This window comes from Gluconobacter sp. P5B12 (genome assembly GCF_018812035.1).
In the GTDB taxonomy this organism is placed as follows: Bacteria; Pseudomonadota; Alphaproteobacteria; order Acetobacterales; family Acetobacteraceae; genus Gluconobacter.
On record NZ_JACRVV010000012.1, the window covers coordinates 1 to 55697 of the forward strand.

55 protein-coding genes, 2 tRNA genes, 1 pseudogene and 1 riboswitch (1 of these 59 running past the window's edge) are annotated in these 55697 nt (G+C 56.6%); of the genes and pseudogenes, 32 read left to right on the forward strand and 26 right to left on the reverse strand.

Annotated elements, in window-relative coordinates:
* Positions 1 to 267 (forward strand): annotated as a pseudogene (locus KP702_RS14985) (hypothetical protein); the annotation flags it as partial.
* 29 nt (positions 268 to 296) lie between these two features.
* Here KP702_RS14985 and serB read toward each other — a convergent pair.
* Positions 297 to 1190, reverse strand: coding sequence for a phosphoserine phosphatase SerB (gene serB / locus KP702_RS14990; RefSeq protein ID WP_202206849.1), 894 nt, complete (start codon positions 1188 to 1190; stop codon positions 297 to 299).
* Between the two features lie 42 nt (positions 1191 to 1232).
* Between serB and miaA the strand changes: the two genes are divergently transcribed.
* The 6 genes from miaA (at position 1233) to speE (ending at position 7461) form a co-directional block, all read left to right on the forward strand.
* Positions 1233 to 2240 (forward strand): tRNA (adenosine(37)-N6)-dimethylallyltransferase MiaA, encoded by a 1008-nt coding sequence (gene miaA / locus KP702_RS14995; protein WP_202206848.1) that lies wholly within the window; start codon positions 1233 to 1235, stop codon positions 2238 to 2240.
* A 9-nt stretch (positions 2241 to 2249) separates the two neighbouring features.
* Positions 2250 to 4046, forward strand: a complete 1797-nt coding sequence (gene ilvB, locus KP702_RS15000; RefSeq protein WP_202206847.1) for a biosynthetic-type acetolactate synthase large subunit — start codon at positions 2250 to 2252, stop codon at positions 4044 to 4046.
* Positions 4046 to 4573, forward strand: a complete 528-nt coding sequence (gene ilvN / locus KP702_RS15005) for an acetolactate synthase small subunit (protein ID WP_064275493.1) — start codon at positions 4046 to 4048, stop codon at positions 4571 to 4573. Before ilvB ends, ilvN begins: the two co-directional genes overlap by 1 nt.
* The gene (gene ilvC / locus KP702_RS15010; RefSeq protein ID WP_046900379.1) at positions 4573 to 5592 is read left to right on the forward strand and encodes a ketol-acid reductoisomerase; all 1020 of its coding nucleotides are present in this window, start codon (positions 4573 to 4575) and stop codon (positions 5590 to 5592) included. Before ilvN ends, ilvC begins: the two co-directional genes overlap by 1 nt.
* 444 nt (positions 5593 to 6036) lie before the next feature.
* Positions 6037 to 6516: an adenosylmethionine decarboxylase gene (gene speD, locus KP702_RS15015; RefSeq protein WP_046900378.1), complete on the forward strand. Its 480-nt coding sequence runs from the start codon at positions 6037 to 6039 to the stop codon at positions 6514 to 6516.
* 72 nt (positions 6517 to 6588) lie between these two features.
* A complete protein-coding gene (gene speE, locus KP702_RS15020; RefSeq protein ID WP_046900377.1) occupies positions 6589 to 7461 on the forward strand; it encodes a polyamine aminopropyltransferase in 873 nt (290 codons plus the stop codon).
* 35 nt (positions 7462 to 7496) lie between these two features.
* Here the strand turns inward: speE and KP702_RS15025 are convergent, their stop codons facing one another.
* The 3 genes from KP702_RS15025 to KP702_RS15035 form a co-directional block, all read right to left on the reverse strand.
* Positions 7497 to 7934 carry a MarR family winged helix-turn-helix transcriptional regulator gene (locus tag KP702_RS15025; protein ID WP_202206846.1) on the reverse strand — a complete coding sequence of 146 codons (438 nt, stop codon included), beginning with the start codon at positions 7932 to 7934 and terminating at the stop codon, positions 7497 to 7499.
* A gap of 131 nt (positions 7935 to 8065) precedes the next feature.
* Positions 8066 to 8335, reverse strand: coding sequence for a DUF333 domain-containing protein (locus KP702_RS15030; RefSeq protein ID WP_202206845.1), 270 nt, complete (start codon positions 8333 to 8335; stop codon positions 8066 to 8068).
* A gap of 1 nt (position 8336) precedes the next feature.
* Positions 8337 to 8639 carry a putative quinol monooxygenase gene (locus tag KP702_RS15035; protein ID WP_086634734.1) on the reverse strand — a complete coding sequence of 101 codons (303 nt, stop codon included), beginning with the start codon at positions 8637 to 8639 and terminating at the stop codon, positions 8337 to 8339.
* A 98-nt stretch (positions 8640 to 8737) separates the two neighbouring features.
* Positions 8738 to 8828: riboswitch (glycine riboswitch) on the forward strand.
* 138 nt (positions 8829 to 8966) lie between these two features.
* On the opposite strand from KP702_RS15035, the gene gcvT reads away from it, so the two are divergent.
* From gcvT to gcvP, 3 genes are all read left to right on the forward strand, one after another.
* Complete coding sequence (gene gcvT / locus KP702_RS15040; RefSeq protein ID WP_202206844.1) at positions 8967 to 10100, forward strand: glycine cleavage system aminomethyltransferase GcvT; 1134 nt, start codon at positions 8967 to 8969, stop codon at positions 10098 to 10100.
* A 17-nt stretch (positions 10101 to 10117) separates the two neighbouring features.
* On the forward strand, positions 10118 to 10477 hold the full coding sequence (gene gcvH, locus KP702_RS15045; RefSeq protein WP_048842819.1) for a glycine cleavage system protein GcvH: 360 nt from the start codon (positions 10118 to 10120) through the stop codon (positions 10475 to 10477).
* A 76-nt stretch (positions 10478 to 10553) separates the two neighbouring features.
* A complete protein-coding gene (gene gcvP, locus KP702_RS15050; RefSeq protein ID WP_202206843.1) occupies positions 10554 to 13391 on the forward strand; it encodes an aminomethyl-transferring glycine dehydrogenase in 2838 nt (945 codons plus the stop codon).
* 63 nt (positions 13392 to 13454) lie between these two features.
* Here the strand turns inward: gcvP and KP702_RS15055 are convergent, their stop codons facing one another.
* Positions 13455 to 13910, reverse strand: coding sequence for a YbaK/EbsC family protein (locus KP702_RS15055; protein WP_215769313.1), 456 nt, complete (start codon positions 13908 to 13910; stop codon positions 13455 to 13457).
* Positions 13911 to 14067: 157 nt separating this feature from the next.
* Here KP702_RS15055 and KP702_RS15060 point away from each other — a divergent pair, with 157 nt between their 5' ends.
* Both KP702_RS15060 and KP702_RS15065 read left to right on the forward strand, forming a co-directional pair.
* Positions 14068 to 14379 (forward strand): putative quinol monooxygenase, encoded by a 312-nt coding sequence (locus tag KP702_RS15060; protein WP_373687866.1) that lies wholly within the window; start codon positions 14068 to 14070, stop codon positions 14377 to 14379.
* Between the two features lie 84 nt (positions 14380 to 14463).
* Positions 14464 to 14676 (forward strand): heavy-metal-associated domain-containing protein, encoded by a 213-nt coding sequence (locus KP702_RS15065; protein WP_046900368.1) that lies wholly within the window; start codon positions 14464 to 14466, stop codon positions 14674 to 14676.
* A gap of 21 nt (positions 14677 to 14697) precedes the next feature.
* Here the strand turns inward: KP702_RS15065 and KP702_RS15070 are convergent, their stop codons facing one another.
* The 3 genes from KP702_RS15070 to glnA form a co-directional block, all read right to left on the reverse strand.
* Entirely contained in the window at positions 14698 to 15690 is a 993-nt protein-coding gene (locus KP702_RS15070; protein WP_202206840.1) for an MBL fold metallo-hydrolase, read from the reverse strand.
* Between the two features lie 29 nt (positions 15691 to 15719).
* Positions 15720 to 16349: a trimeric intracellular cation channel family protein gene (locus tag KP702_RS15075; protein ID WP_064275503.1), complete on the reverse strand. Its 630-nt coding sequence runs from the start codon at positions 16347 to 16349 to the stop codon at positions 15720 to 15722.
* An 84-nt stretch (positions 16350 to 16433) separates the two neighbouring features.
* Entirely contained in the window at positions 16434 to 17816 is a 1383-nt protein-coding gene (glnA, locus tag KP702_RS15080; protein ID WP_064275530.1) for a type I glutamate--ammonia ligase, read from the reverse strand.
* Between the two features lie 530 nt (positions 17817 to 18346).
* Here glnA and KP702_RS15085 point away from each other — a divergent pair.
* The 3 genes from KP702_RS15085 to KP702_RS15095 all read left to right on the forward strand — a co-directional run bounded on the left by KP702_RS15085 (position 18347) and on the right by KP702_RS15095 (position 21361).
* On the forward strand, positions 18347 to 19510 hold the full coding sequence (locus KP702_RS15085) for an aminotransferase (RefSeq protein ID WP_215769315.1): 1164 nt from the start codon (positions 18347 to 18349) through the stop codon (positions 19508 to 19510).
* 76 nt (positions 19511 to 19586) lie between these two features.
* Positions 19587 to 21050, forward strand: a complete 1464-nt coding sequence (tldD, locus tag KP702_RS15090) for a metalloprotease TldD (protein ID WP_215769316.1) — start codon at positions 19587 to 19589, stop codon at positions 21048 to 21050.
* A gap of 98 nt (positions 21051 to 21148) precedes the next feature.
* Complete coding sequence (locus KP702_RS15095) at positions 21149 to 21361, forward strand: hypothetical protein (protein WP_215769317.1); 213 nt, start codon at positions 21149 to 21151, stop codon at positions 21359 to 21361.
* Positions 21362 to 21364: 3 nt separating this feature from the next.
* On the opposite strand, the gene KP702_RS15100 is transcribed toward KP702_RS15095, so the two are convergent.
* Positions 21365 to 21763, reverse strand: a complete 399-nt coding sequence (locus KP702_RS15100) for a YggT family protein (protein ID WP_235271739.1) — start codon at positions 21761 to 21763, stop codon at positions 21365 to 21367.
* Positions 21764 to 21813: 50 nt separating this feature from the next.
* On the opposite strand from KP702_RS15100, the gene KP702_RS15105 reads away from it, so the two are divergent.
* A tRNA-Ala gene (locus KP702_RS15105) sits at positions 21814 to 21889 on the forward strand.
* Positions 21890 to 21905: 16 nt separating this feature from the next.
* Here KP702_RS15105 and KP702_RS15110 read toward each other — a convergent pair.
* The 8 genes from KP702_RS15110 to KP702_RS15145 all read right to left on the reverse strand — a co-directional run bounded on the left by KP702_RS15110 (position 21906) and on the right by KP702_RS15145 (position 28498).
* A complete protein-coding gene (locus KP702_RS15110) occupies positions 21906 to 23558 on the reverse strand; it encodes a glycosyltransferase family 39 protein (protein WP_215769318.1) in 1653 nt (550 codons plus the stop codon).
* 76 nt (positions 23559 to 23634) lie between these two features.
* The gene (locus KP702_RS15115; protein WP_202206835.1) at positions 23635 to 24387 is read right to left on the reverse strand and encodes a glycosyltransferase family 2 protein; all 753 of its coding nucleotides are present in this window, start codon (positions 24385 to 24387) and stop codon (positions 23635 to 23637) included.
* 4 nt (positions 24388 to 24391) lie between these two features.
* Positions 24392 to 24892 carry an ATP synthase subunit B gene (locus tag KP702_RS15120; RefSeq protein WP_046900360.1) on the reverse strand — a complete coding sequence of 167 codons (501 nt, stop codon included), beginning with the start codon at positions 24890 to 24892 and terminating at the stop codon, positions 24392 to 24394.
* Positions 24893 to 24902: 10 nt separating this feature from the next.
* Positions 24903 to 25463, reverse strand: coding sequence for an ATP synthase F0 subunit B' (locus tag KP702_RS15125; protein ID WP_046900359.1), 561 nt, complete (start codon positions 25461 to 25463; stop codon positions 24903 to 24905).
* Positions 25464 to 25471: 8 nt separating this feature from the next.
* Entirely contained in the window at positions 25472 to 25696 is a 225-nt protein-coding gene (locus KP702_RS15130) for an ATP synthase subunit C family protein (RefSeq protein ID WP_007284348.1), read from the reverse strand.
* 46 nt (positions 25697 to 25742) lie between these two features.
* Entirely contained in the window at positions 25743 to 26492 is a 750-nt protein-coding gene (locus KP702_RS15135; RefSeq protein ID WP_046900946.1) for a F0F1 ATP synthase subunit A, read from the reverse strand.
* Positions 26470 to 26838, reverse strand: coding sequence for an AtpZ/AtpI family protein (locus KP702_RS15140; RefSeq protein WP_086634744.1), 369 nt, complete (start codon positions 26836 to 26838; stop codon positions 26470 to 26472). Before KP702_RS15140 ends, KP702_RS15135 begins: the two co-directional genes overlap by 23 nt.
* Before the next feature lie 145 nt (positions 26839 to 26983).
* A complete protein-coding gene (locus tag KP702_RS15145) occupies positions 26984 to 28498 on the reverse strand; it encodes a vitamin B12-dependent ribonucleotide reductase (protein ID WP_202206834.1) in 1515 nt (504 codons plus the stop codon).
* Positions 28499 to 28692: 194 nt separating this feature from the next.
* On the opposite strand from KP702_RS15145, the gene mlaD reads away from it, so the two are divergent.
* From mlaD to KP702_RS15175, 6 genes are read left to right on the forward strand one after another with little or no spacing between them, the layout of a single operon-like run.
* A complete protein-coding gene (gene mlaD / locus KP702_RS15150) occupies positions 28693 to 29226 on the forward strand; it encodes an outer membrane lipid asymmetry maintenance protein MlaD (protein ID WP_207204216.1) in 534 nt (177 codons plus the stop codon).
* Entirely contained in the window at positions 29223 to 29444 is a 222-nt protein-coding gene (locus KP702_RS15155) for a hypothetical protein (RefSeq protein ID WP_046900355.1), read from the forward strand. Before mlaD ends, KP702_RS15155 begins: the two co-directional genes overlap by 4 nt.
* A gap of 2 nt (positions 29445 to 29446) precedes the next feature.
* Positions 29447 to 30121 (forward strand): DUF2155 domain-containing protein, encoded by a 675-nt coding sequence (locus KP702_RS15160; protein WP_215769319.1) that lies wholly within the window; start codon positions 29447 to 29449, stop codon positions 30119 to 30121.
* A gap of 50 nt (positions 30122 to 30171) precedes the next feature.
* Positions 30172 to 30894, forward strand: coding sequence for a trehalose-phosphatase (otsB, locus tag KP702_RS15165; protein WP_046900353.1), 723 nt, complete (start codon positions 30172 to 30174; stop codon positions 30892 to 30894).
* The gene (locus KP702_RS15170; RefSeq protein WP_215769320.1) at positions 30882 to 32219 is read left to right on the forward strand and encodes a trehalose-6-phosphate synthase; all 1338 of its coding nucleotides are present in this window, start codon (positions 30882 to 30884) and stop codon (positions 32217 to 32219) included. The genes otsB and KP702_RS15170 overlap by 13 nt, the downstream gene beginning before the upstream one ends.
* Complete coding sequence (locus tag KP702_RS15175) at positions 32216 to 32731, forward strand: disulfide bond formation protein B (RefSeq protein ID WP_215769321.1); 516 nt, start codon at positions 32216 to 32218, stop codon at positions 32729 to 32731. The genes KP702_RS15170 and KP702_RS15175 overlap by 4 nt, the downstream gene beginning before the upstream one ends.
* Positions 32732 to 32737: 6 nt before the next feature.
* Here the strand turns inward: KP702_RS15175 and KP702_RS15180 are convergent, their stop codons facing one another.
* A complete protein-coding gene (locus KP702_RS15180) occupies positions 32738 to 32911 on the reverse strand; it encodes a DUF1328 domain-containing protein (protein WP_046900350.1) in 174 nt (57 codons plus the stop codon).
* Between the two features lie 163 nt (positions 32912 to 33074).
* Here KP702_RS15180 and KP702_RS15185 point away from each other — a divergent pair, with 163 nt between their 5' ends.
* Together KP702_RS15185 and KP702_RS15190 are read left to right on the forward strand one after the other, a co-directional pair.
* A complete protein-coding gene (locus tag KP702_RS15185; RefSeq protein ID WP_215769322.1) occupies positions 33075 to 35093 on the forward strand; it encodes an NAD(+) synthase in 2019 nt (672 codons plus the stop codon).
* A 91-nt stretch (positions 35094 to 35184) separates the two neighbouring features.
* Positions 35185 to 36576 carry an NAD-dependent succinate-semialdehyde dehydrogenase gene (locus KP702_RS15190; RefSeq protein ID WP_215769323.1) on the forward strand — a complete coding sequence of 464 codons (1392 nt, stop codon included), beginning with the start codon at positions 35185 to 35187 and terminating at the stop codon, positions 36574 to 36576.
* 101 nt (positions 36577 to 36677) lie between these two features.
* Here KP702_RS15190 and KP702_RS15195 read toward each other — a convergent pair whose 3' ends face one another.
* A complete protein-coding gene (locus KP702_RS15195; RefSeq protein ID WP_252348773.1) occupies positions 36678 to 39521 on the reverse strand; it encodes a glycosyltransferase in 2844 nt (947 codons plus the stop codon).
* Between the two features lie 566 nt (positions 39522 to 40087).
* Here KP702_RS15195 and KP702_RS15200 point away from each other — a divergent pair.
* Together KP702_RS15200 and KP702_RS15205 are read left to right on the forward strand one after the other, a co-directional pair.
* Positions 40088 to 41443, forward strand: coding sequence for a calcium-binding protein (locus tag KP702_RS15200; RefSeq protein ID WP_215749519.1), 1356 nt, complete (start codon positions 40088 to 40090; stop codon positions 41441 to 41443).
* Positions 41444 to 41553: 110 nt separating this feature from the next.
* Positions 41554 to 44328: a glycosyltransferase family 4 protein gene (locus KP702_RS15205; RefSeq protein ID WP_215769324.1), complete on the forward strand. Its 2775-nt coding sequence runs from the start codon at positions 41554 to 41556 to the stop codon at positions 44326 to 44328.
* Here the strand turns inward: KP702_RS15205 and KP702_RS15210 are convergent.
* Entirely contained in the window at positions 44314 to 45213 is a 900-nt protein-coding gene (locus KP702_RS15210; RefSeq protein WP_202206825.1) for a rhamnan synthesis F family protein, read from the reverse strand. The genes KP702_RS15205 and KP702_RS15210 overlap by 15 nt on opposite strands.
* Positions 45214 to 45375: 162 nt before the next feature.
* Between KP702_RS15210 and KP702_RS15215 the strand changes: the two genes are divergently transcribed.
* Positions 45376 to 45645 carry an HU family DNA-binding protein gene (locus KP702_RS15215; protein ID WP_202206824.1) on the forward strand — a complete coding sequence of 90 codons (270 nt, stop codon included), beginning with the start codon at positions 45376 to 45378 and terminating at the stop codon, positions 45643 to 45645.
* A gap of 6 nt (positions 45646 to 45651) precedes the next feature.
* Here KP702_RS15215 and KP702_RS15220 read toward each other — a convergent pair.
* The 5 genes from KP702_RS15220 to KP702_RS15240 form a co-directional block, all read right to left on the reverse strand.
* Positions 45652 to 45726 (reverse strand) — tRNA-Gln (locus KP702_RS15220).
* A gap of 69 nt (positions 45727 to 45795) precedes the next feature.
* The gene (locus KP702_RS15225; RefSeq protein WP_202206823.1) at positions 45796 to 46485 is read right to left on the reverse strand and encodes a TetR family transcriptional regulator; all 690 of its coding nucleotides are present in this window, start codon (positions 46483 to 46485) and stop codon (positions 45796 to 45798) included.
* 80 nt (positions 46486 to 46565) lie between these two features.
* Positions 46566 to 47393 (reverse strand): pyrroline-5-carboxylate reductase, encoded by an 828-nt coding sequence (gene proC, locus KP702_RS15230; protein ID WP_202206822.1) that lies wholly within the window; start codon positions 47391 to 47393, stop codon positions 46566 to 46568.
* Positions 47390 to 47896 carry a YbjN domain-containing protein gene (locus KP702_RS15235; RefSeq protein ID WP_086634776.1) on the reverse strand — a complete coding sequence of 169 codons (507 nt, stop codon included), beginning with the start codon at positions 47894 to 47896 and terminating at the stop codon, positions 47390 to 47392. The genes proC and KP702_RS15235 overlap by 4 nt, the downstream gene beginning before the upstream one ends.
* 201 nt (positions 47897 to 48097) lie before the next feature.
* On the reverse strand, positions 48098 to 48388 hold the full coding sequence (locus KP702_RS15240) for an accessory factor UbiK family protein (RefSeq protein WP_202206821.1): 291 nt from the start codon (positions 48386 to 48388) through the stop codon (positions 48098 to 48100).
* A gap of 82 nt (positions 48389 to 48470) precedes the next feature.
* On the opposite strand from KP702_RS15240, the gene rfaD reads away from it, so the two are divergent.
* The 4 genes from rfaD to KP702_RS15260 are packed head-to-tail and all read left to right on the forward strand — an operon-like array spanning position 48471 to position 52491.
* Positions 48471 to 49451, forward strand: coding sequence for an ADP-glyceromanno-heptose 6-epimerase (gene rfaD / locus KP702_RS15245; protein WP_202206820.1), 981 nt, complete (start codon positions 48471 to 48473; stop codon positions 49449 to 49451).
* Between the two features lie 11 nt (positions 49452 to 49462).
* Positions 49463 to 50269 (forward strand): prolipoprotein diacylglyceryl transferase, encoded by an 807-nt coding sequence (lgt, locus tag KP702_RS15250; RefSeq protein ID WP_099211185.1) that lies wholly within the window; start codon positions 49463 to 49465, stop codon positions 50267 to 50269.
* Complete coding sequence (gene pgeF, locus KP702_RS15255) at positions 50262 to 51035, forward strand: peptidoglycan editing factor PgeF (RefSeq protein ID WP_202206819.1); 774 nt, start codon at positions 50262 to 50264, stop codon at positions 51033 to 51035. Before lgt ends, pgeF begins: the two co-directional genes overlap by 8 nt.
* 55 nt (positions 51036 to 51090) lie before the next feature.
* Positions 51091 to 52491, forward strand: a complete 1401-nt coding sequence (locus KP702_RS15260) for an amidohydrolase family protein (RefSeq protein ID WP_202206818.1) — start codon at positions 51091 to 51093, stop codon at positions 52489 to 52491.
* Between the two features lie 38 nt (positions 52492 to 52529).
* Here the strand turns inward: KP702_RS15260 and KP702_RS15265 are convergent, their stop codons facing one another.
* Positions 52530 to 54638 carry a catalase gene (locus KP702_RS15265; protein WP_202206817.1) on the reverse strand — a complete coding sequence of 703 codons (2109 nt, stop codon included), beginning with the start codon at positions 54636 to 54638 and terminating at the stop codon, positions 52530 to 52532.
* A gap of 225 nt (positions 54639 to 54863) precedes the next feature.
* On the opposite strand from KP702_RS15265, the gene KP702_RS15270 reads away from it, so the two are divergent.
* A protein-coding gene (locus KP702_RS15270; RefSeq protein ID WP_202206816.1) for an SDR family oxidoreductase crosses the window boundary here: on the forward strand, positions 54864 to 55697 show its 5' portion. 42 nt of this gene lie beyond the right edge of the window; the window shows 834 of its 876 coding nt (coding positions 1-834); its start codon is at positions 54864 to 54866; the stop codon falls past the right edge of the window.

The following is a 55697-nucleotide window of genomic DNA, read 5'->3' on the forward strand; positions in this document are numbered from 1 at the left end:
GGCTGGGGCGGACCGGGTTGGTTCGGTTACGGCTGGGGTACGCCGGGCTGGGGCGGCGGCTGGGGCTGGGGCGGCTGGGGTGTTGGTGCTGCCCTTGGCGTTGCAGCCGGTATGGCGATCGAAGGCGCTGCCAATTCCTATCCCGGCGGATACTACCCTGGCGGGTATCAGGGGGGTGTTCCTGCTGGCGGGTATGCCGTTCCGCAGGGATATTATGGAGCGCCAGCCTACTACGGTGGTGCCCCGCCTTATACTTGGGGGTATTGAGGCGGGAGTATAAAGGCGCGGCCTTTTCGTCAGTCAGTGACGAAATCGGCGGCGCGGTATCCCTGAGCGAACAGATGTGCGCGCAGACCTGAAAAATTGATCTGCGTACCAATCACCTTCTTCACGTTCGGTTTTGCGTGGAAGGCCAGACCCAGCCCGGCGCTGGCCAGCATTGGAATATCGTTCGCACCGTCACCGGTTGTGAGCGCAGCACGAAGTTGAACGCCCCGCTCAGTTGTCAGGGCTTCTAGGTGAGTCAGCTTTGCATCTGGCCCCAGAACCGGGCCGCCGAGCTTTCCGGTCATCTTGCCATCAACGATATCAAGAATATTTCCGTGGTTTTCGTCGAAGCCACACAGCTCTGCCACACGTTGTGTGAACCATGTGAAGCCACCTGACACCAGAGCCGTGCGCGCGTTGTGCTTGCGCATGGTCTGCACGAGCTCTTTTGCGCCGTCCGTCAGGGTTACAGTCTTCCAGACGTCTTCCAGAACAGACGCTGATTTTCCTGCGAGCAGAGCAACGCGTTGTTCAATGGACGTTTCAAAGTCGATCTCTCCATTCATGGAGGCTCGGGTGATGGCCGCAACCTGCTCGCCTACACCAAGAGCTGCGGCCATTTCATCCAGCGTTTCTCCCGTCACGATGGTGCTGTCCATGTCTGCGACGAGAACAGCTTTACGACGGCCACGAGTTTTCAGCAGCAGTGTGTCGACCTGATAGGGGGCCAGCGTTGCGCGGATTGTTGCGGCGCTTGCGGCGCCGGGCCCAGGCGTAGGGCATGGAATATCGACGGCTTCCCCTTCAGACAGAACGATAGGGGCTTTGCCTTTCACCAGAGAGCGGGCGACGTCGATGGCTTCTGGTTTGAGGGGGCCAGCCTTGCGGTCGGCAATGAGTGTCAGAACGGAAGGAAGGGACATAAGCTCTCGTAACGATCCAGCGCGTGTGGCAGGAACAGGGGAATGAACGCCCCAAAGACAGCAATCATTGTGGCTGGCCCGACGTGCTCCGGCAAGTCTGCTCTGGCTCTTGATCTTGCGCGGACCTTCAATGGAACAGTGATTAATGCTGATTCCATGCAGGTTTACCGCGATCTTCATATTCTCACAGCGCGCCCTGATGCAGCGGATGAGGCGGCTGTTCCGCACCGTTTGTATGGTGTTTTGGATGCGGCGACGCCGGGAAGTGTGGCCTGGTGGCGCGAGCAGGCTCTGACCGAAATGGACGCGGCCTGGAGGGCTGGTCGTCTGCCAATTCTGTGTGGAGGTACGGGCATGTATCTCCGCGCTCTTACAGATGGTCTCGTGGAAGTGCCTGACCCGGGGGAGAGCGCGCGACAGGAAGCCCGAACGCTGGCGCAGGACATTGGCCCGGCAGCTCTGCATGAGAAGCTGTTGGAGGTAGATCCGGAAACTGCCTCCACGCTGCGCCCGAATGATACGCAGCGTATCTCCAGAGCATGGGAAGTCTGGCGTGGGACGGGGCATGGTCTTGTCTGGTGGCGGGTTCAACCCGGTCTGCCAGCGGCTCCCTGCCGATTTGTTTCCGTTCTTCTTGATCCGCCACGGGAGGAATTGCGGGCGTCTCTTGATGCCCGCTTCGGCCAGATGCTTGAGGCTGGGGCGCTGGATGAAGTGCGTCAACTTGTTGCACGGGGGCTGGATTCTGTATTGCCAGCCATGCGCGCGCATGGGGTTCCTGAGCTTGCTGCGGTGTTGCAGGGTGACGTGACGATCGAGGCTGCGCGACAGGCTGCTGTTCTGGCGACAGGCCGATATACGCGCCGACAGGCGACGTGGTTTCGGCATCATGCCTTGGGATCAGAGGGTAATTCGATGGTTTCGTTTCGTAGATACACCCCATTTGCGCAAGAATCGAAAACAGAACACGAAAAAATTGAGAATTTTATATCTGAGCGAGTTGACGAATCCTACAGAACTGTCCTAAATCCCGCGCCTCATACCCCTTAGGAGGATACGGTGACGGCTTCTGCTGAAAGAGACGCAACAACAGGCAACGAGGCGCTGAATGGCGCGGAGGTGCTTCTGCGCGTTCTCGATGAACAGGGCGTAGAGGTAGTCTTTGGCTATCCGGGGGGCGCTGTCCTTCCAATCTACGATGCGCTCTTCAAGCAGGACCGTATCCGCCACATTCTTGTCCGTCATGAGCAGGCTGCCGTTCATGCGGCTGAGGCCTATGCGCGTTCGACGGGCAAGGTTGGTGTTGTTCTGGTGACATCCGGTCCTGGCGCAACCAATGCCGTGACCGGTCTTGTCGATGCGCTGATGGATTCGATCCCGCTGGTCTGCCTGACCGGTCAGGTGCCGACGAAGCTGATTGGCAATGATGCGTTCCAGGAAGCGGACACAACGGGCATTACCCGCCCGGCCACGAAGCACAACTATCTGGTGCGGACGCCGGGCGCTCTGGCCCAGACTGTGCGTGAAGCTTTCGAGGTGGCGCGTTCCGGTCGTCCGGGGCCTGTGCTGGTTGATCTGCCCAAGGACATCACGGTTGGTCAGGCTCCGCTGACGGCGCCTGCCATGTCCCGGCTGAAGCGTTTCCGCCATCAGGGTGGGCCGGATGCAGAGGCGATTGCCCGCACGGTCGAGGCCATGAAGACGGCCAAGCGCCCGCTGTTCTACACGGGCGGTGGTATCATCAACTCCGGTCCCGAAGCGTCTGAGCTGCTGCGTCGTCTGGCGCGCAAGACGGGTTTCCCGGTGACGTCCACGCTGATGGGGCTGGGAGCGTTTCCGTCTCCTGATCCGCAGTTCCTCGGTATGCTGGGCATGCACGGGTCTGTTGAGGCGAACATGGCCACGCATGGCTGTGATCTGCTGATCGCTCTGGGTGCGCGTTTTGATGATCGCGTGACGGGCCGTGTGGACGCGTTTTCGCCGAATTCGTTCAAGGTTCATGCGGATATTGATCCGAGCCAGATCAACAAGATCATCCGTGTGGATGTACGTCTGGAAGGTGATGTTCGCGATACGCTTCAGGCGCTGCTGGACGCATGGGACGATACGCTGGCACCTGATCTGAGCACATGGTGGAACCAGATTGCGTCCTGGCGCAGCGTGGATGGCTTCGGCTTCACGCAGGACATGACGCCGTCTGCGGTGATCCGTCCGCAGCATGCCGTTCGTCGCCTGTACGAAATGGCGATGGAAACGGGGCGTGACACGTTTGTGTCCACCGAGGTCGGCCAGCATCAGATGTGGGCGGCCCAGCACTTCCAGTTTGCCAAGCCGAACCGCTGGCTAACGTCTGGTGGTCTGGGAACGATGGGCTACGGTTTGCCAGCTGCTGTGGGCGCGCAGGTTGCGCATCCGGATGCGCTGGTGATTGATATCGCGGGTGAGGCCTCGACCCTGATGAACATTCAGGAACTGGGGACGATTGCGCAGTATCGTCTGCCAGTGAAGATCTTCATCCTGAACAACCAGTATATGGGCATGGTGCGCCAGTGGCAGGAACTGCTGCATGGGTCACGCTATTCCCAGTCTTACAGCGAGGCGCTGCCAGATTTTGTGAAGCTGGCAGAAGCGTTCCAGGCAACCGGGATGCGTGCGACCTGCGTGGGTGAGCTGGACGATGTCATCCGCCGGATGCTGGAGCATGACGGTCCTGTCATCGCGGATATCTGCGTGGCGGAAAATGAAAACTGCTACCCGATGATTCCATCGGGTGCGGCCCACAACCAGATGCTGCTTGGCCCGGATCAGGATTCCGCAGCCGCAGGTCTGACCGAAGAAGGGATGATGCTGGTCTGATGACGGAGACAATCCAACATTCGGTCATCTCGGTTCTTATTGAGGACGAGAGTGGCGCACTGGCCCGCGTGGTGGGTCTGTTTTCAGGCCGGGGCTACAACATTGAGAGCCTGACGGTTGCGCTGGTGGATGCCGAGCGCAGCCTGTCACGCATTACGGTTCTGACGTCGGGCACCCCGCAGGTTATTGAGCAGATCAAGGCGCAGCTGAAGCGTCTGATTCCGGTTCATGCGGTCTGTGATCTGACGGAAGAAGGCCCGTATGTGGGCCGTGAGCTTGCTCTGGTGAAAGTCGTCTCCCGCGGCGAAAACCGTACGGAAGGTCTGCGGATTGCAGATTCCTTCCGGGCGCGCCCGGTTGATACGACGGCCACCAGTTTTGTGTTCGAACTGACGGGGTCTCCCTCCAAGATCGACGCTTTTATCGAGTTGATGCGCCCCCTTGGCCTGGCTGAGGTTTCGCGCACGGGGATTGCGGCCATTGGTCGTGGCCCTTCTGTCTTTCACGTTAACGAGGAACATGTCTGATGCGGGTGTATTACGATCGCGATGCCGATCTGAATCTGATCAAGAGCAAGAAAGTCGCGATCATTGGCTACGGCAGCCAGGGTCACGCTCATGCCAACAACCTGCGTGACAGCGGCCTGACCGACATTGTCATTGGCCTGCGTCCGACGTCCTCTGCCGTCAAGAAGGCAGAAGAGGCTGGTTTCAAGGTCATGTCCCCGGACGAGGCTGCTGCCTGGGCCGATGTGGTCATGGTTCTGACGCCGGATGAAGGCCAGGGCGCCCTGTACAAGGACAGCCTTGAGAAGAACCTGAAGCAGGGTGCAGCTCTTGCATTCGCACATGGTCTTTCCATCCACTTCCGCATCATTGAAGCCCGTCCGGATCTGGACGTGTTCCTGATCGCCCCGAAGGGCCCGGGCCACACGGTGCGTTCCGAATACCAGCGTGGCGGTGGCGTTCCGTCCCTCGTTGCTGTGGCTCAGAATGCTTCTGGCAAGGCTCTGGACATCGCTCTGTCCTACGCTTCCGCAAATGGTGGCGGCCGTGCAGGCATCATCGAGACGAGCTTCAAGGAAGAAGTCGAAACCGATCTGTTCGGTGAGCAGGCTGTTCTGTGTGGTGGTGTCGTTGACCTGATCCGCGCTGGTTTCGAGACGCTGGTTGAAGGTGGCTATGCCCCGGAAATGGCTTACTTCGAGTGCCTGCACGAAATGAAGCTGATCGTGGATCTGATCTACGAAGGCGGCATTTCCAACATGAACTACTCCATCTCCAACACTGCGGAGTATGGTGAGTACGTGACGGGTCCGCGCATCATCACGCCGGAAACGAAGGCTGAGATGAAGCGCGTTCTGACGGACATTCAGGATGGGACGTTCGTTCGTAACTTCATCCTTGAGAATCAGTCTGGTGGCGTTGGCTTCAAGGCTATCCGCGCTCGCAATGACGCTCACCAGATCGAGAAGACCGGTGAGAAGCTGCGTGCGATGATGCCGTGGATTGCCAAGGGCAAGCTGGTCGACAAGGCCAAGAACTGATCTTTACGGATTAGATCCCCTTAGTCGCTATCGGCTAGGGGGTATGAAGAGCACGCATTGCGAGGCTGAGATATTTCAGCCTTGGAGTGCGTGTTTTTTTATGCGCTGTGCAGTAGAGGACGCTGAATTTCTAGCCAAGGGTCAGCGTCCATTGCTGAGGCAAAAAGACGTTGAAGTGAAGGGTGATCCCAAAGGCCTGCCGCTTTTTTGGATGTTCTGAGAGCGGTTTTACCCCTGATTCCCAAAAGATAGTTCTTGTTTAGGGCGACCGGCTACGGGGGATGGGTCGGCAATGTCGGCCCTGCTTTTTCAGGGAATGTGACATATTCGCGAATCAGGCCAGAAAACCCTTGCATCCGCAGGAAGGGGGCTCTAACTACCGCGCTTCTTGGCCCAAGGGGGCGATTTCGCCCAACAGGCTGTCTACTGGTTTGGGGGTACGTGATGAACGCACTTGCTCAACTGGGGATGGTATCGGAACTCCCGAGAGATATCCAGAACAGCGCTGCTCACTCTGTTGAAGAGGAGCGCAAAGACTACTTTATTGAACGGGATGGCGAACGCTATGCCGGTAATCATCTGCTGATCGATTTCTGGGATGCCCGGAATCTTGATGATCCAGCACGGATTGATGAGACGCTGCGCGAGGGTGCTATTGCAGCCGGTGCAACGATTCTGCACAGCCATTTCCATCACTTCACGCCGAATGGTGGTGTGTCTGGTGTTCTGGTTCTGGCGGAAAGTCACATCTCGATCCACACATGGCCAGAGCGTAATTACGCTGCGGTAGATGTGTTCATGTGTGGCGCCTGTGATCCGAATCTTTCGATTCCGGTCATGCAGCGCCTGTTCCAGGCTGGCCGCATCGAAGTCGATGCCGTACGCCGTGGACGCGTGCAGGACAGGAACGCTAGCGCGGCCTGACTCTCGGATAGGGGCCAGCCGAGCCGGCTGGTCTTTACTCTGCTATTCAATCCCGACAAGGAACCGATGACCATGGCTGAAACATGGATCAACGAGACCCTGTACCCGGACTGGGGACAGCGTTTTCTCGTAACGCGCGAGCTCGCGCGCGTAAAATCTGATTTCCAGGACATTGTTGTCTTTGAAAGCTCCAGCCATGGCCGTGTGCTGGTTCTGGATGGCGTTATCCAGATCACGGAACGCGATGAGTTCGTTTATCAGGAAATGCTGACGCATGTTCCGATGCTGGCCCATCCGTGTGCGAAGCGCGTTCTGATCATTGGTGCGGGTGATGGTGGCGTTCTGCGTCGCGTTCTTGAGCACAAGACCGTTGAAAAAGCCGTCATGGTGGAAATCGATGGTGCTGTGATCGAACTGTCCAAGCAGCACCTGCCGAACATTGCGGGCGATGCCTGGAACGACCCGCGCGCTGAAGTGATTGTTGGTGACGGTATCGACTATGTTGCCAAGGCTGCTGACGGCTCTTTTGACGTCATCATCGTGGACAGCACGGATCCGATCGGCGTGGGTGAAGTTCTGTTTACGGACGAATTCTACAGCAACTGCGCACGTATCCTGTCGGATGAAGGTCTGATCGTGAACCAGTGTGGTGTCCCGTTCATGCAGTCTGATGAACTGTATGAGACGAGCCTGCGTCGTGCGAAATTCTTCCCGCATGTTTCAGCTTATGTTGCCGCTGTCCCGACTTATGTCGGCGGTTTCATGACGCTGGGTATGGCTTCCAAAGGCCAGGCTCCGAACACGCAGACGCTGGAGCAGATCCGCGGCCGTGCAGACGCAGCCAAGATTCTTGGCACGACACGCTATTGGACGCCTGAAATTCACGTCGGCTCTTTTAATCTGCCGCCGTATATTGCCGAGCATCTTCCTAAGACGGAGAAGTAAGGCCTGATCCTTCGCTCTTTTAGGAGCGAGGGATCTTAAAGACAGCTTTCGAGGCTGCTGCTCATGCGTTCCAGAAGCGTAATGAGAATACCTCTTTCCAGCGGAGTGAAGCCTTTGAAGGCTTCTTCGCTGGCCCCTTCCATAATCGGAATAACCTGCTGGCTTTTAGTGAGGCCGACTGCTGAAAGTCGGATCTGACTGACGCGTTTGTCGTCCGGATCGGGTTCGCGTTCGATCAGGCCGTCCCGTTCCATGCGTGCCAGAAGCGTTGCCATGCCGGGCTGTTCAATCCCTGCGAGTTCGGCGAGCACCTTTTGAGTAAGGACTTCACCTTTTCCGAGTGCCAGGAAGACCGGGATTTGGCCTGCGCGCATACCGGCAGGTTTGAGTTTCTGTTCCATCAGGCGCGTGAAAAGGCGCCCGGTCTTACTTGTTAGCGAGCCTATGGAGAGGCAAGGGGCCTGATTTTGCATGAGGAACTGCCTTCAGGTGGATAATGTGGATAACATACATAACATGTTATGTATTTAATCTGAAAAGACTGTTCGTATCGTAAAGCGGTTTTCCTGATCTCTTTGGAAATCAGGAAAACGAGAGGAACCGCTTAGGGCGTAGAGGTATGTGGTAGGGGCTTGCACTGATGGTCGCGATACAGACTCCATTCTTCACAGGTCTGTCCGGAGGGAAGGTGACACATCCCAATCTGTCCTCCCGGCTGACTGATAATTTCCAGAGTTCCTCCCCGCTTTGTGCAGGAGACACTGGCCGGGTTTGCCAGACCTATGAGATGTGGCTTTTGCGGTTGCTCCGCGCTGCATGCAGCCAATAGGAGAAGAGTGGCGCCATAGACGCTGTTTTTGAGCGAGAAGCGCATATCAGGGTGCCGTCCTTGTAAAGAAGCGGACGTTGTTTTCCTTGGCGCCAAGGGTTTTTACAGCCTCTGCGAATTTCTGGAAGTGCGGCGTTTTGAGGTGCACATCAAAGGCAGCCTGATCGCGATAGGTTTCGACAAGCACAATGAGATTCGGATCTTCGTTGGATGTCATCACGTCAAAGCTATGGCAGTCGGGCTCGTCCGCGTTTGAATGCTTGCTGTCATAAGCGCACATTTCAAGGAATTTTTCCCGATTTTCTGGGGGGATGGACAATTCTGCAATGACAGTCAGTTCGCCAGCCATGAAAGTTCTCCCGTTCTGGTTACAAAGGTATGCGGCAATCGTAACGCAGAACTAACCGTAACGATTGCGAAGAGATCAGGAAACTGGCAGGATCGAGTCCGACCAATACGGGAGAGACTGGCCTTCATGGCTGGCGCCGAAGGAGCAACCGCCCCGGAAACTCTCAGGCCAAAGGACCGAGTTGGTCGGTAAATTCTGGAGAGAGGTGCGCCTGACGTACCCGCCGACGGGATAGCGATCTCAGGCGAAAGGACAGAAGGGGCGGCGTTATCCGGAAACTCCGGGCGCGTCTGCACCTTCACGTTCTGACCGGGCCGGACCTACCCTATGACCGACTCTCTCCAGCGTACTCCTCTCCATGCTCTCAATCTGGAACTTGGCGCTAAAATGGTGCCATTCGCGGGTTATGAGATGCCGCTTCAGTATCCGGCCGGGCTGATGGCCGAGCATCTGCACACGCGTAGCAAGGCTGGGCTTTTTGACGTCTCCCATATGGGGCAAATCCGGATTGCTGCCAGAAATGGTGATGTCCGGGACGCTGCGCTCGCACTCGAAAGCCTGATTCCGGCTGACTATGCGGGGCTGGCGAAGGGGCGGCAGCGTTACGGATTTCTGACGAATGACGCTGCAGGCATTCTGGATGATCTGATGGTCGCCAATATGGGTGATGATCTGTTCGTCGTGGTGAATGCGTCCTGCAAGGAGCAGGATGCGGCGCTGATTGAAGCGGCTCTTTCTGACCGTTGCATTGTGACGCGGCAGTTTGATCGCGCGCTGATGGCGCTGCAGGGACCTGAAGCTCAGGACGCTCTGGCTCCTCTTTGCCCGGCAGCGGCAGAGATGCGCTTTATGGACGTGATCGAGACGGAGCTTGCTGGTGTTCCGGTGACGCTGTCGCGCTCGGGTTATACTGGGGAAGATGGTTACGAAATTGGCTGTGCAGCCGCGGATGCGGAGACTGTTGCGCGGGCGTTGCTGGCTCAGCCGCAGGTTCTGCCCATTGGGCTTGGAGCCCGGGATTCGCTTCGTCTGGAAGCGGGGCTTTGCCTGTATGGCAATGATATCGATACGACGACCACGCCGATTGAAGCGTCTCTGGCCTGGGCTATTCAGAAAGCCCGGCGCGAAGGGGGCTCTCGTGAAGGAGGCTATCCGGGGGCGGAGATCGTTCTGCGTCAGGCTCGTGAAAGTGTCAGCCGCAAGCGTGTTGGCCTGATGGCGGAGGGGCGTGCGCCTGTTCGTGCGGGGGCGAAGCTTTTTGCGGATGCGGAAGGCCAGAAAGAGATCGGTCTGGTGACGTCAGGGGCGTTTGGCCCGACGGTCCAGGCGCCGGTGGCGATGGGATATGTCGCAACAGATTACGCAGGGAATGACACGGCACTGTTTGCCGAACTGCGTGGAAAATTCGTTCCGGTTCATGTTCGGGCGATGCCGTTCGTGGCGCCCGGTTTCAAGCGTTAAGCCAAGGAAAAGCAGCGATGACGACTTATTATACCAAATCGCATGAATGGATCCGTCTGGACGGGGAAGAAGCAACTGTGGGCATCACGGCTCATGCTTCTGAAGAGCTGGGCGAATTGGTGTTCGTGGAAGCCAAGGACGAGGGTACGGACGTAGCGGCTGGCGATGCTGCTGCGGTTGTGGAATCCGTTAAGGCGGCGTCTGACATCTATGCTCCGGTTGCCGGTGTGCTGTCGGGCTTCAATACGAAGCTGTCCGACGAGCCGACGCTGGTTGGTAATGACCCGGAAGGTGAGGGCTGGATCTTCAAGATGAAGGTTTCCAACCCGGATGACGTGACGTCCCTTCTGACGGCAGAGCAGTACAAGAGCCTCTGACGTTCTGTGATGGGTCTGGCTTTTGCCGGACCCATTTTTCTTTCCCTGCCCATCAAGATTTCCAGAGAACGATACCGTGACGATCCTGTGGCCTGAACAGACCGAAGACTTCAGCTCCCGCCATATTGGCCCACGCTCCTCTGAAATTGCGGAGATGTTGCAGACGATTGGGGCGTCCAGCCTTGAGGATCTGATTGATCGGACGGTTCCAAAAGCCATTCTTGATCGCGGCGACCACGGGATTGGCGCGGCGCTGACGGAGCAGCAGGCTCTGGCGCGTCTGCGGGAGATTGCGTCCCGGAACCGCGTTCTGACGTCCATGATCGGGCAGGGATATTACGACACGGTTCTGCCGCCTGTGATTCAGCGCAATATTCTGGAAAATCCGGCCTGGTATACGGCTTACACGCCTTATCAGCCGGAAATCAGTCAGGGACGCCTTGAAGCGCTTCTGAACTTCCAGACGCTTGTGGCTGATTTGACGGGGCTCGATATTGCCAATGCGTCCCTGCTGGATGAGGGCACGGCCTGTGCAGAGGCGATGGCGCTGGCCAAGCGTGTCTGCAAGTCCAAGTCCGACCGGTTCTTCGTAGATGCTGATACGCATCCGCAGACGCTGGCTGTTCTGAAGACGCGGGCCGAGCCGCTGGGCTGGGAGATTGTGGTTGGTGATCCGGCGACGGATCTGGATGCGGCGTCTGTGTTTGGTGCGCTGCTCTCCTATCCGGGGTCGTCCGGCGCTGTGCGTGACCCGCGCGGTGTGATTGAGGCTGTTCATGCTCAGGGCGGTATTGTTGCCGTAACGTGTGATCCGCTGGCTCTTGTGATGCTGGAAAGCCCGGGGGCTCTGGGCGCGGACATCGCCATTGGGTCCATGCAGCGTTATGGTGTGCCGATGGGCGGTGGTGGCCCACATGCCGGGTTCATGGCGACGAAGGATGCTTACAAGCGGCACATGCCGGGGCGTCTGGTCGGTGTGTCCCGTGATAGCGCCGGGCGCCCGGCGTATCGGTTGGCGTTGCAGACCCGTGAGCAGCATATCCGCCGCGAGAAGGCGACGTCCAACATCTGCACGGCGCAGGTTCTGCTGGCCGTCATTGCGTCCATGTATGCGGTGTATCATGGACCGGAAGGGCTGAAGGCGATTGCGGGGCGTACGCATCGTCTGGCGGCTATTCTGGCTGCGGGGCTGAAGGCTCTGGGTGTGACGGTTGAGACGGAAACGTTCTTTGACACGCTCACGGTTCAGGTTGGCTCCGAAGCGCAGGGCATCATTGCTAAGGCTTTAGACGCCGGGATCAATCTGCGTGATGCGGGCGTAGGACGAATTGGTCTGTCTTGTGATGAGACGACAACGCCGGCGACCGTTCGGGCGCTGTGGCAGTGCTTCGGGGCAGATGAGGCGCGTGTTGCGGTTCTGGAGCGCGAGCTTTCTGTTGAAGAAGGTCTGCCTCAGGCGCTGTCCCGTCAGGCGGCTTTGCTGACGCATCCGGTGTTCCATGTTCATCGTTCGGAGACGGATCTGCTGCGGTATATGCGGTCTCTGTCTGACAAGGACCTTGCGCTGGACCGGACGATGATTCCGCTGGGTTCCTGCACGATGAAGCTCAATGCGACGGCGGAAATGATTCCCATCACCTGGCCTGAATTTGGGCGGATTCATCCGTTTGCGCCGAAGGATCAGCAGGCTGGGTATGCGGAACTGTTTGCGTATCTGGAGCGGACGCTGTGTGCGATTTCCGGCTACGATGCTGTGTCGCTTCAGCCAAATTCTGGTGCGCAGGGTGAGTTTGCGGGCCTTCTGGCGATCCGTGGGTATCATCAGGCGCGCGGAGATATGGATCGGGATGTGTGCCTGATTCCGGCGTCCGCCCATGGAACGAACCCGGCTTCCGCCCACATGGTGGGGATGCGTGTTGTTGTTGTGGCCTGTGACAGCAATGGCAACGTTGATGTTGAGGATCTGAAGGCGAAAATTGCGCAGCATGACGGCCGTGTGGCGGCCATCATGATTACCTATCCGTCCACGCATGGTGTGTTTGAGGAGCGGATTGTCGAGATCTGTGATCTTGTTCATGCGGCTGGTGGGCAGGTTTATCTGGATGGTGCGAACCTGAATGCGCAGGTCGGTCTGGCGCGGCCGGGTCTGTACGGGGCTGATGTTTCGCATTTCAATCTGCACAAGACGTTCTGCATTCCGCATGGCGGTGGTGGACCGGGCATGGGGCCGATTGGTGTGGGCAGCCATCTGGCGCCGTATCTGCCGGGACAGAACGGAATTGCCGTTTCTGCTGCGCCTTATGGGTCAGCGTCCATTCTGCCGATCTCTGCGGCGTACATCATGATGATGGGCGATGACGGGCTGCGCCGGGCGACGGAAATAGCCATTCTGAATGCGAACTACATCGCGGCGCGTCTGGAAGCGCATTACCCGGTGCTTTATCGGGGCAGCAATGGCTTTACGGCGCATGAGTGTATTGTTGATCTGCGGCCAATCAAGGATGCAGTTGGTGTGACGGTGGACGATATTGCCAAGCGTCTGATTGACCATGGGTTCCATGCCCCGACGGTCAGTTTCCCGGTGGCGGGGACATTCATGATCGAGCCGACAGAATCTGAGGGGAAGGTCGAGCTGGATCGGTTCTGCGATGCGATGATCGCCATTCGGGCAGAAATTGCAGATGTGGAAGCGGGGGCAGTTGCCGTAGAGAATAGTCCGCTACGGTTTGCGCCTCACACGACGGCTGATTTGGCCGGTGAGTGGGGTCGCCCCTATGCGCGGGAGAAGGGCTGTTTCCCGGGTGGGGTTAACACGTCCAAGTACTGGTCGCCTGTCGGACGGCTGGATAACGCGTGGGGCGACCGGAATCTGGTGTGTTCGTGCCCGGATATTTCGACTTACGCAGACGCGTAATATTAATCTGTTTTGTGAGTAAAAAAAAGCGCCCTCAAAAGGGGCGCCTTTTGTTATCGTCCATCAGGATGTGACGGTGACCCACTGTGCAGACGTCAGTTCTGCCAGACGCGCCGGGGTGAGCATGACGGAGGCATTGGTGGCACCTGCCTTAAATGCGCGAAGAGACTCATCGCAATAAACGGGAAGTGGCTCTGATAGTCCAAAGGGGCAAACGCCGCCGGGCTGATGGCTTGTAAGTGCCAGCACCTCGTCTCCGTTAAGGAAGCGGGGGCGCCCTCCCAGAGCGTCTTTTGTCAGACGATTATCCAGACGTTTGGTTCCTGCCATGACAATCAGGGCAATTTTAGCCTGTGGCCCTGACCCGACCTTCACGCCGAGTGTTTTGGCAATCTGGTCGGGTTCGACATTGTGTGTGGCAGCAGCCTCTTCAACGGTAGCCGTGGAACGCTCCGTCACGATGATGGAGAGATCAGGCGCGCGCTGGGCGAGATCAGTCCTTACGCTTTCAAGACTCATGAATAGGTGCCTCCGGAAACTTCAGGAAGATGTTTCATGTGAAACATGGGGAGATTTCAGAAAACGTATCTTGTAGAAATGACAGCGCACAGGGGCGAGGGCCATCAGTTTACCGATGGGAACCAGCTCCTGTATCTTTTTTTGTGAGGAAAACATCGTGAGTCATGCTGCCTGTGTTGTCGCCATTCTAACTGTATCGTCTGACCAGGCACGAGAACTGGAGCTGGAACTGGTACGCTGCATTGTTGCATCCCGTGTGGAAGAAGGCTGCCAGCGCTACGTAATCAGCCGCGATCAGGACCATGCAGGACGCTTCACGGCGGAGGAGCGCTGGGCTTCGACTGAGGCTTTCGAGCAGCATTTGGAGACGCCGCATTTCCGGTCTCTTGCCGCGTTGCTGGATCGTCTGGACGCTTCGGTGCAGTTGATGAAGGTGACGCCGCTTGATGAAATCAGTGACGCGATCTGAAAGCTGTTTCAATTCCAGCGGGAATATGTCTCTTCTGGTGTGTCGCTGTTGGGGCGGCAAACCATGCACGAAGGAGAGACACCCATGACAGCAACCGTAACATTTCAGGTCGAAGGCATGTCCTGCACAGGGTGTTCAGGCAAGCTCCAGAAAGCCCTTGAAGCTGTTCCTGGCGTTTCTGCTGCGGATGTGACCCTGGAGCCAGCACAGGCTGTCATTCAGTATGACGATGCCAAGGTTTCTACGGCAGCGCTGAAAGAGACAGTGGAAGACGTTGGCTTTGACGTCGTTGGCTGACTGAGAGATTGCCTTTGGCGGTCAGAGCCTGAGGTGCAGGCTCTGAGCTGCCATAATGAAGTGGACGCCTGTTGTATTGCCCGCTTCCAGTTCTTCATGAATGCGCAGAACGGGATCTTGCTGGCGTCTGAGTGTCGGTTTGACGTGCGTAATTACGACGGGCAGATTTTTGAGCGAAACGCCTGCGATCTGCTGAAGGTCTTCCAGTTCTGCCTCTACCCAGTGCGGCGTCAGATGTCCGTACAGGTGGCTATCGGAAATCGAGTTGTCATAAGAGCACTCTATCATGATGGCATGGAGATGTTTCTGACGCGCAAGAGGCGCGATAGCCTGCCAGAGACGATGCAGGTGATCTGAGTGCTGTGGGGCGTCTGGCCCGGTATCTCCGAGATAGAGCAGGGCGTCTTGGCCGTTTGTGAGCAGAAATGCTGTCGATTCCACACCACCGTGGTTCAATGGATAGGCCTGAACCTGCAAAGATGTCCCGGGAATGAGTGTTGGCTTCTCGGGTGTTAGATCGTCATAGCGGTATGTGCCGAGCCGGGGTTTGACGCCTTGGTCGCCCATGTTGGGCCAAACCTGCCAGTTGAAGATATGGTCTGCGAGAATGGCATTGACGGATGCGAGAGCCATGATCGGTTTGGGTGTGTCATCCGGGGAGATGGCGACCAGACCAGCAATATGATCCAGATGAGCATGGCTGATCAGATAGGCCGCAATGGTCGTGCGAAGAATTTCCCCTTCCGGAGTCAGTGTTGCGGACTTGAGGGAAAGGGTTTTGAACGCCCCCACTTTTACGGCGTCTTTCAGGCCATGCAGAACTGTTCCCGCATCGCAGAGAACGCCTTTATCAGAACCTTCAGGCCGGATCAGGTAGGCGCTTAACGTTCCGTCATCCAGGCCCCCGGCGGCTCCCAGTACGACGATATCAAAGTCTGAGGCCTGCGCTATGGAGCCACAAAGAAGCAGAGGGAGAGCGGTTAGAAGTCCCTTCAGGACGGGGGCGATGCGCATGAGCGGACGTTCTTTTCCGTGAGGAGGGGCTATTTTCGATAATGCGGCAGCGACAGTCCCTTGAGAAGAGCAAGTGCGCGAAGGGCAAACCCTGCGAAAATGGCGATGGCAGCTGCCAGTGTGGTGTCACACCCTGCTTTTGTCAGGAGGACATAGCTGCACGATGAGAGGGCAACGGCCGTAACATACAGTTCTGGACGAATGATGATGGATGGGACGCCAGCCAGAACATCGCGAAAAATGCCTCCCATGCAGGCACTGACAATTCCCATCAGAGCGGCTGGAACCGGTGGGATGCCATAGGCAATGGCTTTGGCTGCGCCATATACGCCATAAGCTGCAATCCCCATTCCGTCGAACCAGTCTACGGCGCGCTCGGACCAGAGGCGACCTGGCGTGAACCAGACGAGCAGGGCGCAGACCATGCAGACCGTGATGCCAGTGGAGTTGTGCATCCATGAGACAGGTGCACCGATCAGTAGATCGCGCACGGTTCCACCGCCAACACCTGTAATGGCGGCGAAGAACATGAAGGTCAGGATTGTCAGGCGTTCCCGTGCTGCGGCGAGGGCTCCTGAAACGGCGAAGACGGCCGTTCCGGCAATATCCAGAATGGGCAGGACAGAAGTTGAGAAAGCCTCGAAAGCGGGATGCATCATGACGGGTGCCGTAACAGGGAAAGCGGGTACGAAAAAGCCCGGCGCAAAGGCCGGGCTTCTCCGTTTTGCAGAAGTCTGCTCGGATTAGACCGAGTAGTACATCTCGAACTCGACCGGGTGGGGTGTGTGTTCGAACTTGTAGACTTCAGGCCACTTGATGTCGATGTAGCTCTCGATCTGGTCCTTGGTGAAAACGCCGCCTTCGAGAAGGAATGCGTGATCTTCCTTGAGGGCTTCAAGGGCTTCACGGAGCGAACCGCAGACCGTCGGGATCTGAGCAAGCTCTTCCTTCGGCAGCTCATACAGATCCTTGTCCATGGCGTCGCCAGGGTGGATCTTGTTGCGGATGCCATCAAGGCCGGCCATCAGCATGGCTGCAAACGCGAGATATGGGTTTGCCATCGGGTCCGGGAAGCGGACTTCAACGCGCTTTGCCTTCGGGTTCGTGGCGTGCGGGATACGACACGAAGCTGAACGGTTGGCAGCGGAGTAAGCCAGCAGGACGGGCGCTTCAAAGCCTGGGATCAGGCGCTTGTAGGAGTTGGTAGACGGGTTCGTGAACGCGTTCAGAGCCTTGGCGTGCTTGATGATGCCGCCAATGTAGAACAGTGCGTCTTCGGACAGGTCCGCATACTTGTCGCCAGCGAAGGTTGGCTTGCCGTCTTTCCAGATGGACTGGTGAACGTGCATGCCGGAACCGTTGTCGCCCGAGATCGGCTTCGGCATGAACGTGGCCGTTTTGCCGTAGGAGTGGGCGACGTTGTGCACGCAGTACTTGTAGATCTGCATGAAGTCAGCAGATTTCACGAGCGTGTCGAACTTCGTGCCAAGCTCGTGCTGGGACTGTGCAACTTCGTGATGGTGCTTCTCGATCGGAAGACCCATTTCGCCCATCGTGGAGAGCATTTCGGCGCGGAGGTCATGCTCGCTGTCCACTGGCGGGACCGGGAAGTAACCACCCTTGACGACAGGGCGATGGCCCATGTTGCCTTCCGGGTAGGCCTTCAGAGAGGCGCCTGGGCCTTCGATGCTGTCGAGCTGGTACGTGCCGAAGTTCGGACCAGTGCCGAACTGGACGTTGTCGAAGATGAAGAACTCAGCTTCCGGGCCGAAGAAAGCGGTATCGCCGAAGCCGGCTTCCTTCAGATAGGCTTCTGCAAGCTTGGCTGTGGAGCGGGGATCACGATTGTAGAAATTGCCTGTCTTGGGATCAATAATGTCACAGAACAGGATCAGCTGCGGCTTTGCGGAGAACGGGTCCATGACGGCCGTTTCCGGATCTGGCAGCAGAACCATGTCGGACTCGTTGATCGCTTTCCAGCCCTGGATGGACGAGCCATCGAACATGAAGCCTTCAACGAACGTGTCGTCTTCAATGGTGGAGACCGTCTGGGTCGTGTGGTGCCACTTGCCCTTGGGATCGGTGAAACGCAGATCGACGAACTCAGCCGCATGTTCCTGGATCATCTCGAAAACGCGGGCAACGGCCTCGGGCTTCGGTGCTGGTGGCTTGCCAACTGCGGCGGTTGTCTTGGGGGAAGCAGCCTTGGCGGAAGCGCGGCGTGGAGCTGCAGCTTTCGGTTTGGCGGTGGAGGAAGTAGGGGCTTTTCTGGCCATCGATCTGTCGCCTTGCATCGTGTGAACGGCTTCAAAACGATTACGGGACAATTTCCCATCTGTCGAGTACGACATACACCTTCATTTCATCATCAATTGAAGAAAGAAAGTGTCTCAAAATGGCACTTGGCCTGATTGGACGCGTTTTTCTGGCCGATCAGGGATGGGGAAGCTCTGACTTGCCGGGGTGTTGTCCGATCGGGAAAATTTTATTGATCGGGAATTCCATAGTTACTGTGCGGGTACTGATTCCAAAAAAGACGTTTGTTCAACTGAGAACGTGAGGTGAGGACCAAAGCGCAGGGAATGGCTTTTCAGGACGTGCGGGTCCTGCAATGGTGAAGTCTCTCTTCCGTTCCATGTCTTAAAAGCGCTGGTCCATGAAAACGCCCAATACCTATCTGTCCTCGCTGCCCACGACCGTTTTCACGATTATGTCTCAGCTTGCTGCCAAGTATGATGCAATCAATCTGGGGCAGGGCTTTCCGGACACTGAAGGCCCGGCGGATATTATCAACGTCGCGGCTGAGGCGCTGAAGGATAATAGAAACCAGTATGCGCCGCTAACGGGGTTGCCGGAGCTGCGGCAGGCTGTCGCTGAATCAAACCAGCGTTTTTATGGGCTTGAGATTGATCCGGCGACAGAAGTTGTTGTGACGTCCGGAGCAACGGAAGCTCTGGCAGCCTGCCTGATGGCTGTTGTGGAAGCTGGTGATGAAGTGGTTCTGATCGAACCCCTCTATGACACCTATCTTCCCATGCTCAAGATGATCGGCGCAGTTCCCAAGTGCGTCCGTCTTCAGCCGCCACACTGGAAGCTTCCCGAAGAAGAGCTTCGTGCAGCTTTTGGCCCCAAAACGAAAGCCATGATCCTGAACTCTCCGATGAACCCTGCGGGCAAGGTCTTTTCACAGACTGAACTTGAGCTGATTGCAGGATTGGTGAAGGAACATGATGCATATGTGATCTGTGACGAAGTTTACGAACACCTGACGTTTCACGTGAAACACATTCCCCTCATGACGCTTCCTGACATGCGGGAGCGCTGCATGCGCATTGGGAGCGCAGGCAAGAGCTTCTCTCTGACGGGCTGGAAAGTCGGGTATGTCACGGCTCCTTCGGCTCTGGCGTCTGTGGTTGCCAAGGCTCATCAGGTGCTGGTGTTTGCCACGGCTCCTAATCTTCAGCGCGCTGTGGCGCATGGTCTGAATAAGGACGACAGCTACTACAAAAGTTTGTCCGCTGACCTGGAATTGCGCCGAGATATTCTTGTTGAAGGACTGCATCGCCTCGGTTTTGAAACACTTCCCGCAGATGGAAGTTATTTTGTCGTGGCGGATACGTCACGTCATGCTCAGGGACGAACGGATGTGGAATTTGCCGAATGGCTGGTTGAGCACGCAGGCGTGGCAACAATTCCGGTCTCTGCCTTTTATGATCCGGAGGGCGTTGAACCGCCACGCAACATGATCCGCTTTGCATTCTGCAAGAAGCCGGAAATTCTTCAGGAAGCCCTGCGTCGCCTCGAAAAAGCACTCACCTGAAGGCGGCCTCTTTCAATTCGCGTGCTATGACCCATTTCTAGTTCTTCACCATCCTCTCAGCCAGGAGATTACCCCGATGTCCATTGCCGCAGACGCGCTGGGAGCCCTTGCCACAACTGATGCCCTGTTTTTTGACCGCCCCGGTTCCCGACTGACGCGGGAGGGGGCTGAAGCGCTGGTTGCACAGGGATTGGCCGGGGTAGATGATGGAGAACTGTTTCTCGAATACCGCGAAAATGAGGGGATCTCTCTGGATGACGGGACAATCCGATCCGCGAGTTTCACAACCTCTTCAGGCTTTGGTCTGCGCGCGGTTCTGGGAACGGAAACGGCTTTCGCCCATTCTGATGAAATGAGTGAAGACGCTCTGGCACGTGCTGTTAGCACGGTCGGCGCCGTGCGACAGGGACGAAGTGGCGTGATGGCGCAGGGCCCGCGATCAACCAATCAGCGGCTCTATTCTGACTCCCGACCGCTGGAGGGAACTGACTTTGCAGCGCGTGCGGCAGTTCTGGGCGAAATAGATGCCTATGCCCGTGGTGTGGATACCCGCGTTGTTCAGGTCAGTGCCAGTCTGAGTTCCGAGTGGCAGGCCGTGCAGATCATGCGTCGCGCGGATGCTGGAGATCGCGTTGCGGATCTTCGTCCGCTGGTCCGTCTGAATGTATCGGTCGTGGTTGAAAAGGACGGTCGTCGCGAGAGTGGCAGTCATGGACAGGGGGGACGGTATGAACTGGATCGTCTTCTGGATGGCGCAACATGGAAAGCCGCAGTTGATGAAGCTCTGAGGCAGGCTCTGCTGAACCTCGATGCAGCGCCGGCACCTGCAGGAGAAATGGATGTGGTGCTTGGGCCAGGATGGCCAGGTATTCTGCTTCATGAAGCTGTTGGCCATGGTCTGGAGGGGGACTTCAACCGGAAGGGAACATCCTCCTTCACCGGCATGGTTGGGAAGCGGGTGGCTGCTCCTGGGGTGACGGTTATTGATGATGGCACACTGCCGGAGCGTCGGGGATCTTTGAGCATCGACGATGAAGGGACTCCAACAGGACGGACTGTTCTGATCGAAGACGGTATTCTGACGGGCTATTTGCAGGATCGCCTGAATGCCCGTCTGATGGGTGTGTCTTCTACGGGAAATGGCCGTCGGGAATCTTACGCTCATGCTCCTATGCCACGTATGACAAATACGGTGATGCTTGAAGGAACAGCGACGACCGACGAGATGATCCGCTCTACAAAGCGTGGACTGTATGCCGTCAACTTTGGCGGTGGTCAGGTTGATATTACGTCCGGGAAGTTCGTTTTTGCCGCGTCTGAAGCTTATTTGATTGAAGATGGAAAAGTGACGCGCCCGGTGAAGGGGGCGACGCTCATTGGAAATGGTGCAGATGCCATGAACCAGATTTCGATGATCGGGTCAGATGTGGCGCTTGATCCAGGAATTGGGACATGCGGCAAAGCTGGTCAGGGCGTTCCTGTCGGAGTGGGGCAACCGACGTTGAAGTTGTCTGGCCTGACGGTAGGTGGCACAGCCTGACAGGGTAAAGCTCTCCGGCTTCCCGGCTCTTAAAAGTAGCCGTAACTCATTTCCGGATATTGCAGCTCAGGAGTTCACGTTGTGAAAGGAGCTCCACCATGGGGCATAATTACGCCAAGCCACTGACCAGTCAGGTTCGTATGGAGCGGGTGCTGAGCCGCTTGCCTGAAGACTGGTCTATTCGCATTGAACGTGAGCCGGGAAAAGGGTGGCGCGCCTGGATGCAACCGCCGACGCACTCAGGTCAGTGGAGCGAGCCGCACAATGACTTGGCTGATGCGTTGGAGGAAGTGTGGCGTGCAGTCCGGTAAGTCTTAGAAAGCCGGGTGGTAAATCAGCATGGCGAACACACGGTTGACGAGGGGATAGACCAGAAACTGGATTGCCAGTAGCAGGACCATCGGCGCGAAATCCATGCCGCCTGTGCTGGGAAGGATATTTCGAATAGGGGCCAGAATAGGCTCGACGACGCGCGCGAGGGTGTTGAAGAGCGAATAGAAAAACCGGTTACGAATATCCAGCACGCCAAAGCCCAGCAGCATGGACAGGATACAGTAAGCCAGAAGAGCCCATACGAATGCCTGAATGATCATCAGGATAATGGCGTGCAGGGCAAGCATGCTGAAAACCTCGTCGGAAAACGCGGAAGACCGGGTAAGCGGCCAGCCAGGAACAGGTTTTGTATCTGCCTCGGCGAGACAGGACAACCTCATCTGGATTGCTTGACAGAAACCGGGCTGATGGGAACTATCAAAAGTGCCATGGGGCTGTAGCTCAGTTGGGAGAGCGCCTCGTTCGCAATGAGGAGGTCAGGGGTTCGATTCCCCTCAGCTCCACCATGGTAATTCCAGAAATTCAGTCCGGTGCAAACAGGCCTAAGTCAAGATGATGGCCATTTGAGTAGTTCAGGCCTTGGATACGTCCATATTCCACGACGCTGAGGTCCGTCCGGTTAAGGGCATCACGAAAAATCTTTTCGTCCTTGCGGTCTACGAGAGCAAGGGTGCAGCGAGGGTTCTGTTGGAGGTAAGCTGCTGCTGCTGCCGGGCCGATCAACTGCGTGTGTTCACCTACGAGGAAAACAAGGCTTGGCTCGGAATAGGACGTCGAGACGAGTACAGTCTGAGCGCACGGTTTTACGTCTTCAAAAAGTGCCGCCACTCGTGGAGCCAGTCGAATGGTTTGAAGGTTTGGGATGACAGCCAGGAAGAGGCCGGCTTGTGCAATGACAGCGGCTCCCATCGCGCAGAATGCAGCCTGCTGCCGATGATTGCGCATCAGGAGAAGAATTCCTCCTCCCATGAGAGGTAGTGCTCCACAGAGAGCCAGGCCTTCACGGATCGAAAACATGTGCTCCATTTTATACAGCACGACCGTGCCAGCGAAGCAGAACGCCAAGCCGACTATCCCCCATATAACGCCGTAAAGTCCGAGGGCGATTTTGCTCCATTTGGAAAGAGCTGGACGACCCCAGATCGTTAGAGCCGCGGCAGTCAGGATTGCAATGGCCGGATATGTTGGGAGCACGTAATGCGGAAGCTTCGTGGCGATTAGTTCAAAGACCAGCCAGTGCGGGATAATCCAGCTCAGCAAAAACCGGACCTGCGGCAGTTTGCGATTTTTCCAGACTGAAGGAATTGCCAAAGCAGCAAAAAAAGATCCAGGCCAGAATGCCAGCGCAAAAACAATAAGATGGAACCCTGGTGGCAGGCCGTGAGCTTCCTGGCCATGTGCCACTTTTCCCAGAAAGTTACGGCCAATGGCGCGTGAAAAGAAGTCCCCATGACTGACAACATCAATCGCGACACACCACGGAACGACTACGGCAAGCATGAGCAGCCAACCCCAGCGTGGACGCAGTCTGGACCACCATTCTCGATCACGTTCGACAGCCCATAGGGCCAGTGGGGTACAAAAGCCTGGAATGAGAACAACAGGGCCCTTGAGCATTAGGCCGACGCCCAACGCCAGCCAGTAACCACAGGCAACCCAGACGGATGTCGGACTGTTCTTCTGACGATCGAGAAATGCCTTCAGAAGCATTGCTTCAAAGCACATGATATCCAGGAGTAGGACTGTATCGATTGTCGCCATATGGCTTTCGGCGACAAAGAGCGTCGAAACCATCAGGAGGCCCGCAGCCATCAGACCGGTGACCGCCCCGAAAAGTGCGCTTCCCATCCAGGCTGTCAGGGGGATGATAAGGGCGGCGGCTATGAGGCTTGGAATGCGATAGGGCCAGGTTTTTCGAAGAACGTCTGAGCCAAAGAGTTCTTCCGCAATTTTTGCAGAAGAGGCTTCAAGCCAGTAGATGCCAGCCGGCTGCAAATAGCGTGGCTTGTCCTGAAAGCGGACGTCTACGAAATTTCCGGACGTGAGCATCTGCTCTGACGCTTCCATATAACGTGGTTCGTCACGATCCAGCGGGGGCAATGTCATGCGTCCCGGCAAGGCAAGCAGAAAGGTCACTAGCCCGAGGAGGGCATAATGCCGGAATGTCAGTTTCATGCAGAGGCTCCGTTCCGGTCCATCAGAGAATGGTGGCCGGAAAGTGTCTGAAAGGCCATCCTCGTTAAAGGATGGATCAGTGTTCGGTCAGACGATCGGGCAGGTGGGTTCGGTTTTGCAGCCACATGACACCCAGAAGATCACGGATGCCAACAAGAGCCCGATTGAAGTTGGTATATTTTGATGAGCCGTGCAGACGAGCACGGTGCTGAACTTCATGGCAGATCAGCGGGGCGCCATAGTGTCCAAGGAGGGCCGGTAGAAAGCGATGTACACCCTCAAACTGCGGAATACGCAGGAACATCTCGCGAGAGAAAAGCTTGAGAGGCGCCCCGGTGTCCGGGCAACCATCATTTAGGAGGCGGCGGCGTAAGCCGTTGGCCAGCTTTGTGGCAATGCGTCGTGAAAGACGGTCATTTCGCTTACGACGAACTCCTACCACCAAGGGTGGCTTAGAGTTGGTGTTACGCGCCAGTTCGAGCATACGGATGATGGAGGAAGGGTCGTCCTGGCCATCGCCGTCTATGGTTGCCATCCATTCGCCGTAGGCCGCCGTCGCTCCAGTTCTTAGAGCTGCGGACTTTCCAAGACGACGTGGGTGACTGATGATTCTGAGGCTTGGAAGATACTGACGTCGTGCTTCAAGAAGCTTCTCGACGGTTGCATCCGTGCTGCCATCATCAATGGCAAGGATTTCAGTATTTTCAGGGAGTCGACCAAGAACTCCTGCGAGCTCCTGACAGACAGGAAGAATATTGTCCGCCTCATTCAGGACAGCCATGACAATGGAGAGAGTCACGGGTGTCGGGGATGGGCGGACGGATGTCATAAGCTCAGGCCGCAGAACGGCGCAGCGCTTCCGGAAGGTTCTGAATGCTCTGCTCAATCAGCTTAGCAGCAACGTCCGGGCTTTCGGAAAGACGGGAGGCCACAACATCGCGAGCTGCCGAGATGGCAATGGCTGTTGCGCGCTCTTGAACTTCACGGATTGCAGCGCGCTCTGCGGCTTCAATCCGGTCGTGCGCCATCTTCTCGTAACGGCCGGCCGCTGCTTCTGCTTCGTGACGGGCGCGTTCTGCCAGAGCAGCAGCTTCCGTCTCTGAGCGGGCAATCATGGCCTGCGTTTCTGCCAGCGTCTTCTCACGCTCGCGGGTCGCATCTTCGAGCATCTGCTCTGCCTCACGCCGGAGACGGGCTGCCTCGTCCAGATCGCGGCGAACGCCTTCTGCACGGGCATCAAGATGGCTCGTGATGACGGCCCAGAGCTTGCGACCAAAGATCACGAAGAAGAGGACAAATGCCAGAGCAGTCCAGAAACGGGGTTCTTGGAACATCGTCGTCTCCTTAGGCGCTGACGCGTTTCACGGCGCTGGCGACAGTCTGTTCATCCTGTTCCCCGATCAGACGGGAAACCAGGTTCTGAGCGGTGCCAGTGGCAATCGCGGGGAGGCTGGAAAGAGCCTGCTCGCGGGACTGGGCAATCCGGGCTTCGGCGTTTGCGACTTCAGCTTCGAGACGCTTTGCGGTTTCCCGTGCATGCGTTTCAGCGCTGAGGCGAGCCTCATTCTGGATGCGCTCTACATTGGCCCGGGCCTGTGCGGCCGCTTCATGGCGGGTGCTCAGGAGTTCGGCGCTTGCGCGGTCGGACTCGGCTTTCGCACGGCGGGCAATATCGAGGTCATTCTGGATGCGGGTGCGTCGGTTCGACAGCACGCGCTCGATCCGCGGCAGAGCGGAACGGCTAAGGACGACATAGAAGCCGGCAAAAATGACGGCTCCCCAGGCGACCTGTCCGATCAGCAGCGGATCATGGACGTTCAGCTGCGGCATGCCCGCAGCCACAGCTCGGCCCGGCACAGCCGCCAGCGGAGCGGCGAACAGGAAAAGACGTGGCGTGCGGTGCATGTTCGACCTCAGGCGAACAGGATCAGGAAGGCGATCAGCAGCGCGAACAGAGCAACGGCTTCCGTCAGCGCGAAGCCGAGCATGCCGAGGCCGAAAACGTGCGGGCGGGAAGCCGGGTTGCGAGCGATGGAGCTCACGAGCGTCGAGAAGATGTTGCCGAGGCCGATGCCGACGCCTGCGAGGGCGATTACTGCAATACCGGCGCCGATGTCACGAGCGGCTTGAACGTCCATGGTCAGGTTCCTTTAGGGTCGATACAGGGGTTGTGCAAAACCGCGCTCAGTGAGCGACGGCCTCGCGCAGATAGATGCAGGTGAGAATGGCGAAAACGTATGCCTGAAGCACACCCACCAGCAATTCCAGAGCCGTCAGCGCAATGTTGATCGCGATCGGGGCAACGGCCAGGATATGACCGAAGAAGCCCAGACCGGCGAGCATGATTGTGAAGCCGGCAAACACCTCGAGCAGAACGTGACCGGCCACCATATTGGCGAACAGACGGATCGACAGGCTGACGGGGCGAGAAAGAAAAGAAAGAATCTCGATCGGCACGAGCAGCGGCGACAGCCACACAGGGGCGCCAGCTGGCATGAAGTGCTTGAAGAAACCCAGGCCCTGAAAGCGCAGGGAAGCGAGGATCGAGATCACGAACACCGTTACGGCCAGCGCAAGTGTCACTGCGATATGGCTTGTATAGGTGAAGGAGAAGGGAAGCAGGCCGAGGTAATTGCCGGCGAGAATGAAGAAGAACAGAGCGAACACGAACGGGAAGAAAGCAGCGCCTTCTTCACCCATCGTGCCGATGGCAAGGTCATGAATGAAGTCGTAACCAATTTCGGCTGCGGCCTGAAGACGGCCAGGAACGACGGAGGCTGGGCGCATTCCGATAAAGAGGAATGCGAGCACCAGCACAACGGCGATCAGCATGAACAGTGGAGACTGTGAGAACCGCAGAGCTTCGCCCAGAGATCCGAGAACCGGATGGAGCTCGAACTGTCCGAGCGCGTCAATCGTCGATCCGGCTGCCACGCTGGCTTCTCCCGTCATCTTTCAGCTCGGGCACCATGCCCGGCCCATTCAAAACCCGCCAGACATTCATCATGCCGGCACCAAAACCTAGCAGGGCAAAAATCAGAAGGAAAAGAACCCTGTAACCCAGCCAGCGGTCAAGAGCGTAGCCTAATGCCACACCAACCGCCAGACCGGCTACGAGCTCCGTTCCGACCCGGATCGCAACCCCGAAAGATGCGATAGAACCCGCATCTCCATCGGAGGACTTTGTGGAAAACTCTTCCGCGTGGGGATCAAGCTTTTTGCTTGCGCGCTTCAGGCGCACATCAAAGCTGTCATCCTCGTCGGAAGGGGCGTGTCCCACGCTGTCTGATCCCTTACCCTGTGCGCATCCTGTCCACCGGGCACAATGACCGGATTCCTTCTCAGCGCAGGCGCTAGCTACCGACGTGTCCGCAGGCTGTCAATGTATTCCAGCAGCGCAGACGTCGGAAGACGCCATATTTTCATCAACTCACCAGTCTGAGGCGTCGACCGCGGGGTGTATCGCCCGACGAATGATCGAACGGCAACATAGGAGATGTATCTTCCGCGTTGGGTTCGATCTGTGGTGCGTCTGGCATGTGCTGACCGAGATAAGCCTCCGAAAGTGTTCGGAAGGCGTAATCGAGCATCGACGATGCGTAGGCAGCGCCCGGATCACCTTCGACCGTGCCTGCAGGCCCGAAGCGGGTATAAGCGAATCGTTCGACAAAAGCGTCCAGCGGGGCACCAAACTGAAGACCGATGCTGACAGCCTGCCCGAGACAATCCATTAAACCCCGGGCCATTGGCGTTTCTCGGGTCGGGATGATGCTGACTTCACCCAGGGTGCCGTCTTCAAACTCGCTCGTGCGCATGAAGAGACTGTGGCCGCCGACAGCAGTGCGCTGAGTGAAGCCGGTTTGACGCATTGGAAGCTGACGCCGAGCACCACGTTCCAGTCTGGCACGCAGATTCGCCAGTTCGGGTTCTGGCAACTCCGGAAGGAAATCGACGGAGCGTTCCATGGCCTTATGCATGGCGGCATGGGCTTCCGGCCTTGTCGGAGGAAGGGGAGCTTCACCAGCAAGAGCCATGGCAAGGGCGGATTCGGGTGTCAGGCCTCTGTAAGCCAGTCTGGCAAGGGTCGAGGCGCGGAGATGTCCATCGCTTCGCAGGGGCGAAAAGACCGGCGCCAACCCACAGGATTCAACACCTAGAAGTGCGTCGACAGGCCCGGGTCCAGAAAATCCCGTTTCCACCGGGGAAAGATGCTGACCTTCCATGGCCGCGCAGGCCTCTGCCGCGAGAGCGCGTAGCCCCGGCAGGGATGCGCAGGCTGGAATGGTCGGGAGCGAGAGATTTGTGCCTGCATGTGCGATGCTCGTGGCCAGTGCTGCAATGGCTCTGGCGGCCTCTCGTCCTGCATCACTGTCATAGTCGAGCCCCATGGATGCGAGGCAAGCGTCCAGGTCCGTTAGCAGGATAATGCCTGCGGGTTCTTCTGACGGATCAGCGGGCATGTCAAAGAGCGGCAGCTCACCTGTTCGCTCCACGCGTGTTGCTGCGTGAAGTCGACGCAGGGAATCGCAGGCCAGCTTCAGGCAGGCCACGAAATGCTCTGGTGCGAAACCGTCCTCCTGAACAAAGCCAGACAGTCGCACAACAAAACCTGGAATTTCGTCCGGGTGACGTTCCCACAGGGCAATGTTGGGGGCGAGCTGACGCATCAGCAGAAGATAAGACAGGCTCCGGGCAGGAGAGGGGGCATTGGCTGGCGTCCCGGGGAGAGGCGGACACGCATCAATTGTGTCAACCCAGCGTGCCGCTTCCGTCGAAAGGCGGATGGGGCCACCATTTTGCGTGATCTGGGCCAGTGCCTGCGCGGCATCATCCTCCCAGGCGGCCGGAAGGGTGACGGAGCGCGTGGCGCTGTCGTCCGGATCGGTGGTGACCCGAAGCGTTCTCATGCGAACGCCGGTCCAATGAAGACGGGCTGTCATGCTGCGAATCTACGCTGCGTTCCGGTGGCCCGGAAGCGGGAAAACGTGCCTTTTGACCGGGTTAATGGGTGGGAACATGGGGATATGGGGGATAACATTTTCCCAAGCTGATAATCTCTGTTTCCAAAGGGAGGGTTGGACTGCGGCGATGGAGTCCGCTAGTGCAGGAAAATGATTTTTTCGAAGGTGATGTCATGAGCGCAGCCACGGGAACAGCGCCTGCCGCAGCTCGCCACGATCGGCTTGAGCTTCTGGCTGGGTTTCTGGTGCTGGTCTTTCTGGTCGGGATGCTGGTTCTGGCGATGCTGGGTCACCATCGTCATGATGATGGTGGCTACCAGGTTCATGCGTCTTTCAGCCAGATTGATGGTCTGAATGTCGGATCAGATGTGCGTCTGGCTGGAATTACCGTCGGCCATGTGATGTCTGAGGTCGTGGATCCGAAGACTTTTCAGGCGCAGGTGACGTTCACACTGTCGCCGGACGTGAAGCTGCCAACGGATTCTGCCGCGATTGTCACGTCTGACAGTCTGTTGGGCGGAAAGTACATTGCGCTATCACCGGGTGGCGCTGACGCTCTTATCAAGGCTGGCGGGGCGCTGACGGAGACGCAGGGGTCTATCAGTCTTGAGCAGCTTCTGAGCAAATTCATCTTTTCGGTCACGGATACGCTTCAGAAGGCTCAAAAGCCCCAGAAGCCTGCTGGTGGCCTGTCAGACGAGCCGTGAGTTCCGAGGATTTTCCCTGGCTGGATCGTGATGGGCAGCCAGTAGCCTGCGTCGAGAAAGTGCGCGTGCTGAGAGAAAATGATGCCGAATTGCGTCAGACCCTGCAGGATGCGTTCGAGGACGGTATTCTGATGGGTGTTTCCCCAGATGCCATGCGCCAGTCCTTCATCGCCATGCTTGCCGATCTCGTGGACCCGAAATCCCAAGGAAACGCCTGATCATGACCAATCGGTTTCTGCTTGCCGGTGCGGCTCTTCTGGCTCTGTCTGTAACGTCATCGGCGTTTGCTGCTGTAGGGGTTGCCCCCCCGGCGATGTACCCGGCTAATACCTGGCAGGGACGGACACAAGCTGTCATTCGTGTTCTGGATCGGCTTGATGCCCATATTGAAACGCTGACAATCCCGGTGGGCGCAAATGCCTCCTACCGAACGCTTTCGGTGGCGGTTGAGGCGTGTGTCAGTCGTCCGGAAACATTGCCGGCTGACTCTGGTGCATTGCTGCACCTGCGTGATTCGGGAGATTCGGCTCGACCACCCTTCGACGGATGGATGTTGCAGAATGAGCCATCTCTCGGGACTTATGGCAGTTCGCTTTATGATGTGCGTGTTGTGGCGTGCACGGGAGATCGTGTTGCGCCGGACGCTGGACCGCTGCCCGTCATAAAAGCGCCTCAACTAGCCGGTACGACAGCAACGGAAGATGAAGGGGGGACCGATCAGTCCGGCTCTTCATCATCATCTGAAGGAGGAGCGGTTCCGCTGGCGCCAGACAGCCACGCACCGATTCCTCTCGCGCCGCCCTCTGGGGGTGCGCAGTCTCTTGTGCCTCCCGCACCACCGGCATCAGCCGGACCGTCCTTGCCTCCTCCCGCAGCCGATCCCGGCCTGGAATAAGGAGTGGGCGGAGCGGGGGTACCCCTGAAACTGGAAAGAGAAGCCTACTCATGATCCAGATTCCTTTTCCGCCTTCCAAAGCTGCAATCCTGCTGGATTTCGACGGAACACTGGTCGATATCGCTCCTACTCCTGAAAGTGTGGTTGTTCCTCCGGGACTGGCAGACGATCTCCTCCGCCTGAAAGATATGCTCGGCGGAGCGCTGGCTATCGTGACTGGCCGACCGATCGCCCAGATCGACCATTTTTTGCCCGGCATTCCTCATGCCGTAGCGGGGGAGCATGGAGTGGCCGTGCGGACCTCACCTGAAAAAGACATCACCCATCCTGCTCTCCCCTCTGTGCCAGCTGACTGGCTGCAGAAGGCGGAAGATATTGTCTCTTTGCATCCCGGTGCGAGCGTGGAACGCAAGAAGGCTGGAATGGTCCTGCACTATCGTCAGGCGCCGGAGGCTGAAACGGCATTTCGGGCGTTGACGGAGCAATGGTCACCGGAAGCTGGCGGTTTCCGTCTGCAGGACGCTCACATGGCTATCGAGCTTCGTCCGTTGGGCGTGGACAAGGGAGGAGCCGTGCGGGAGTTGATGTCTGAAAATCCTTTTCGCGGTCGCTTGCCACTCTTTGTCGGGGATGACGTTACAGACATGGACGGAGTGAGGGCTGCGCGCCAGATGGGTGGTGCTGGCTGGCTCATTCCGGATGATTTTCCTGATGCAGTCACGTTCCGCCGGTGGCTGCACGATTTATCGGAGGGGCATGGATGGGGCGCCTGATAGTTGTTTCCAATCGTACACCAGCGCCCGGAGAACGGACGCAGCCTGCGGGTGGTCTGACTGTTGGGTTGTATGATGCTGTTCAGACACGGGACAGCCTCTGGTTCGGCTGGTCCGGAGAACAGTGCGACGATGCACTGGACCGGCCTGTCATGGAGGACCGTGCTGGGAATGTGACTTATGCCACATTTGATATGACGCCCCGGCAATATGACAGGTTCTATCTGAACTTTTCCAATGGCGTTCTCTGGCCGTTATGCCACTACAGAACCCAGCTGATCCGTTACACGCGTGAAGATTGCGAGGCTTATTACGAAGCCAATGCCGCCTTTGCCGATCGTCTGGTTCCTCTTCTGAAAGAGGACGATACGATCTGGATTCATGATTATCATCTGTTCCCGCTGGCTGAGATGCTGCGGGACAGAGGGGTCACGGGCCGGATTGGCTTTTTCCTGCATATTCCTTTTCCACCTTGGAGTGTTGCTCGTCTCCTGCCTCAGTTGCAGCGCCTACTGAAGGGGCTGGCGGGCTGTGACCGGATCGGCGTGCAGACACCGGAAGATGCCCAAAATCTCCGGGGCTGTTTCGCGGAATATGGTCTCAAGGCAGAAGTAGAGGCTGTGCCGATCGGGATTGATCCGATCCGTTTCCGGCAGCAGGCTATTGAAAGTGCATCTACGGAAGACGTGGAGCAGATTGTGGACAGTCTGGTTGGAAAGCGCCTGATTATTGGTGTGGATCGGCTGGATTATTCCAAAGGTCTGCCTGAGCGGATGCGGGGGTATGAAATGCTCCTGAAAAACTATCCGGAATATCGCGGCAAGGTGACGTTCTTACAGATCACGCCTGTCTCCCGGACGGGCGTGGAAAGCTATCGGCTTCTGAAGGAAGAGCTTGATGGCCTGGTGGGAACGATCAACGGGGCATATGGCACGCCGGACTGGGTGCCGATCCGTTATACGACCTGGCCAATTTCCCGGAATGTTCTGGCGGGGCTCTATCGGGTGTCCGATGTCGGCTACATCACACCGTTGCGCGATGGCATGAATCTTGTCGCCAAAGAGTTTATCGCGGCTCAGGATTCTAAGGATCCGGGCGTGTTGGTTCTGTCACGGTTCGCTGGTGCAGCACCTGAGATGCCAGAGGCGCTTCAGGTCAATCCTCTGGACGCTGAGGGGATGGCAGATGCACTTCATGCGGCACTCACCATGGACGTGCAGACCCGTCATGAGGCATGGTCCGCACTTTACGGCGAAGTCTCTCGCAACACAGCGGGAAGCTGGGCCAAGCAGTTTCTAGATAGCCTGGAGGCCTCTCGCACATGACTCTGACCGGAACGAAGCAGCCCGATATGACCAGGATATTGGGAGGGCTGTTCGTTCTAGCTGGGGTTTTGGCGCTCGGGACGGCATGGTTTGCGGAGCATCGGCTTCTGCTGGCGCCGTGCGAACTGTGTCTGTGGGAGAGGAGGCCCTGGCGCGTTCTGGTCGGGATTGGCGTTCTGACGTTGCTTTTGCCGCAACGTTACGCACGATACTCCGTCTTCGCGGGGCTACTGTGCCTTGCTGTCAGTATCGGGTTGGCGGTTCTGCATGCAGGCGTTGAACATAAGTTCTGGCCAAGTCCGGCTCCCGAATGTCGCGCGCCGGTTTTCCATGGTGGCAGCTTCAAGGACTGGATGGCAGCGATGCCCGCTCGGCCAAACAAGCCCTGTGATTCGCCTGATTATCTATTCGGCCTTCCGATTTCCATGACGGAAACGGGTGGTTTGTATGCTGTGGTCATTTTTGTGGTGGCCAGCCTCGGAAGCGTGCGCATGCTGCGCTCCCGAGGCTGAAACCTGTCAGAGTCTCGGGCGACCGCGACCGAAGATCAGGCTGATGATCAGCAGTACGAGGAAGATGAAGAACAGGATCTTGCCGATATAGGCGAAATCTGCCGAAATCCCACCGAACCCAAGCACGGCGGCGCACAGGGCAAGGATGAGGAAGACAACCGTCCAGCGAAGCAGATCCATTGGTAAGTCTCCTGGGTCATGATGTTCCTCCAGTTGGAGAAACGGGGTGAGCAAGGCAGAACGGGACAAAGACGCTCCGGTTCAATTTCGTAATGGCTGTATCGTTGAACACATTAAAACGTGACGCCCGCTTTCCGGGTCGCCTGGGTCTGAGAGAGGCACCATGACCAGATTCCGCTCACTGTATCATCAGGGTTTTGCCCGGATTGCGGCCTGTACGCTTCCCGTTTCTCTGGCCGAGCCAAAAGCCAATGCGGAGAGGGTTCTTGAGGTTCTGAAGGACTGTGACCGCCAGCGTGTTGCTACGGTTGTTTTTCCGGAGCTTGGGCTGACTGGCTACACGCTTGATGATCTGCGGTTTCAGGATGTGGTGCTGGATGGTGCCCGAACTGCCCTTGAATGGCTCGCCAGGCAGACGGCTGACCTGATGAGTGTTGCTGTGGTCGGGCTGCCGCTTTGTCGGGGGGAGCTGCTCTATAATTGTGCAGCAGTCATTCATCGCGGGCGTATTCTGGGTGTTGTTCCCAAGTCCTATCTTCCGCGATACCGGGAGTTTTATGAGCCCAGACAGTTCACGTCTGGCTTGGGAACGTCTGGACTGGTGCGGATTGGTGGCGCTGAGGTTCCGTTTGGCGCGGACCTTCTGTTTGAAGCGCATGATCTGCCGGGTCTGACGCTGGGTGTCGAGATTTGTGAAGATTTGTGGGTGGCCAACCCTCCGAGCGGAATGCTGGCTCAGGCGGGGGCAAGTGTTGTTCTCAACCCTTCTGCGTCGCCAGTCACAATTGGCCGTACAGATGACCGTTCTCTGCTGTGCCAGGCGCAATCCATGCGGACTTTGACAGCCTATGCTTATGCAGCGGCTGGGGAAGGGGAATCCACCACTGATCTGGCATGGGATGGTCAGGTTTCCATTCACGAGAATGGCCGTCTTCTCGCGCAGTCAGATCGCTTTCCTCAGGGAGAGCGGCTGGTGGTGGCGGATGTGGATCTTGATCTTCTCCGGCAGGAGCGCTTGCGGACGGGTCAGTTTGGTGTCGGGCGTGACCGTTTCAGAACCATTGGGTTCGCGTTGTCTGCCCCACTGGAAGACCTTGGGTTAAAGCGCGACGTTGCAAGATTCCCGTTTGTTCCTTCTGATCCGAAAACACTGGCTCGGGATTGCTATGAAGCTTGGACCATTCAGGTAAGCGCGCTTCGTCAGCGGTTGCAGGCGAGTGGTGCCCAGCGTGCTGTCATTGGTGTTTCCGGCGGCCTTGATAGTACGCTGGCGCTGCTGGTCGCTGTCAGAGCTGCGGATGAGCTTGGCTGGCCCCGGACGCATGTTCTTGCTTACACGATGCCCGGATTTGCCACCGGTAGTGAAAGCCGTGGGCTTGCTCATGCGCTCATGTCAGCGCTGGGTGTAGAAACCAATGAACTCGATATTCGGCCTGCGGCCGAGACTATGCTGGCGGGCATTGGTCATCCTTATGCAGAGGGCAAGCCGGTTCATGACATTACCTTCGAGAATGTGCAGGCAGGACTGAGGACAGACTTTCTTTTCCGTCTGGCCAATCATCGAAACGGCATTGTCATCGGGACGGGTGACCTTTCCGAACTGGCGCTGGGGTGGTGCACCTATGGTGTCGGGGATCAGATGTCTCACTACAATGTGAATGCTGGAATGCCGAAGACGCTGATCCAGCATGTGATTCGCTGGTTGGTTCGGGAAGGGGGGCTGGAAGGTGGTGCACCAGACGTTCTGGAGAAGATCGTCAATGCTGAAATCTCCCCGGAACTCGTCCCGGATGTGGGGCAGGGAATTCAGAGTACGGAGCAGATGATTGGCCCGTATGCCTTGCAGGATTTCACGCTTTTCTATGTGCTTAGATATGGATTTCGCCCATCACGTATCGCCTTTTTGGCAGAAAAGGCGTGGGGAAGTGTTACAACAGGTTCCTGGCCAATGCATTTCCCCGAAGATCGGCGGAAATCCTATGATCTGGAAGAGATCTGTCACTGGTTGAGGATCTTTATTCACCGGTTTTTTGCCACCAGTCAATTCAAGCGCTCGGCCATGCCAAATGGGCCGAAAATCGTTGCTGGCGGCTCTCTTTCTCCGCGTGGAGACTGGAGGGCACCGTCCGATGGTAACGCACGAGCATGGCTGGAAGAGCTTAAACAGAACACGGCTATGTGAACTTTCAAACTTTTGAGGGGTTGGGGGTTCCGTCCCATGGCTTTCATGCCAATATGCTGGGTACCATTTTATTCAACGGAGATTTTCCGTCATGGCTTACGCTACGACCAATCCATATACGGGTGAAACGCTTAAAACCTTCCCGGAAGCAACTGACCAGGAAGTGCAGCAGGCGATTACCGACGCATATGAGGCCTTCAAGAGCTGGCGCGACGTTTCCTTTGCAGACCGCGCCAAGGTTATGGCTGCTGCCGGTGCGATCCTTCGTCGCGACATTGATAAATATGCCAAGCTGCTCACCCTTGAGATGGGCAAGCTTTATGAAGAAGCCAAGCTGGAGACCATTCTCTCCGCTGAGATCTTTGAATATTATGCCAAGAACGCTGAAGAGCTTCTGAAGCCGGAAAAGCTTCCGGTTGCTGATCCGAAGGAAGGCGAAGCCATCCTGATCCATCAGCCGCAGGGTATTGTCTTTGCGATTGAGCCTTGGAATTTTCCGTACTACCAGATCGCCCGCATCATCGCGCCGCAGCTTTCTGCCGGTAATACGGTTCTGCTGAAGCACGCATCCAATGTGCCGCAGTGTGCTGCTATCTTTGATGACCTGATGATTGAAGCTGGTCTGCCGAAGGGTGCATTCCACAATCTTTATGCTGCTCGGCATCATACGGCCGTGATTCTGAATGATCCGCGCGTCTGTGGTGTGGCACTGACGGGTTCTGAAGGTGCGGGCGCCATTGTGGCCAGCACGGCTGGTCAGGCGCTCAAGAAGGCAACGATGGAACTCGGCGGTGCCGATGCATTTGTCGTGCTTGAAGATGCAGATGTTGAAAAGGCCGCCAAGTGGGCTGCTTTCGGGCGTCACTGGAATGCAGGCCAGGTCTGCGTGTCTTCCAAGCGTCTGATCGTTGTAGATTCCATCTACGACCAGTTCCTTGAGATTTATAAGGCTGAGGTTCTCAAGTTCAAGGCTGGTGATCCAATGGATCCGGCTACGACGCTTGCGCCGCTTTCTTCACAGAAGGCTGCTGACGATCTGAAGGCTCAGGTTGAAGAAGCCAAGAAGCACGGTGCTGTTGTGGAAGTCATCGGTGCACCGGTTCCGGAAAAGGGTGCCTTCTTCCAGCCGCTGCTGATGACGAACCTGCATGGCGACAACGAAGCCCGTCACTGGGAGTTCTTTGGTCCTGTCACGCAGCTCTATCGTGTGAAGGACGAGGCTGAGGCGATCCGCGTTGCCAATGACTCTCCGTTTGGTCTGGGCGGTTCTGTCTTTACCAAGGATACGGCGCGTGGCGTGAAGGTTGCCGAGAAGATCCACACGGGTATGGTCTATGTGAACCATCCGACGATGGTGAAGGCTGATCTGCCGTTCGGTGGTGTGGCTCGTTCCGGTTATGGCCGTGAGCTGATTGGTCTGGGCATCAAGGAGTTTGTGAATCACAAGCTGATTGATGTCGTGGATATCGACGCACCGTTCTGATTGTGAGTTGGCTGGATCTTGCGATCCGGCCTGTTCATGAAAAAACCCGGACAGGAAACTGTCCGGGTTTTTTTTGTGTCTGAAAGACTGATCGGGGAAGGTCAGGCTCTCTGATGGGCCTTCTCTGCGGTCAGATTAATCCAGGGATGTCTGTCCTGCACATATGCAACGACACGCGCTTTGTGGGCGGTCCGCTCTGTTGAGGCGTTGGTCATGGAGCTGCTGTGCTGCCTGTAGTCCGCCAGAATGGCTGGCACCTGTCGTCCGGTTAATCCCAGTTCAGCGAAAGTGCACCAGAGGTCATAGTCTTCCCAGCCCATTGCTTCACGTGAAACATAGTAGCCGCCAGCGGCTGCCCACGCCCATTTGGCGACCATTGCCATGGCATCAATGCGATTGCCTGAAACCAGTGTCAGGGGATTCGAGGGTAGATCGCCGAGAAGAACAGGTGCGCCGGGTGGTGTGATCAGATCAGGGGTCTTCTTTGTGACGAGTGGCCCGTTCTCGTCAAAGCACTGGATCAGCGGATAGGCGTAGGCGATGCCAAATGTCATGGCGGCCAATAGTGTTTCACAAGCATCCGGGCGCAGGATGTTATCGGCGTCCAATTGCAGAGTGTGCGGGGTTTCAGCAGCATCCATGCCGATGTTTCGTGCGCCACCCAGCCCTGCATTGCGAATGGACCGTCTGAAGATCAGGCGGTTGAAGCGGCCGGTGTGCCGTTCCATCCAGATCCTGATGAGGTCAGCGGATTCATCCGTTGACCCATCATCCACCACGATGAGGTCCAGGATTGGAAGTGTCTGCGCAACAACGGAGTCCAGAGCATCCAGAACGTGATTGGCGTAATTGTAGGATGTTACGATGACTGTGACGTCTGCTTCGCCCAGAATGTCATGGTGGAAGAGCGTTTCACTCTCTGGAACGACCGGCAGCGCAGGAGGCTTTACGCGGCCGCGGGCCAGAAGAGTTTCCGCCGCTTGAGCCGCTTCCACATCGCCGTTGAGGGAAGACAGGGCGAGTGCCATGCGCCGGGCTTGAGCTTCCGGGCTAAAGGGCCAGAGAACGTCATGATAGGCGTTACGGGCCAGAGTGCGGCGCAGATCAGGGTTATCGACCAGTTTCAGGAGAGCGCTAGTCCATTCTTCCTGTGTTTCAGCCAGGAGGCCGGTTTCATTGTTTCTTACGACCCGACGGAATGGGCCGGTTGGAGAAACGATGGAGGCGTTGCCTGCAAGAGAGGCTTCAAGGAATTTTATTTCGCTTTTGGCTTCGCAGAAGATGTTGCCGACTTCCAGTGGCGCAATGGAGATATCGAATCTGGCGAACTCTTCCCCAAGTTCGGAAAGGGGAACCATATCTCGCCATTCGATCTGGCTTTCTACGGCCTTGAGAGCCGGGAACTCCTCCATCAGAAGGACGGGACGGTGATTGTCTTTTTCCCTGAATAGAACCAGTCGCGTGTTGGGGCGTGCTTTCAGCACACTGGTCAGAGCAGGATAAGCAATGGTGAAGTCACGCTGATGGGTGCGAGAACCCGTAGCATATCCAATGCGGATCAGTCCGTCGTCAGATGTTGAACGACCAGGCTCTCCGCGGAGGCGACAGCCCAGGCGGGATCGACGCAGTGTCTCATGGTCATAGACATTCGGAAGAAGATGGATGACGGGGCGCAGCTCATGCATTGCAAGAGCCAGCTCCCGGGTTGTTGCTGATCCCTGTTCACAACGCACAAGAGTCCGGCGCATGTCTGCGAAGCAGCGCTCAATGCGCTCTTCCGTCGCGCCCACAGAGCGAATGCCGTCAATGAAGTCGATACGCGCGTAATGTGGAACAAAAACGATATCGTCGGCGTCAAAAATGGTTCTGACGCCTTCCTGCTGCGCCAGATCAAGAATGGTGCTGACGTGGCCGCTATACTCCACGCGCCAGAAAATCATGACGTCAGCCCAGCGGATGTCTTCGTACCCGACTGTGGCGCAAGGCTGGATACGTGCCTCATATCCTGCGTTACGGACGGCTTCGGCATTTCGGTCACATCGATAGGCAACGCCAGGTGTATCGGGCTCACCGGCGATGAAGAGAACGCGCTGTATGACTTCAGGCGAACAGGTTCCATCATCGGGAACTGTAGAAGGTTCTACCAGAGCGAAAGACGTACTAGATGAAAAGTCTTCCTGCTCTGAACAAGACTGCAAGGCGAGAGGCTCAGGAAGTGTTGGGATATGTGGAATAAAGGGTTTTCGAAAAGCCCGAAGAACCCGGCGCCATAAAGGTGCGGGTTGCGACAGAAAGATTCTTAGGGAATCCAGACCCTCGCGGTTTTCTGTATAATGGTGTTCGATCGTTGTCCGCCTGTGGTTTTCTTCCGCCATTTTTACGCGGAAAGCGTCACGTTCCTGGCGTATCGGGTCAAGAATATGCGTCAGGGACGCAATCTTTTCGTCTCGAATGCGGATGCCTCTGGAGAGACACCGGCTCTCGATCCGGAGAGCGTGAGTTGTGTGTTCTGCATGTTCAGCAGCCTGCTTGTATCGTTGAAGCTCTGCGGCGTTCTGGCGTGTGGCTAGGTCATGAGCAAAAAGCTGGCGAACCCTGTGACGGAAATCACGGGATTTATCGGACTGACCCACCAAAAGCTCAATGAAGGGATGCGTCCCTGCTGGGCGGAGCGCAATATGGTCTGACAGAACGACTTCATTCGGGCGGCTCTGAGTTGTTTTCCCTACTAGAACCACGGGAATACTGGATTTTGCCCATTGTTCCTCATGCGTTCGGTGACAGAGCAATATGCCGGAATCACCATCGCTGTGGATTCTCGCGAATGTTCTTTCTGAATGATGACTTTCAAGTTCCTGCCAAGCTCTGAGCTGGGAGCCAAGTTCATCATCCAGCGCCGGAGACAAAAGGATAGTGGCCACCTGTGGGAAGGCATCATTTTGCAAGACGCTTCCTAGCCAGAGAATTGCTCTGGCGGCGTGGTCAGCCCCATCTCCCTGGGGGCCTGAATTTCTCTCGGGTAAGGGCCTCTGGATAAGAAAATTGGCTAATTCGGCCAGATACCTATCCTGCAGAGAGGGCGAGGGGGAGGTTGAGGATGGGTTTGTCACAGGTGCAATTTACAGATTCGTAAAGGTATGGTGTGAAAACATCTTAAGGCATTGTAGAGACACAATCCCTATTTCTGTTTGTTTTTTATGAAGTATTTTAATTTTTTATTGATTGCGTGCTGTAAAGTTTATCCCGTCATTGCAACCATTCGTAAAATGCTCCCTTCTGTGATGGGGCATTCCTGCCCCAGCCTTTCTGTGTCTTTCAAATCACAGTAGGGAATTGCACTGTGAGTGGGTCTCTATATTGCTCCGATGCTCGGGTAGGTCTTGCACAGATACGTCAAATCCTTATTGCTTTTGGTAAATAGGCTTTGGTATATGCAAGACTCGTCACTCGATCATTTGGGTGGTCTGAGGGCCGCCAGTGCGAGGCAACCTTTTTTTAGGAGTGCATGGTAATGGCAATCACTACCGTGGTTGGCGCCTCCGGCCGGATCCTTGCGGTCACGGTCGACGGTGCGCAGGCCCACGCTCTGGCCAGTCAATATTCGTCTGCTATCGCTGGTGTTAGCGGTCTGACGAGTTATGATCTGGTTCCAGGCAGTAACAGCAGCCTGAGCGACGCAAGCGTTTCTCAGGGCGTTATTACTCAGGGCGGCAGCTATAGCATCGACGGGGATGTAGCTTACATCGCCGCCGGTTCATACGGCGCTACAGATACACTGAATGGCGCTGTTTCAATTGACCTTTCCAATGATACCGCTTCGAACATCAGCCTGCTGACAGGTAGCTGGGTTGGCGTTTCGGTTCAGGCTGGAAACCAGAACGGCACGTTCATCGGTGGTGTTGGTGACAACACGTTCACGGGGACGGGCAAGACCGGTAACTGGAACATTGCTACAGGGTCGGGCAACGACACGATTTCCGGGACAGATGGTAACAACACCATCGGTGGCGGAACAGGCAATAACCTGATTACCCTGGGTGCAGGTACGAACGCTGTTCGTTCTGAAGGCCAGGACACGATTGATGGCTCTGCTGGTACGGACACTGTTACCCTTCTGGGTGGCAGCTCGGTCGTAACTCTTGGCAACAATGCCACGGTCTATGACACGACGTACGACAACAACGTAACGGTTGGCAGCAACGGCTTTATCACGGGTGGCAGCTCCAGCACGTACTTCGCGACTGGAACGACCGCAACGGTTGCTGGTGGCCTGAACGATACGATTTCTGCTGCAGGTGACTTCCAGCAGGTTCGGGGTACTGGCAACAGCATCAGTGTCGGTGGCTCCCTGTCCTTCCTGAACGGTACGGGTAACACCACCATCACGGCTGGCAATGCCACCATGTTCGGTGCATCCGGCCTGAACGCTCAGTTCGATGGCACGTCCGGCTACAGCCTGTTCGTGGGCAACGAGGGCGACGAAGCAATCTCTGCTGCGTCTTCTCACGGTGTTCTGCAGGCTTTCGCAGGTACCGGCAACACGACCGTCATTGGCGGAACCGGTGCTGATACGCTGGTTGGTGGAACGGGCAATGCTACCCTTGAGGGTGGTTCCGGCTCTGCTAACCTGTTTGCTCTGAACAAGGGATCCGCTGGTGGCAACTACACCATCAGTGACTTTGGCAGCGCAGCAGGTAACCTGATGGCTCTGTACCAGTACGGTCTTCAGAACAACGGTGGGCTTGAGAACGTTCTGTCCAATGCAACTGTTGCCGGTGGCAATACGACCATTGCTCTGTCCGATGGCTCCAACATCACGTTTGTTGGCGTTACGGATCTGAAGGCTTCGAACTTCAATCTGAGCTGATCTCTACCCTGTCTGTTGGTTCGCCAGCATTCATGAAGGGAGCTGGGTTCGTAAGAACCCAGCTCTTTTTGTTTGTACCTCTTCGTTTCCAGACTTTGGCCTTTTCTTTGATGACAGTGCATCCCGGTTCCAACGTGACACTCCTTCCAGAGGCAGCCGAAGAAGATTCGCGGCGGGTCCTACTTGAGAGTTACCGCAGTTCTGCACGTCTGAACGGAATGAGGGCTGAGGGACTGCAAATTGAGAACACGCACCTCCGGGAGCAGATGGCTCTTGTTCAGAGCTCCCTCTCATGGCGGGTTACTGCTCCACTGAGGCTCATAAGAGGGTTGACGCTAGGTCGTCTGCCTTCTGGCAGGTCTCTTAAAGACCTGCCTGACCGCGTTCTCGAACTTTGGGGCAAAGGGGGCGCCAGTGCTTTAGGGAATGCTCTGGTACGTCAGGTTTTGCCTCGTTCCGGCAGAAAGAACGGGCGGAAAGTTTCTGATTCTCTTACCTCTGCCAAGAAGGCCTCTCCAGATGAAGCTGTGTCGGGGCTTTCCGTTTACAGTGATCCACTCGATAAAACGGCGACCGCACTGGCCCCGAAAGTTCTGATTATTGCAGAAGTTTCTTTGCGGCAGTGTGCGAAGTATCGTGTGTGGCAAAAGCGGGATCTGCTGGAACGCCTTGGATGGTCTGTTCAGGTTGTAGACTGGCGGGACATTGGTGTTGCGATGTCTGGGTTACAGCTTTGTACGCGGGTTATTTTTTACAGGGTTCCTGGCTTCGAGACTGTCATGAAGCTGGTCGCCGAGGCCCACCGCCTGCGTCTTGAGCCGTGGTGGGAAGTGGATGATCTTATTTTCGATGCTGAAGAGTATCTTCAGAATGGGAACATCAGCAGTTTGCCGCAGGCAGAGCAGGATCTGCTCATGTCGGGTGTTACCTTATTCCGGCGCTGTATGCTTGCGTGTGGCCGTGGCATCGCTTCGACCCCGGCATTGGCGCAAGCCATGTTGGACGCAGGCCTTACAGACGTTTCAGTGCTGGAAAATGCTCTTGATCATGAGACGATTGAGATCGCGGCGTCTCTTCCTACCCATGAAGGTACGGATATAGAGCGTGTGTGGGTTTCTTATGGATCAGGAACCAATACGCACGATGAAGATTTTCGGCAGGCTCAGGCCGGGCTGATTGCTGCGATGGAAGATGAGCCGCGGTTATGTCTGCGGGTCATTGGTCAGCTTAAGCTTTCGGATGACTTTGATAGGTTCGGAGACCGTGTAGAGCGGCTCACTGAGTTGTCCTATCGCGACTATCTGGGCGTGCTTTCCCGAACGGATATTGCCATTGCACCTCTGGAACCGACGCTCTTCAACGATTGCAAGAGCAATATCAAATTTCTGGAGGCGGCAGTCGTTCAGGTTGCGGCGGTTTGTTCCCCGCGGAGTGCTTTTCTCTCTGTGATGCGGCATGGCGAGAATGGTCTGCTGGCCGTCACCGATGATGACTGGAAACAGAGTTTTCTGACTTTGGCCCGAGATGTACCGCTGCGTCGGCGCCTTGCGGCTCAGGCCCTGCAGGATGTGATGGAACGGTACGCGCCCGATGCGATGGCGGTTACGCAGGGGCAGGCTGTTTTCGGTATGCCTGTGATGCCGGATCGGCACGCTTTGCGCGTCCTTATGGCAAATGTCTATTACGCTCCCCGCTCATTCGGAGGGGCGACGATCGTTGCAGAGGAGTTGGCAGAAAGGCTCACGCAGCGTGGTGTTGAAGTGGGAGTCATGACGTCTCGTCCACGCCTAGACGAAAATCTGTCAGGAAGTATTCGCTATGTCATCAACGGTACGGATGTGTTGTCCGCGGTAATTCCGGAGGGAACGGACCTCATAGGAGCTCTCGACAATCCGCAGATGGCTGAGGTGTTTGCTGATTGGTTAGACGCTTATCAGCCAAATGTTGTGCATGTGCATGCGGCCCAGGGGCTGGGTACTGCAATGCTGCGGGTCTGTCAGGAGCGCGGGGTTCCGTATGTTTTGACACTGCATGATGCGTGGTGGCTATGCGACCGGCAGTTCATGGTCCGGGAAGATGGACATTACTGCTTCCAGACCCGTATTGACCAGCAGGTTTGCCAGATGTGCCAACCTCATGCCCGACACCTGCGAGATCGTGTGACGATCATGCATCAGGCTCTGGCTGAAGCGGCTTTGTTGATAAGCCCTTCTGAGGCACATCGTCAGCTTTATCTTGCTAATGGCGTCGAGCCGGAGCGGATCGTTGTGAACAGGAATGGCTTTCGGTGGCCTGAACGCTTTCGTCGCCAGAGAATTCCGGGCTCGCGGCTACGCTTCGGATTCGTTGGCGGAACTGAGGCAGTAAAGGGATATCCACAGCTTAAAAAATGTATGGAGTCTCTTGAGCGATCTGACTGGGAGCTGGTTCTGGTTGATAACAAGATCAATCTTGGTTTCAGGTCCATTTATGCTGAAGACTGGTCAGTAAAGGGGGATCTAAAAATTGTACCTGCCTTCACGCAGGCTGGACTCGATGACTTCTATGATCAGATTGATGTTCTTCTGTTTCCTTCCCAGTGGAAAGAGAGTTATGGCCTGACTGTTCGTGAAGCTCTGGCGCGCGACGTTTGGGTTGTGACGACTGCTCCAGGGGGACAGTCAGAGGATGTTGTGGACGGGATCAACGGGACGCATCTTCCTCTTGATGGGCGTCCTGAAACACTCGCGGCGACTGTTGAAGCCTTGCTCAATCAGGCCGAAAAATTTGACGGATATGTCAATCCATTCAAGGGCGATTTGGCAACGTATGAGGCGCAGACAGAAGAGTTGCTAGGCTTTCTGGAGCGCGTGGCCAAGCGTGAAACCAAGTTAGTGACCCATTAAAAGAGCTGGTAAGGCACGTAGTCTGTCTTCACTGGCAAGGGCCTGCACCAGTCGTGCCCGGAAACCGGCCTTCTTGTGCTGAACGCGCGGTGGGTTATTGGCCAGATAGAGTGCGATCCAGTCTGGGTCAAAAAAGGTTTTGTCAGGAATTTCGCTTCGCCACAGATGGACTGATGCGACCCCGCTTGGGTTATCTCGCAGAAGCTCTGTCTTGATGAACGGTGCTTGCCCTGAGTGGAGCACAGTGCGCCAATCTGTATGCATTGGGTTTAAGGATAAAAGGCGTGCCAGCCCCCGTGTGCTGCTCCATGAAGCTGCGATATCCAGTTTGGCGGCCTGCATGGCCAAGCCGAGACCGAGTTCACCATGCAAGACGATTTCCGGCTTGCTCATACTGTTGAATGGCTGCTGGAACACGCGCCTGATGGCGGGATGATCGAGAACATCGCGTGTCATGACGAGAAACCAGGACTGAAGATGAGCTGTAATAGCTTCTGATCGTACCATGCCCCAGATAGGGGAGCGGGTGGCCCGCATGTTTTCCATAATGGGCCGTAAAGGCGTCATGGGCCCGAACACGCTGTCATTCGCGAAGAGGATTTCACTCGCTCCCGCGTCGCAGTGGTTATTGAGCAGATCCTGCCAGGCTCCAAAATCAAGACCAGAATTCTTTCTGGCGTACAGGTTAGCCCTGATCGGGATCGGACCGGAGGCAAAGCTGTTTTCGAGGGCTGTCATTCTCGCTGTGTCATTTGGATCCAGTCCGGAGACTGCGACATGAAGTTCGAACCCGCATCCTGCAATCTGGCTCAGGAGGTGTCTGGTGTGTGGAGCCAGTGTTGCTGATGGGTCGTGATAGGCGAAAAGGCAGATAGAACGCGACATGAAATCCCTGACGATGGAACGCTAACGCTGTTTGCGCGATTATATCATCGTTGCCCGATTGTATTGTAAGAAATACTGAGGAATGCTGTAAAAGATGATGAATGTTCAGGTGTTGAAGATACATCCTGAGATAGGTCCGCAAAAGAGGAGAAGCATGCGCCCATGAGTAAGGCATTTCTCGCAGCCGTTCTTCAGGACTCTATCGACTGTACAGGTGTCGCTGCACAGCGTGCGGCCAGCGATCTTGTAGATGCTATTATTGATGAACTAAAGCGCGAAGGGGGATTTACTATCTCTTCTTTCGGGACATTCACTGTGTGCGAAACAAAAGCACGTCATGCCATAAACCCACGGACAGGAGAGCCTGTTGAGGTTCCTGCCGGGCGAACGGTCCGATTCAAGGCAAGCCCGGGATTGAAGCAGAATTTATAGAAAGTTTGGCTGGGGCGGGAGGATTCGAACCTCCGCATGGCGGAATCAAAATCCGCTGCCTTACCGCTTGGCTACGCCCCAGTAGATCGCGTTTACGAACGCGATGGATCGGCTTTTAATCCGAACCAATGCGTCTCGTAAAGCCCAATATCAGAATTCAAGTTCCAGTTCGTGATCTGGCAGCCCTGTAGTGCGCATGGCTTCGTCCATTTTGCGACGGGCTGATGCCTTCAGGATACCCAGACGCTCGGCTCGGTTGAGGGCCTGATCCAAGGCCGCCATTGTACTTCCGAGATCCTGGCTTTCGTCTTTTTCCCAGGCCCGGAGCGCGTGTCCCCAGACGGCGGTCAGGGCGTTAATGCGCCAGATGCCGCCAAGACCGGAACAGTCCATGCCTGCTGCGTCAGCAAGCCAGCGCATGGAATCCACAGTTGCTCCGGCGAGCAGAGCTGCCAGAGCGGGGTCATAGGGAACGGCGTGCAGGACAGCCCTGACGCCTGTGCGATATTCTTCGAAAATATCGAATCGGCGCATCATCAGGTCGAAAAGATATTCGCGAAGTGTGCCGCCATTTCCTTCGTCGCGGAGTGCGCTTTCATCGGCGAGCCGTCCCAGGCGCAGCAGCAGCAGTGCTTTGACCGGATAGCGTGAGCGCACAGCATCGACAGGCAGACCTGCCTCGCGCGCGGCATCAACTAGAGAAAACCGGTGCCAGCCGTCTGAGCCAGCCAAACTCAAGGCAGACTGGAGGAGAGCAATATCGAAGGCTTCCCTGTCCAGTTCCGGTGTGCTGTCTGATGCCAGCTCATCGGTATCAAATGGGTCCTGCCGCTCTTCCATGCCGGTCTCCTGTAGAAATCTTGTTTCTTAATGGTGGGAGCGTTTGCCAGTGTCAGCAAGTTCCCACCAGAGAGAAACGATCAACCGGCGAGTTCGTCGGCCCGTTTTGTGGCCGCGTCAATGGCTTTTGAAATATTTGACGGCCATGCGTCTGGAGCCATGAGAACATTCAGGGCAGCAGCGGTTGTTCCGTTCGGGCTGGTGACAGCTTTGCGCAGATCGGCCGCGTCGTCAGGCATGTCATCCAGCATCCGGCCTGCACCGTAGATTGTTCCGCGTGCCAGACGGCGTGCTGTCGTTTGGGAAAGGCCGTGTGCTTCTCCAGCTTTTTCGAGCAGTTCAGCAAGAAGAAACACATACGCAGGACCTGAGCCGGAGACGGCTGTTACTGCTAAAAGGTCTTCCTCACTATCGACGCGGACAACATCGCCAACAGCGAATAGAAGTTCGTGGCAGAGGCTTGTCTGTTCTTCTGTCGCCTGAGGAGACGCATAGAAGCCGCTGATACCTGCGCCGATCGCTGAAGGGGTGTTCGGCATGGCGCGAAGAATGGGGAGAGTGGCGCCGCTTTTAGATGTCGCATCTGACAGGGCGGCACAGGTTCTGCCGGCCATGACGGAAAGCAGTGCAGCCTTCTTCATGCGAGAGCCCAAGGACTCCCCTAAGGCACTGATTGCTTCTTCCGCTGCCGCAGGTTTTACGGCCAGGACGATAATATCCGGCGTAAAGGTCGATGGAATGTCAGACGCGGCTCGAACGACTGAAAAGGTATCGTCCGAACTGGATCTGTGTCGATCAACGACAATGATATGGGGAGGTGTGGGAGAGGCGAGCCACCCGTCGAGAAGCGCGCCTCCCAGTTTTCCACAACCAACCAGCAGAATTGAAGGTGTTGATGGCAAGGTCATGCGTCTCCGACACAATCAAGCATGGCAGCGTCCAGTGCATCCTGAGGAGATTTTCCGCCCCAGAGAGTGAACTGGAAGGCGGGGTAAAAGCGCTCACATTCTGACATTGCGATATCGATCAGGTCTTCCATGCTTTCACCTGGAGGGGTTGAGACACCACGCATCAGGAGCGTATGGCGAAAGGAGGGAACACCGGTTTCCGGATCAATAATGAAATGACCAACCCACAGCTTGTTGTTGGCGAGGGAGACCAGTTCATGCACGTCCGATCGACGTGCTGTGGGGGACCGTAGATCCAGCGTGCAGTTCAGATGCAGGGCTGAAAGCTCGTCTGACCAGGTGAAATAGAGAGAGTAGTCACACCATTGACCTGGGGCCTGAGCCGCCATTTCGGACTGGCCAAGGCGCTCGAATTCCCATTCGTAGAGGCCCATGACCTGTTCCATGAGGTCAAGCGGATGGGATTCTGTTTCTGTGGTGAGTGAGGTGCTCAGGGCAGGCATGTCGGATCTCCCAAGGCCGTGGAGGCCGGAACCGGTCATGCACCGGTGCGGCGCTCCAGATGTCTGCGGCCAGGAGGGGAATGACCTCTCCTGACGTTGATCACGTTATGTGGCCTTGGTGAAGTGTGCAAGTATCACGCACAGCTTCAAGCAGTTCGTACGAAGATGTGTTGCATCAGGATCGCAGCGAAAGCGACCGTTTTAGCCCTGAGGGCCACCCTTTTCTTCAGTTGCGAGGTCTTCGAGTGCTGTCAGGCGCGATTCGATGGCAGCAAGGCGGGCTTCTGCTTCGTCCTGTGCCATGCGCGCGCGCGTCGCCATTTCCTGAACGGCATCGAACTCATCACGACGAACCAGTTCAAGGGAGGTCAGGACTTCGTCAACGCGGGTGCGGATGATGGAGTGTAGTTCTTCGCGGGCACCGGTGACAGCCGAAAAAGCATTGCCGGCAAGGCCTGCGAGGTCGTCGAAGAAGCGGGGTCTGTCAGACATGGGAGAAACTCCTGCAGAGAGGCGGCGTGTCGTGTGTGGCGCGTCGCTTGGATCGTTTTCGGGGGCAGACTATACAGGAAGGATGATTATCGTCACCGGCGGAGCCGGATTCATTGGATCGTGCCTTCATGCCGCCCTGCGTCAGCGCGGGCTGCGGACGGTTGTTGTGGACCGGCTTCGTGAGGGCGTAAAATGGCGCAACCTCGCGTCTCATGCGCCGGATCAGATCATCACGCCTGAGGCGCTCCCGAGTTTCCTCGAGACAGCGCCAAAGATCGAAGCGGTCTTTCATATGGGCGCGATCAGCGCAACGACTGCACGAGACGGAGACCTTGTCTGGTCGACTAATGTGGCGTTGTCGCAGTTTCTCTGGCGTTGGTGCGCCCAGAACGATGTCCGGATGATTTACGCTTCGTCTGCGGCGACATATGGCGCCGCAGACCAGCCTGAGATGTTCCGTGACGGGCTGGATGCGATTGATCATCTCAGACCGTTGAACCTTTATGGATGGTCAAAGCAGGTTTTTGATCTGTGGGTAAAGCGTGAGCTGGAAGCTGGGCATCCGGCCCCACCGCAGTGGGCTGGACTGAAATTTTTCAATGTTTATGGCCCGAATGAGTATCACAAAGGGTCCATGATCTCCGTCGTGAAGGTCAAGTATGATGATCTTCAGCGAGGTGCTGCGGCACGACTGTTCAAATCTGACGTTCCAGGAATGGCCGATGGCCAGCAGAAGCGTGACTTCATCTGGGTCGGGGATGTTGTGAATGTCATGCTATGGCTTTTCGACCATCCGGATGTCAGTGGTCTTTTCAACTGCGGAGCCGGTGTGGCGCGGAGCTATCTGGATCTGGCGCATGCAGTCTGTGACGCTGCGCATCGGGCGCGGGACGTGGAATTCGTTGAGATGCCTGAGAAGCTTCGCGGGCAGTATCAGTCTTTCACCTGTGCGGACATGAGCCGTTTGCGTCAGGCAGGATATGATGCGCCGTTTACGTCGCTTGAAGACGGAATACGGCAGTATGTGCGTGATTATCTTTCCCAAGCGGAGTCAAACCTTTGAGCCAGCCCTTGATGTTCCCTGGGTTTGACCCCGTTGCGTTTCATGTCGGCCCGCTGCCGGTGCGCTGGTATGCCTTGGCGTATATGGTCTCGTTCATCATTGCGTTGCCAATTGCGAGACGATTGAACAGGCTGGCACCGGAAGTAGCGACCAGTGAACAGGTCGATGATTTCCTGTTTTACGCTATTTTGGGTGTTCTGCTGGGTGGTCGTCTTGGGTACGTGTTGTTCTACCGACCTCTGGATTATCTCGCGCATCCAGTGGACATCATCAAGACGTGGGACGGCGGAATGTCGTTTCATGGTGGGGCTTTGGGCGTCATTCTGGCTCTGGCGTTCTTCTCTTGGAAAAACCGTCTGAGTTTTCTGGCTTTTGCGGACCGGATCGTGCCGGTGGTTCCGATTGGGCTGGCGCTAGGTCGTTGCGCCAACTTTGTGAACGGGGAACTGTGGGGGCGTCCAGCATCGCCTGATCTGCCGTGGGCCATGGTATTCCCCACAGGTGGGCCCGTGGCACGGCATCCTTCCGAGCTTTATGAGGCGTTGACGGAAGGCGTTCTCCTGTTGTGCGTCATGCTGTTCGCCGCAACCCGTCCAAGATTGCGGGCACATTTCGGATTTCTGTCAGGGTTATTCCTCTTTGGATATGCCTGCGCGCGGAGCTTCTGTGAATTTTTTCGGGAGCCGGATGCGAATATCGGCTTTCTGGCCGGTGGGGTCACGATGGGGCAGATCCTGTGTATTCCGATGGCGCTCGCTGGGCTGGGTCTGATGACGTATGCCCTTCGTCGTCCGGCGCAGGAGAGCGCTCATGTCTGAGGCTATTCTCAGAAGTAATGGTCTTGGCGTGCCACATGGCTTTTTTACGCGCCTCGGCGGCGTGTCCCCGAAACCTTATGACAGCCTGAACTGCTCTCTGTCGTCTCCTGATGATCTGGCGAACGTGAGCGAAAACCGTGCGCGTGTTGCGCGGCAGATCGGGGTTGAGCCAGAAAAGCTTCTGGGTCTGAAGCAAACGCATAGTGACATTACGGTTCCAGTGACCCGGGAGACGGTTCTCTGGGCTATGGGGCGTGGGCAGGATGGCGATGCGCTGGTGACGGATCGCCCTGACGTCGGGGTTGGGGTGATTACGGCAGACTGCGGTCCTGTTCTCCTCGCTTCAGAGGATGGACAGATTGTGGGAGCCGCGCATGCCGGATGGCGTGGAGCGGTAGGCGGTGTTCTCGAATCTGCTGTGACGCAAATGAAAGCTCTGGGCGCCAAGAATATCCGGACAGTAGTCGGCCCCTGCATTGGGCCTGAGAGTTATGAAGTTGGCCCGGATATGCGGGATGCCGTTTTGGCTCAGGACGGGAACGCAGGCCTGTTTTTCCGTGTGGCAGAGCGGGCAGGGCATTTCATGTTCGATTTGCCAGAATACTGCTCGGCGCGGCTGAAAGCTGCTGGTGTTCAGCAGGTTGAAGTACTGGGTGTGGATACATTGACGGACCAGAGGTTCTTCAGCCACCGCCGACGGACACTCGCAGGCGGTGGCCATATTGGTCACCAGATCTCAGCAATCCGGCCTCGCGTTTCATCATAGTATTGCAGAGTGCCGCAGCGCTTGTGCGGATCGCTGGGACTGTTATCGTTCCGGTATGAAAATGCTTCGTCCTGCTCAGATTCTCTGTTCCATGCTGGTGGCTGCCTGTGCCGGGGGCGTCGCCTACGCCAAACCCTCTCATCTTCTGGTTCGTAACGCCCTGATCTTTTCAATGGCCGATGGGCAGAAAGCGCCTTTTAAAGGGTATTTTTCTGTCCGTTCAGATGGCGTGATCGATCAAATCGGCTCCGGTGCTCCTCCAAAGGATCTTCAAGCGGATCAGGATGTGGATCTGCATGGACATTGGGTCATGCCAGGGTTCATTTCCGCTCATAGCCACCTCTGGCAGGCCGCGTATCGTGGCCTTGCGGCGGATCAGACGTTGATGGGCTGGATTGAGGCTTTGTATTCCGGAAAAGCGAGCGTTGCGCGGCCTGAAGATATCTACTGGTTCACGCTGGATGGGGCGCTCGACCATCTCGCGCATGGTGTGACTGCGGCTTATAATTTCAATTACGGTGGGGCGAACCCTGCTGTTGTCGAGGCGACGGACCGGTTGCAGTTCCAGGCAGAGACGGCTTCTGGAATTCGGTTCGTGCATGGTCTGGAGCCATTGCCGAGTAAGGGCGATGTGTCGCTTGCTAAAGCCAGACAACATGTGAACGATTTTCTGGCGTGGTCCGCCGGGCAGCATGTGGGATCCACGTTCCTGTCCGTGATGATCAATGGTGGGACGGGATTTCACGACACCGGAGACGTTGCGAAGATCGAAGGCGCGTTGATGCGGGAGTATCATCTGTCCAACCAGAGTCATTATCTGGAGCCACCTGAGAACGTTTCAGCTCAGCAGGCCCGGTTCCGCTGGTTTGAGGATGAAGGCATTCTCGGGCCGCATCTGATTTTCGGGCATTTCATCCATACGACGCCTGAGATTATTGCCCGATCCGTAAAGGCTGGGGCGTCCATGGTCTGGAATCCGCTTTCAAATGGTCGTCTGGCGTCAGGGACGGCGGATATTCCGGCCTATCTGAAAGCTGGTTTGCGGGTTGGTATGGGAGAGGATGGGGAAGCCAGTGCGGATCTGGCAGACCCGTTTGAGAACATGCGGACCGGGCTTTATGCCATCCGGGACAAGTATCAGAGTGCCGCGATCATGAGCCCGTATGATGTGGTGCGCCTGCACACGCGAGGGAGTGCGGATGTTCTGGAAGTCGGGGATCGGCTTGGAAGCCTGGAAGCTGGGAAATTTGCGGATTTTCTTGTGATTGATCCGACCAATCTTGGGTATGTGTTTGACCCGTATGCCACGCTGGTTTTTGCGGCGGCTCAGGAAAATCTGGAGCAGGTGTATGTGGGGGGCGTGCTGCTGGTTGAGCATGGAAAGCCGCTGAAGCAGGATTTTGCGCATGTTCGGCAGGAAGCTGATCGGCGGGTTGCGGCCTCTGTTCAGCATTAAAAAAGAGCCGGGGAGTAATCCCCGGCTCTTTTTGTGTGTCAGACGCTGTGGGTTTTGGCTTCACGATCCCAGAAGCGGAGTTTCCGGCAGGTTGCGATGAAGGGTTTAAAATCGCTATCCTTTTTGATGGCAATTACACCATCGTCCATCTCGTCGGGCGTGATGCCGCCTTTTGCCAGAAGGGGGGCAGCGTCCGGGCCGTAAGCGATGAATTTGGCGTGGGCGAACGCATCTGCCACGAAGTCACGGGCTGTTGCTTCCCTGCTCAGAAGCTTTGTCCCTTCCACGGAAGAGAGCAGCACGACGGCGTCGTAAAGCACGGATGGGGCGCCGACGATTTTCTGGCCAGCCGGGATGGTCTTGCCATCTGTCAGCGTTACGCCGCCGACAACGGGGGCGACCAGTTCAATCAGTGTGCCTTCCGCCTTTGCGGCTTTCTGGAGTGCATCCAGCAAGGCCGCATCCGTACCCTCTGTAATCACGACACCCAGTTTGCGGCCTGCGAAGGATTCGGGGCCGTTCTTGAGGATGCTGAGCGCTGTTGAGGCGGCCAAATCCGTGATGGGTGTACGGGCAGCTGGAGCTGGGGCGGGGAGGTCTTTCAGGCCCAGACCTTTGGCCACGCCCTTGGCCAGCGTTTCATCCACATTCAGAAGATGGGCGATGACGCGGGAGCGAATGTTTGGCGTCTCGACCTTGCTGAGTTCGAAGACGAACGCGTTCTTGATGTGCGTTTGTTCGGGCTTTGTCTGGCTGATGTAGAACTGGCGTGCCTGGCTGTAGTGATCGGCGAAGAGTTCACCGCGCTCGCGGGTCGTGCGACCGTTGTCATCGGGGAAGTGCCTGTAGCCGGTCTTGGGGTTTTCACGCGGACCTGCGCCCCAGGAATTGGGCTCGTAATTCACGCGGCCCTTCGGGTTGTGCATGGCAGCGTGGCCATCCTGCTGGAAGTTGTGGAATGGGCATTTGGGCGCGTTAATGGGGATATGCGTGAAGTTCGGGCCACCGAGACGCTTTGTCTGTGTGTCCAGATACGAGAAGTTCCGGCCTTGTAGGAGGGGATCGTTGGTAAAGCCGATACCGGGGATGACATTCTGGGTGCAGAAGGCGACCTGTTCGGTTTCGGCGAAGAAGTTGTCCACCATGCGGTCCAGCACGAGGCGGCCAATTCGGCGCACGGGGACGAGTTCTTCCGGGATGAGTTTGGTCGCATCCAGAATGTCGAAGTCGAATTTGTCGGCAAAGGCGTCATCAAAGAGCTGTACGCCCAGTTCCCATTCCGGATAGTCGCCGGATTCGATGGCCTGCCAGAGGTCGCGACGGTGGAAGTCAGGGTCGGCGCCGTTAATCTTGACGGCTTCATTCCAGACGACTGACTGAAGGCCCTGCTTCGGCTTCCAGTGGAACTTCACGTAGGTGGATTTTCCTTCGGCGTTTATGAGCCGGAAGGTATGGACACCGAAGCCTTCCATGAAGCGGAAGGAGCGGGGGATGGCCCGGTCTGACATGATCCAAAGGAGCATATGAACGGTTTCGGGCGAGAGGGATGCGAAATCCCAGAAGTTGTCATGGGCGGACTGCGCCTGCGGGAAGCCGCGATCGGGTTCTTCCTTTACGGCGTGCACCATGTCGGGGAACTTGATGGCGTCCTGGATGAAGAACACGGGCATGTTGTTGCCCACGAGATCCCAGTTGCCTTGTTCGGTATAGAGTTTCACGGCGAAGCCGCGGACGTCGCGGGCGAGATCGAATGATCCCTTGCCACCTGCGACGGTTGAGAAGCGGACGAATGCCGGGACGCGGGTGCCGGTTTTTCCGAGGACGCTTGCAGTTGTGTAGTCAGACAGGGAGTCTGTGAGTTCGAAGAAGCCATGAGCGCCGTAGCCGCGAGCATGAACAACGCGTTCGGGGATGCGCTCGTGATCGAAGTGGAAGATCTTCTCCCGGAAATGAAAGTCTTCCAAAAGCGTTCCGCCGCGTGGGCCTGCTTTTAGGGAGTTCTGGTCATCTGCGACGGGAACGCCCTGCTGGGTTGTCAGGGTCGGTGCGTCGCCCTCTGCGGTCTGATGGGTTGCGCCTTGAGGGCCGCGCTCGAAGGTCTGGTCACCGATGGTCACGGTGGTGCGTTTGTCTGCCGTGTCGCTCATGGTTCGGTCCGATCTGCTGTCGTCTCGAATGTCCGGCGCAAATAACGCCGGGTGTTTCGATTCAATTCCTGTGCGTTGATTTCCTTTTTTGGAAATCTGTCACTTTAGAAGTCTGAGACGAGGGCAAATGTTCCGGAAAATAATTTGAGGAAATGTTCTGAACTGAAAGAAAGAGCGGACCGTTAGAGACTTACTTGCATCGTTTTCGCAGAGCAGGAGGCTTGAATGCCTGTCGATCCTCGCAACCGTTATCCTCGGCCGCCTTTTGAAGCGCAGAGTCAGCCCTTTCCAGGACTCTCAGCGAAGATGACGCCTCAGCCCGATTATGGCGAGAAGACTTACAAGGGGGCTGGCAAGCTGAAGGGACAAGTGGCTCTGATAACTGGTGGTGACTCTGGTATCGGGCGTGCTGTTGCGCTGGCTTTTGCACGGGAGGGGGCGGACATTGCCATTTCCTATCTTGAAGACGAAAGCTCGGATGCCAAGGAGATTGCGGCCCAGATTGAGGCAGAGGGGCGTCGTTGTCTGTTGTTGCCCGGAGATATTCGGCATTCAGCCCATTGCTCAGCTCTTATAGATAAGGTTCTCGCGGAGCTGGGGCATCTCGATGTCCTTGTTAATAATGCAGCTTTCCAGAATTGGGCGGAGCATCTGGAGGATATCAGTGAGGAGGAGTGGAAGCGGCATTTTGACACGAATACGCACGCACTCTTCTACCTGACGAAGGCTGCCGTGCCGCATTTGAAGGCAGGGGCATCCATCATCAATACGTCTTCAGTTAATCTAAAAACCCCTCCCGAGATCTTGGTGCCGTATTCCATGACAAAAGCGGCGATTGCGAATTTTACAGTTAGTATGGCGCAGCAGCTTGCGGCGCGCGGGATCCGTGTAAATGGCGTTATGCCGGGACCGATCTGGACGCCTTTCATTGCCACGGGGATGCCTGAAGAGGCACAGAAGAAAGTGGGCTCTGATGTCCCGCTGGGCCGTCCGGGTCAGCCAGCAGAACTTGCGGGTGCCTATGTTTATTTTGCAGACCCACTGAATAGTTACACGACT

Excerpts from the sequence above, each read along its gene's own strand:
- KP702_RS15180 (WP_046900350.1), bottom strand. The coding sequence starts at position 32,911 with ATGGATCTGCTTCGCTGGACGGTTGTCTTCCTCATCCTTGCCCTGTGC.
- KP702_RS15110 (WP_215769318.1), bottom strand. The coding sequence starts at position 23,558 with ATGAAACTGACATTCCGGCATTATGCCCTCCTCGGGCTAGTGACCTTT.
- rfaD (WP_202206820.1), top strand. The coding sequence starts at position 48,471 with ATGATTATCGTCACCGGCGGAGCCGGATTCATTGGATCGTGCCTTCAT.
- KP702_RS15130 (WP_007284348.1), bottom strand. The coding sequence starts at position 25,696 with ATGGACGTTCAAGCCGCTCGTGACATCGGCGCCGGTATTGCAGTAATC.
- KP702_RS15125 (WP_046900359.1), bottom strand. The coding sequence starts at position 25,463 with ATGCACCGCACGCCACGTCTTTTCCTGTTCGCCGCTCCGCTGGCGGCT.
- KP702_RS15200 (WP_215749519.1), top strand. The coding sequence starts at position 40,088 with ATGGCAATCACTACCGTGGTTGGCGCCTCCGGCCGGATCCTTGCGGTC.
- KP702_RS15170 (WP_215769320.1), top strand. The coding sequence starts at position 30,882 with ATGGGGCGCCTGATAGTTGTTTCCAATCGTACACCAGCGCCCGGAGAA.
- KP702_RS15085 (WP_215769315.1), top strand. The coding sequence starts at position 18,347 with ATGAAAACGCCCAATACCTATCTGTCCTCGCTGCCCACGACCGTTTTC.
- KP702_RS15265 (WP_202206817.1), bottom strand. The coding sequence starts at position 54,638 with ATGAGCGACACGGCAGACAAACGCACCACCGTGACCATCGGTGACCAG.
- glnA (WP_064275530.1), bottom strand. The coding sequence starts at position 17,816 with ATGATCCAGGAACATGCGGCTGAGTTCGTCGATCTGCGTTTCACCGAT.
- KP702_RS15035 (WP_086634734.1), bottom strand. The coding sequence starts at position 8,639 with ATGGCTGGCGAACTGACTGTCATTGCAGAATTGTCCATCCCCCCAGAA.
- gcvT (WP_202206844.1), top strand. The coding sequence starts at position 8,967 with ATGACCGACTCTCTCCAGCGTACTCCTCTCCATGCTCTCAATCTGGAA.
- KP702_RS15185 (WP_215769322.1), top strand. The coding sequence starts at position 33,075 with ATGACCAGATTCCGCTCACTGTATCATCAGGGTTTTGCCCGGATTGCG.
- ilvC (WP_046900379.1), top strand. The coding sequence starts at position 4,573 with ATGCGGGTGTATTACGATCGCGATGCCGATCTGAATCTGATCAAGAGC.
- KP702_RS15055 (WP_215769313.1), bottom strand. The coding sequence starts at position 13,910 with ATGAGTCTTGAAAGCGTAAGGACTGATCTCGCCCAGCGCGCGCCTGAT.
- tldD (WP_215769316.1), top strand. The coding sequence starts at position 19,587 with ATGTCCATTGCCGCAGACGCGCTGGGAGCCCTTGCCACAACTGATGCC.
- KP702_RS15210 (WP_202206825.1), bottom strand. The coding sequence starts at position 45,213 with ATGTCGCGTTCTATCTGCCTTTTCGCCTATCACGACCCATCAGCAACA.
- KP702_RS15075 (WP_064275503.1), bottom strand. The coding sequence starts at position 16,349 with ATGATGCATCCCGCTTTCGAGGCTTTCTCAACTTCTGTCCTGCCCATT.
- KP702_RS15235 (WP_086634776.1), bottom strand. The coding sequence starts at position 47,896 with ATGCCTGCCCTGAGCACCTCACTCACCACAGAAACAGAATCCCATCCG.
- KP702_RS15100 (WP_235271739.1), bottom strand. The coding sequence starts at position 21,763 with ATGAGGTTGTCCTGTCTCGCCGAGGCAGATACAAAACCTGTTCCTGGC.
- KP702_RS15115 (WP_202206835.1), bottom strand. The coding sequence starts at position 24,387 with ATGACATCCGTCCGCCCATCCCCGACACCCGTGACTCTCTCCATTGTC.
- KP702_RS15205 (WP_215769324.1), top strand. The coding sequence starts at position 41,554 with ATGACAGTGCATCCCGGTTCCAACGTGACACTCCTTCCAGAGGCAGCC.
- proC (WP_202206822.1), bottom strand. The coding sequence starts at position 47,393 with ATGACCTTGCCATCAACACCTTCAATTCTGCTGGTTGGTTGTGGAAAA.
- KP702_RS15175 (WP_215769321.1), top strand. The coding sequence starts at position 32,216 with ATGACTCTGACCGGAACGAAGCAGCCCGATATGACCAGGATATTGGGA.
- KP702_RS15095 (WP_215769317.1), top strand. The coding sequence starts at position 21,149 with ATGGGGCATAATTACGCCAAGCCACTGACCAGTCAGGTTCGTATGGAG.
- KP702_RS15190 (WP_215769323.1), top strand. The coding sequence starts at position 35,185 with ATGGCTTACGCTACGACCAATCCATATACGGGTGAAACGCTTAAAACC.
- pgeF (WP_202206819.1), top strand. The coding sequence starts at position 50,262 with ATGTCTGAGGCTATTCTCAGAAGTAATGGTCTTGGCGTGCCACATGGC.
- speD (WP_046900378.1), top strand. The coding sequence starts at position 6,037 with ATGAACGCACTTGCTCAACTGGGGATGGTATCGGAACTCCCGAGAGAT.
- serB (WP_202206849.1), bottom strand. The coding sequence starts at position 1,190 with ATGTCCCTTCCTTCCGTTCTGACACTCATTGCCGACCGCAAGGCTGGC.
- lgt (WP_099211185.1), top strand. The coding sequence starts at position 49,463 with ATGTTCCCTGGGTTTGACCCCGTTGCGTTTCATGTCGGCCCGCTGCCG.
- KP702_RS15065 (WP_046900368.1), top strand. The coding sequence starts at position 14,464 with ATGACAGCAACCGTAACATTTCAGGTCGAAGGCATGTCCTGCACAGGG.
- mlaD (WP_207204216.1), top strand. The coding sequence starts at position 28,693 with ATGAGCGCAGCCACGGGAACAGCGCCTGCCGCAGCTCGCCACGATCGG.
- gcvH (WP_048842819.1), top strand. The coding sequence starts at position 10,118 with ATGACGACTTATTATACCAAATCGCATGAATGGATCCGTCTGGACGGG.
- KP702_RS15240 (WP_202206821.1), bottom strand. The coding sequence starts at position 48,388 with ATGTCTGACAGACCCCGCTTCTTCGACGACCTCGCAGGCCTTGCCGGC.
- KP702_RS15120 (WP_046900360.1), bottom strand. The coding sequence starts at position 24,892 with ATGTTCCAAGAACCCCGTTTCTGGACTGCTCTGGCATTTGTCCTCTTC.
- otsB (WP_046900353.1), top strand. The coding sequence starts at position 30,172 with ATGATCCAGATTCCTTTTCCGCCTTCCAAAGCTGCAATCCTGCTGGAT.
- KP702_RS15215 (WP_202206824.1), top strand. The coding sequence starts at position 45,376 with ATGAGTAAGGCATTTCTCGCAGCCGTTCTTCAGGACTCTATCGACTGT.
- miaA (WP_202206848.1), top strand. The coding sequence starts at position 1,233 with ATGAACGCCCCAAAGACAGCAATCATTGTGGCTGGCCCGACGTGCTCC.
- KP702_RS15070 (WP_202206840.1), bottom strand. The coding sequence starts at position 15,690 with ATGCGCATCGCCCCCGTCCTGAAGGGACTTCTAACCGCTCTCCCTCTG.
- ilvN (WP_064275493.1), top strand. The coding sequence starts at position 4,046 with ATGACGGAGACAATCCAACATTCGGTCATCTCGGTTCTTATTGAGGAC.
- KP702_RS15145 (WP_202206834.1), bottom strand. The coding sequence starts at position 28,498 with ATGACAGCCCGTCTTCATTGGACCGGCGTTCGCATGAGAACGCTTCGG.
- KP702_RS15160 (WP_215769319.1), top strand. The coding sequence starts at position 29,447 with ATGACCAATCGGTTTCTGCTTGCCGGTGCGGCTCTTCTGGCTCTGTCT.
- speE (WP_046900377.1), top strand. The coding sequence starts at position 6,589 with ATGGCTGAAACATGGATCAACGAGACCCTGTACCCGGACTGGGGACAG.
- KP702_RS15260 (WP_202206818.1), top strand. The coding sequence starts at position 51,091 with ATGAAAATGCTTCGTCCTGCTCAGATTCTCTGTTCCATGCTGGTGGCT.
- KP702_RS15030 (WP_202206845.1), bottom strand. The coding sequence starts at position 8,335 with ATGCGCTTCTCGCTCAAAAACAGCGTCTATGGCGCCACTCTTCTCCTA.
- KP702_RS15225 (WP_202206823.1), bottom strand. The coding sequence starts at position 46,485 with ATGGAAGAGCGGCAGGACCCATTTGATACCGATGAGCTGGCATCAGAC.
- KP702_RS15025 (WP_202206846.1), bottom strand. The coding sequence starts at position 7,934 with ATGCAAAATCAGGCCCCTTGCCTCTCCATAGGCTCGCTAACAAGTAAG.